This is a genomic window from Enterobacter sp. B79-1, from assembly GCF_057444735.1.
Genome location: NZ_JBYAZJ010000011.1, coordinates 57,325 through 102,469 on the forward strand (window position 1 = coordinate 57,325; position 45,145 = coordinate 102,469).

39 protein-coding genes, 1 rRNA gene and 1 pseudogene (1 of these 41 cut by a window edge) are annotated in these 45,145 nt (G+C 55.8%); 10 read left to right on the forward strand and 31 right to left on the reverse strand.

Going from position 1 to position 45,145, the window contains the following annotated elements:
* Positions 1–1,309, reverse strand: partial view of a replicative DNA helicase gene (gene dnaB / locus AC2T6E_RS21615; protein ID WP_042718383.1) — the 5' portion only. Its footprint begins 104 nt before the window's first position; only the first 1,309 of its 1,413 coding nucleotides appear in the window; its start codon is at positions 1,307–1,309; the stop codon falls past the left edge of the window.
* 66 nt (positions 1,310–1,375) lie between these two features.
* Between dnaB and AC2T6E_RS21620 the strand changes: the two genes are divergently transcribed.
* Positions 1,376–2,359: an NADPH:quinone reductase gene (locus AC2T6E_RS21620; RefSeq protein ID WP_486693210.1), complete on the forward strand. Its 984-nt coding sequence runs from the start codon at positions 1,376–1,378 to the stop codon at positions 2,357–2,359.
* A gap of 184 nt (positions 2,360–2,543) precedes the next feature.
* Here the strand turns inward: AC2T6E_RS21620 and pspG are convergent, their stop codons facing one another.
* The 4 genes from pspG to AC2T6E_RS21640 all read right to left on the reverse strand — a co-directional run bounded on the left by pspG (position 2,544) and on the right by AC2T6E_RS21640 (position 5,909).
* On the reverse strand, positions 2,544–2,786 hold the full coding sequence (gene pspG, locus AC2T6E_RS21625) for an envelope stress response protein PspG (RefSeq protein WP_109492555.1): 243 nt from the start codon (positions 2,784–2,786) through the stop codon (positions 2,544–2,546).
* A 135-nt stretch (positions 2,787–2,921) separates the two neighbouring features.
* Positions 2,922–3,917, reverse strand: a complete 996-nt coding sequence (gene dusA, locus AC2T6E_RS21630) for a tRNA dihydrouridine(20/20a) synthase DusA (protein WP_108418094.1) — start codon at positions 3,915–3,917, stop codon at positions 2,922–2,924.
* Between the two features lie 82 nt (positions 3,918–3,999).
* Positions 4,000–5,247 (reverse strand): conjugal transfer protein TraF, encoded by a 1,248-nt coding sequence (locus AC2T6E_RS21635; protein ID WP_211449500.1) that lies wholly within the window; start codon positions 5,245–5,247, stop codon positions 4,000–4,002.
* 173 nt (positions 5,248–5,420) lie between these two features.
* The gene (locus tag AC2T6E_RS21640; RefSeq protein ID WP_427354062.1) at positions 5,421–5,909 is read right to left on the reverse strand and encodes a cupin domain-containing protein; all 489 of its coding nucleotides are present in this window, start codon (positions 5,907–5,909) and stop codon (positions 5,421–5,423) included.
* A gap of 114 nt (positions 5,910–6,023) precedes the next feature.
* On the opposite strand from AC2T6E_RS21640, the gene zur reads away from it, so the two are divergent.
* Positions 6,024–6,536, forward strand: a complete 513-nt coding sequence (gene zur, locus AC2T6E_RS21645) for a zinc uptake transcriptional repressor Zur (RefSeq protein WP_089598612.1) — start codon at positions 6,024–6,026, stop codon at positions 6,534–6,536.
* A 47-nt stretch (positions 6,537–6,583) separates the two neighbouring features.
* On the opposite strand, the gene AC2T6E_RS21650 is transcribed toward zur, so the two are convergent.
* From AC2T6E_RS21650 to AC2T6E_RS21670, 5 genes and pseudogenes are all read right to left on the reverse strand, one after another.
* Positions 6,584–6,793, reverse strand: coding sequence for a CsbD family protein (locus tag AC2T6E_RS21650; RefSeq protein WP_211449571.1), 210 nt, complete (start codon positions 6,791–6,793; stop codon positions 6,584–6,586).
* A gap of 49 nt (positions 6,794–6,842) precedes the next feature.
* Positions 6,843–6,917: pseudogene (locus AC2T6E_RS21655) on the reverse strand (hypothetical protein); the annotation flags it as partial.
* Positions 6,914–8,251: an MATE family efflux transporter DinF gene (gene dinF, locus AC2T6E_RS21660; RefSeq protein ID WP_486693214.1), complete on the reverse strand. Its 1,338-nt coding sequence runs from the start codon at positions 8,249–8,251 to the stop codon at positions 6,914–6,916. The pseudogene AC2T6E_RS21655 and the gene dinF, both read right to left, overlap by 4 nt.
* A gap of 62 nt (positions 8,252–8,313) precedes the next feature.
* Positions 8,314–8,922, reverse strand: a complete 609-nt coding sequence (gene lexA, locus AC2T6E_RS21665) for a transcriptional repressor LexA (RefSeq protein WP_089598610.1) — start codon at positions 8,920–8,922, stop codon at positions 8,314–8,316.
* A gap of 108 nt (positions 8,923–9,030) precedes the next feature.
* On the reverse strand, positions 9,031–9,399 hold the full coding sequence (locus AC2T6E_RS21670) for a diacylglycerol kinase (RefSeq protein WP_014830281.1): 369 nt from the start codon (positions 9,397–9,399) through the stop codon (positions 9,031–9,033).
* A gap of 154 nt (positions 9,400–9,553) precedes the next feature.
* Between AC2T6E_RS21670 and plsB the strand changes: the two genes are divergently transcribed.
* On the forward strand, positions 9,554–11,974 hold the full coding sequence (plsB, locus tag AC2T6E_RS21675) for a glycerol-3-phosphate 1-O-acyltransferase PlsB (RefSeq protein ID WP_089598609.1): 2,421 nt from the start codon (positions 9,554–9,556) through the stop codon (positions 11,972–11,974).
* A gap of 92 nt (positions 11,975–12,066) precedes the next feature.
* Here the strand turns inward: plsB and ubiA are convergent, their stop codons facing one another.
* The 5 genes from ubiA to malK all read right to left on the reverse strand — a co-directional run bounded on the left by ubiA (position 12,067) and on the right by malK (position 17,219).
* Positions 12,067–12,936: a 4-hydroxybenzoate octaprenyltransferase gene (ubiA, locus tag AC2T6E_RS21680; RefSeq protein WP_221553175.1), complete on the reverse strand. Its 870-nt coding sequence runs from the start codon at positions 12,934–12,936 to the stop codon at positions 12,067–12,069.
* 12 nt (positions 12,937–12,948) lie between these two features.
* The gene (gene ubiC, locus AC2T6E_RS21685) at positions 12,949–13,446 is read right to left on the reverse strand and encodes a chorismate lyase (protein WP_089598607.1); all 498 of its coding nucleotides are present in this window, start codon (positions 13,444–13,446) and stop codon (positions 12,949–12,951) included.
* A 180-nt stretch (positions 13,447–13,626) separates the two neighbouring features.
* A complete protein-coding gene (malM, locus tag AC2T6E_RS21690) occupies positions 13,627–14,580 on the reverse strand; it encodes a maltose operon protein MalM (RefSeq protein ID WP_486693218.1) in 954 nt (317 codons plus the stop codon).
* A gap of 114 nt (positions 14,581–14,694) precedes the next feature.
* Positions 14,695–16,038 (reverse strand): maltoporin, encoded by a 1,344-nt coding sequence (locus AC2T6E_RS21695; RefSeq protein WP_120159799.1) that lies wholly within the window; start codon positions 16,036–16,038, stop codon positions 14,695–14,697.
* Between the two features lie 71 nt (positions 16,039–16,109).
* The gene (gene malK, locus AC2T6E_RS21700) at positions 16,110–17,219 is read right to left on the reverse strand and encodes a maltose/maltodextrin ABC transporter ATP-binding protein MalK (RefSeq protein WP_059312961.1); all 1,110 of its coding nucleotides are present in this window, start codon (positions 17,217–17,219) and stop codon (positions 16,110–16,112) included.
* A gap of 372 nt (positions 17,220–17,591) precedes the next feature.
* On the opposite strand from malK, the gene malE reads away from it, so the two are divergent.
* From malE to malG, 3 genes are all read left to right on the forward strand, one after another.
* Positions 17,592–18,782: a maltose/maltodextrin ABC transporter substrate-binding protein MalE gene (gene malE / locus AC2T6E_RS21705; protein ID WP_089598604.1), complete on the forward strand. Its 1,191-nt coding sequence runs from the start codon at positions 17,592–17,594 to the stop codon at positions 18,780–18,782.
* Positions 18,783–18,903: 121 nt separating this feature from the next.
* Positions 18,904–20,448, forward strand: coding sequence for a maltose ABC transporter permease MalF (gene malF / locus AC2T6E_RS21710; RefSeq protein ID WP_486693221.1), 1,545 nt, complete (start codon positions 18,904–18,906; stop codon positions 20,446–20,448).
* Positions 20,449–20,462: 14 nt separating this feature from the next.
* Positions 20,463–21,353, forward strand: coding sequence for a maltose ABC transporter permease MalG (gene malG, locus AC2T6E_RS21715; RefSeq protein WP_042716434.1), 891 nt, complete (start codon positions 20,463–20,465; stop codon positions 21,351–21,353).
* Between the two features lie 96 nt (positions 21,354–21,449).
* Here the strand turns inward: malG and psiE are convergent, their stop codons facing one another.
* The 6 genes from psiE to pgi form a co-directional block, all read right to left on the reverse strand.
* The gene (gene psiE / locus AC2T6E_RS21720; RefSeq protein WP_000202963.1) at positions 21,450–21,860 is read right to left on the reverse strand and encodes a phosphate-starvation-inducible protein PsiE; all 411 of its coding nucleotides are present in this window, start codon (positions 21,858–21,860) and stop codon (positions 21,450–21,452) included.
* Positions 21,861–22,022: 162 nt separating this feature from the next.
* Positions 22,023–24,119 carry a YjbH domain-containing protein gene (locus AC2T6E_RS21725; RefSeq protein WP_148401248.1) on the reverse strand — a complete coding sequence of 699 codons (2,097 nt, stop codon included), beginning with the start codon at positions 24,117–24,119 and terminating at the stop codon, positions 22,023–22,025.
* A complete protein-coding gene (locus AC2T6E_RS21730; protein WP_262187248.1) occupies positions 24,119–24,856 on the reverse strand; it encodes a capsule biosynthesis GfcC family protein in 738 nt (245 codons plus the stop codon). The genes AC2T6E_RS21725 and AC2T6E_RS21730 overlap by 1 nt, the downstream gene beginning before the upstream one ends.
* Positions 24,853–25,491, reverse strand: a complete 639-nt coding sequence (locus AC2T6E_RS21735) for a YjbF family lipoprotein (RefSeq protein ID WP_120159796.1) — start codon at positions 25,489–25,491, stop codon at positions 24,853–24,855. The genes AC2T6E_RS21730 and AC2T6E_RS21735 overlap by 4 nt, the downstream gene beginning before the upstream one ends.
* Before the next feature lie 63 nt (positions 25,492–25,554).
* Positions 25,555–25,797, reverse strand: coding sequence for an exopolysaccharide production protein YjbE (yjbE, locus tag AC2T6E_RS21740; protein ID WP_008503423.1), 243 nt, complete (start codon positions 25,795–25,797; stop codon positions 25,555–25,557).
* Positions 25,798–26,163: 366 nt separating this feature from the next.
* Positions 26,164–27,813: a glucose-6-phosphate isomerase gene (gene pgi, locus AC2T6E_RS21745; RefSeq protein WP_486693226.1), complete on the reverse strand. Its 1,650-nt coding sequence runs from the start codon at positions 27,811–27,813 to the stop codon at positions 26,164–26,166.
* A 374-nt stretch (positions 27,814–28,187) separates the two neighbouring features.
* Here pgi and lysC point away from each other — a divergent pair, with 374 nt between their 5' ends.
* The 3 genes from lysC (at position 28,188) to AC2T6E_RS21760 (ending at position 30,897) form a co-directional block, all read left to right on the forward strand.
* Positions 28,188–29,537: a lysine-sensitive aspartokinase 3 gene (lysC, locus tag AC2T6E_RS21750; RefSeq protein ID WP_108418104.1), complete on the forward strand. Its 1,350-nt coding sequence runs from the start codon at positions 28,188–28,190 to the stop codon at positions 29,535–29,537.
* Positions 29,538–29,629: 92 nt separating this feature from the next.
* Complete coding sequence (gene panS / locus AC2T6E_RS21755; RefSeq protein ID WP_486693227.1) at positions 29,630–30,574, forward strand: ketopantoate/pantoate/pantothenate transporter PanS; 945 nt, start codon at positions 29,630–29,632, stop codon at positions 30,572–30,574.
* 50 nt (positions 30,575–30,624) lie between these two features.
* Positions 30,625–30,897, forward strand: a complete 273-nt coding sequence (locus AC2T6E_RS21760) for a YjbD family protein (protein WP_014830263.1) — start codon at positions 30,625–30,627, stop codon at positions 30,895–30,897.
* Here the strand turns inward: AC2T6E_RS21760 and rluF are convergent, their stop codons facing one another.
* From rluF to metH, 5 genes are all read right to left on the reverse strand, one after another.
* On the reverse strand, positions 30,898–31,770 hold the full coding sequence (gene rluF / locus AC2T6E_RS21765) for a 23S rRNA pseudouridine(2604) synthase RluF (protein WP_042715618.1): 873 nt from the start codon (positions 31,768–31,770) through the stop codon (positions 30,898–30,900).
* Between the two features lie 54 nt (positions 31,771–31,824).
* Positions 31,825–31,998 carry a CcdB family protein gene (locus AC2T6E_RS21770; protein WP_023334123.1) on the reverse strand — a complete coding sequence of 58 codons (174 nt, stop codon included), beginning with the start codon at positions 31,996–31,998 and terminating at the stop codon, positions 31,825–31,827.
* Positions 31,998–32,291 (reverse strand): type II toxin-antitoxin system CcdA family antitoxin, encoded by a 294-nt coding sequence (locus AC2T6E_RS21775; protein WP_032666560.1) that lies wholly within the window; start codon positions 32,289–32,291, stop codon positions 31,998–32,000. Before AC2T6E_RS21775 ends, AC2T6E_RS21770 begins: the two co-directional genes overlap by 1 nt.
* A gap of 95 nt (positions 32,292–32,386) precedes the next feature.
* On the reverse strand, positions 32,387–34,018 hold the full coding sequence (locus AC2T6E_RS21780) for a Na/Pi cotransporter family protein (protein WP_042715616.1): 1,632 nt from the start codon (positions 34,016–34,018) through the stop codon (positions 32,387–32,389).
* Between the two features lie 173 nt (positions 34,019–34,191).
* Positions 34,192–37,875: a methionine synthase gene (gene metH, locus AC2T6E_RS21785; RefSeq protein WP_486693228.1), complete on the reverse strand. Its 3,684-nt coding sequence runs from the start codon at positions 37,873–37,875 to the stop codon at positions 34,192–34,194.
* A 193-nt stretch (positions 37,876–38,068) separates the two neighbouring features.
* On the opposite strand from metH, the gene iclR reads away from it, so the two are divergent.
* The gene (gene iclR / locus AC2T6E_RS21790; RefSeq protein WP_074136400.1) at positions 38,069–38,896 is read left to right on the forward strand and encodes a glyoxylate bypass operon transcriptional repressor IclR; all 828 of its coding nucleotides are present in this window, start codon (positions 38,069–38,071) and stop codon (positions 38,894–38,896) included.
* Positions 38,897–38,964: 68 nt separating this feature from the next.
* Here the strand turns inward: iclR and aceK are convergent, their stop codons facing one another.
* The 5 genes from aceK to rrf all read right to left on the reverse strand — a co-directional run.
* Positions 38,965–40,704, reverse strand: coding sequence for a bifunctional isocitrate dehydrogenase kinase/phosphatase (aceK, locus tag AC2T6E_RS21795; protein ID WP_126817301.1), 1,740 nt, complete (start codon positions 40,702–40,704; stop codon positions 38,965–38,967).
* Between the two features lie 52 nt (positions 40,705–40,756).
* The gene (aceA, locus tag AC2T6E_RS21800; protein ID WP_126817299.1) at positions 40,757–42,061 is read right to left on the reverse strand and encodes an isocitrate lyase; all 1,305 of its coding nucleotides are present in this window, start codon (positions 42,059–42,061) and stop codon (positions 40,757–40,759) included.
* A 31-nt stretch (positions 42,062–42,092) separates the two neighbouring features.
* Positions 42,093–43,694, reverse strand: a complete 1,602-nt coding sequence (gene aceB, locus AC2T6E_RS21805) for a malate synthase A (RefSeq protein WP_126817297.1) — start codon at positions 43,692–43,694, stop codon at positions 42,093–42,095.
* A gap of 270 nt (positions 43,695–43,964) precedes the next feature.
* A complete protein-coding gene (gene metA, locus AC2T6E_RS21810) occupies positions 43,965–44,894 on the reverse strand; it encodes a homoserine O-acetyltransferase MetA (protein WP_108418110.1) in 930 nt (309 codons plus the stop codon).
* Between the two features lie 173 nt (positions 44,895–45,067).
* Positions 45,068–45,145: ribosomal RNA gene (rrf, locus tag AC2T6E_RS21815) — 5S ribosomal RNA — on the reverse strand; the annotation flags it as partial.

Here is a 45,145-nt window from a genome sequence, read left to right on the forward strand (position 1 = left end):
TAATAATTTCAGCAATCCCTTTCAGGTCGCTGTTCTCGTGATAAACCTCATCACGGTAGATGAACATAATTAAGTCGGCATCCTGCTCGATGGAGCCGGATTCACGCAGGTCGGAGTTGACCGGGCGCTTGTCGGCACGTTGTTCCAGCGAGCGGTTAAGCTGCGACAGCGCCACCACCGGCACGTGCAGCTCTTTGGCTAACGCCTTGAGCGAGCGGGAAATCTCTGCAATTTCCAGCGTACGGTTGTCGGAGAGCGACGGGACGCGCATCAGCTGAAGGTAGTCGATCATGATAAGGCCGATGCCGCCGTGTTCACGGGCGATACGACGGGCGCGGGAGCGCACTTCCGTCGGCGTCAGGCCGGAGGAATCATCGATATAGATGTTCCGTTTTTCCAGCAGAATGCCCATGGTGCCGGAAATACGCGCCCAGTCCTCATCGTCGAGCTGACCGGTACGAATGCGGGTCTGATCCACGCGCGACAGCGACGCCAGGGAACGCATCATGATCTGTTCGGAGGGCATTTCAAGACTGAAGATCAGCACCGGCTTATCCTGCAACATCGCCGCATTTTCAACGAGGTTCATTGCAAAAGTGGTTTTACCCATCGACGGACGCGCGGCGACGATAATCAAATCCGACGGCTGCAAACCGGCGGTTTTCTTATTGAGATCGTCATAGCCGGTGTTTACGCCGGTTACGCCATCGTGCGGTTGCTGGAACAGCTGTTCGATACGCGCAACGGTAGCGTCGAGCACATCGGCAATGTTTTTTGGGCCTTCGTCTTTATTTGCACGGCTTTCGGCAATTTTAAAGACGCGGGATTCGGCAAGGTCGAGCAGATCTTCGCTGGAGCGGCCCTGCGGGTCAAAACCGGCTTCGGCGATTTCGTTCGCTACCGAGATCATTTCGCGCACAACGGCACGTTCACGCACGATGTCGGCGTAAGCGCTAATGTTCGCGGCACTTGGCGTATTTTTTGACAGTTCTGCCAGATAGGCGAACCCGCCACAGCTATCAAGCTGCCCCAGTCGCTCAAGCGATTCCGCGAGCGTGATCAGGTCGATCGGGCTACCTGACTCCTGCAGGCGCGCCATTTCGGTAAAAATATGGCGATGCGGACGGGTGTAGAAATCTTCCGCCACGACGCGCTCGGCGACGTCGTCCCAGCGTTCGTTATCCAGCATTAAACCGCCCAACACCGACTGTTCCGCTTCAATCGAGTGCGGCGGGACTTTTAACCCGGCGACCTGGAAATCACGTTCGCGGGGTTCAGTCTGTTTGTTGAAGGGTTTGTTTCCTGCCATAGTGAATGGAGTTACCGAGATAAAGAGTGGGTCGAAAGATTACCATATTTTTCTTACGGAGGGAGCATGGCAACGCGCATTGAATTCCAGAAACACGGTGGACCAGAGGTGCTTAAATCGGTGGAGTTTACCCCCGCCGCACCTGGCGAAAATGAAATTCAGGTTGAAAACAAAGCGATTGGCATTAACTACATCGACACCTACATTCGCGGCGGTCTCTACCCACCTCCGTCGATGCCAAGCGGGCTGGGAACGGAGGCGGCTGGCGTGGTCATCAAAGTTGGCAGCGCCGTTAAACATATCAAAGAGGGCGACCGCGTGGTGTATGCGCAGTCTGCCCTGGGGGCTTACAGTTCCGTTCATAACGTCCCGGCGGACAAAGCCGCCCTTCTGCCTAATGCCATCTCTTTTGAACAGGCTGCCGCCTCATTCCTGAAAGGACTGACCGTCTTTTACCTGCTGCGCAAAACCTATGAAATCAAACCCGACGAGCAGTTCCTGTTCCATGCCGCTGCGGGTGGCGTAGGGCTGATCGCCTGCCAGTGGGCGAAGGCGCTGGGCGCGAAGCTTATCGGTACCGTCGGCAGCGCGCAGAAAGCACAGCGTGCGCTGCAGGCCGGTGCATGGCAGGTCATCAACTACCGTGAAGAGAGCATTGCTGAACGGCTAAAAGAGATCACGCACGGTCAAAAAGTGCGGGTCGTGTATGACTCGGTGGGGAAAGATACCTGGGAAGCCTCGCTGGACTGCCTGCAGCGCCGTGGTCTGATGGTGAGCTTCGGGAATGCGTCAGGCGCGGTAACCGGCGTTAACCTGGGCATTCTGAATCAGAAGGGTTCTCTGTATGTGACCCGCCCTTCCCTGCAAGGATACATCACCAACCGGGAAGAACTGGAGGAAGCCAGCAACGAACTGTTCTCGCTGATCGCCAGCGGTGTGATCAAAGTGGACGTGGCGGATGCGCAGAAATACGCACTGACCGATGCGCAGCGCGCGCATGAGGTGCTGGAAAGCCGGGCGACGCAGGGCTCAAGCCTGCTGATCCCCTAGGCCCTAAAAAGAAATTGGGCTTCCCGTGGGAAGCCCTTTCTTTTTTTAGTTCGGCTGTATGTAGGGTACAGCTCGATGAATTCTTTAGCGGCAGTCATAGTGACAGATTCGATAAGTAAATCCTATTCTGTTCTAAGGCATGCTGCCGGAAAAGTTACAAGTATGTGACGAACCCCTCAATACCTTAGTAACGAAAGCGGTTATTGCGCTGATAACTGGGCACTTTTGGCGATTTAATCGCCCGTATCACCCATACCACCGCGACAGCCAGCAGCAACCACGGTAACAGTTTGAGCGTCAACGCAAATAACCCACCGATAAACATCACCACCGTCGCCACAACGATCGCCGCGAGAATGCCGAGCAGCGAAATGCCCGTGACCATCAGCATCACAAAAAAGCCAATCACAAAAAGTAGTTCCAGCATGGTGTTCTCCCACGAGCCCCGAATGATGCAGAAAGCATTACAAGAATCATGCCAAACGTAACGTATTGTTCTGAAAGCAAAACGCCCCGCAACGTTGGGCGGGGCGTGGTGAATTTGACGATCTTTTAGTGAAATTTATCGCTTATCTGCCACCAGGCGCAGCGCATGCTCGAGCACTTCAATATCGGCTCCGGCTTTGTGCGCGTTCTCGCTCAGGTAACGACGCCACTGGCGCGCGCCCGGAATCCCCTGGAACAGGCCAAGCATATGGCGGGTGATATGGCCAAGGTAGGTGCCGTTGCTCAGCTCACGCTCAATATACGGATACATGGCACGCACGACCGCCACCGGATCGGTATCTGCATCTTTAACACCAAAGATCTCACGATCGACCGTCGCCAGGATACCGGGGTTCTGATACGCCTCACGCCCGACCATCACGCCATCCATATGCGCCAGATGCGTTTTCGCTTCTTCCAGAGACTTAATGCCGCCGTTAATCGACATCGTCAGGTGCGGGAAATCGCGCTTCAGCTGGTATACGCGCGGGTAGTCCAGCGGCGGGATTTCGCGATTCTCTTTCGGGCTGAGGCCGGAAAGCCAGGCTTTACGCGCGTGGATGATGAACATCTCGCACTCGCCCTTTCCGGCAACGGTATTGATGAAATCGCACAGAAATTCGTAGCTGTCCTGGTCATCAATGCCGATACGGGTTTTGACCGTCACCGGGATAGAGACGACGTCACGCATGGCTTTGATGCAGTCCGCCACCAGCTGCGCATTGCCCATCAGGCACGCGCCAAACATGCCGTTCTGCACGCGATCGGACGGGCAACCCACGTTCAGGTTTATTTCGTCATAGCCGCGCTCTTCGGCCAGCTTCGCACACTGCGCCAGCGCGGCCGGATCGCTGCCGCCCAGCTGCAGCGCAACCGGATGCTCTTCTTCGCTATAGGCCAGATAGTCGCCCTTGCCGTGAATAATTGCCCCGGTGGTCACCATTTCGGTATACAGCAGCGTATGGCGGGAGAGCTGACGCAGGAAGTAACGGCAGTGTCTGTCCGTCCAGTCGAGCATCGGCGCAATGGAGAAACGGTGTGCGGGGAAAGCAGTCTGTAGTTCTGACGACATGGCGAAGTTTTAAGCATCTGGTGGAAAAGGGGCGCTACTATAGCACAAAGAAAAGCCGGAGGCGCAGCGCCTCCGGTTCACGTTAAAACGTCATGCTTAACTGTGCTCCTGCGCCCCAGGTTTCGTCCTCGCCGTACAGGCCCATCAGGTCAACGTGGACGGTGTTAAATGGCGCAAAGCCAACACCGCCGGTAAAGACATTGCTGTCGTTACCTTTCATATCTGCCCGATAACCGGCACGCACGGCGAGCCAACTGAGCGGCGTCACCTCGGCACCGACGCCAACATATTGCGAGGTATCTTCGCTTTTAAAGCCCTTGGTTTCGGTCAGATCGCCATCAGCCGTCAGGGTCAGAAGATCGGTATGCCATGCCGCACCCGCCGTGACAACAGGGCTAATTTGATAGGTATCACGCACCCCGTCCACCTCTTTGGTGTCGATATCACGCGAGAAAAGGTTTTGTCCGGTCAGGCCGACCGTCCAGTTTTCCCCGAAGTCCGCCGCAAGACCAGCATCGACGTTAAAGCCAGTATCATCATTACGGTAACGGCTGCTGTTGATATCACCACTGTCGAAGTTATAAATCGAGACGGTGTAGTTATAGAGCCAGGTCTTTTGCAGCTTCGGCGTGATACCCAATGAAACCGGCACACCGCTGATATCAAACTGACGCGCGACCGTCACGCCATAGTCCGAAACGATTGCCGCGCGGCCAAAGCCTTTTGATTTTAGATTATTGGGGTTAACCGTGAGCGCGGTCGCGGGAACAGCCTCAACACCGCGCAATATGTCGATATCGCCCTGATCGATGTAAGAGCTCACACGTGCACGCGCATTCGCTTTGGCCACAAAGGCAACGGAGAGCACGTCATTAGGAATACTGACGGCGATCCCCCCACCCGCTTTACCGCTGGCGGTTTTCCCTTTCAGGGAATCCAGCTGATCGGCAAGATCGCCCGCAGCGGAAGAGACCTGCTGAGAGGCAGGGCTAAGCGGATTTAAGAGATCGATGAGGTTGATGTTGTCCAGCGTGCTGCGATAGCGGCTTACATCGTCGCTGATGTCATCGATTTTATCCCGCAGGTTATCTTTGTCTGAAATCTGCGCGCCGATGGATGGCAGGATCACCGTGATACCATCGTCAGGTTTCGCTTTGGCCAGTAATGCCGGGTTGATTAATGTACCGCTGCCGTAGGTCCCTGCCGCAACGCCCGTTCCCCCCATCGCATCGCTGCGCGCTTCTGTCCAGGTATTGGCTGCTCCCGCCTGATTTGCCATAAAAAAGGAGACAGCAATGCTAACCACCGAAAATTTAAAATATTTTTTCACAGTATGCCCGTTATAGTCTGTTATGAAATAACCCCTGTCTGTTATCACCCAAACAGGAACGAACTATTGCTGTGAATAAGAAGTAAAAGACCCGCTATTTCTTTCCCTAAGTAAAATTCCCTTACGGCCTGTTGTAATTTGTGACGGCCCTCAATATTTATAGAAGAGGAAAATTATTTCCGCTCGGGTTTTCCGTTGTGCGGCCCAAAAAATTGAGGAGGATGATCTACCCAGCGGTCCTCACGCGTCGCGGCATAAACCGGGTTCAGCGGATAGTAGATACGGTTTTGCTTTTTGTTGGCCTCGCCGACAACCAGCAACCGCACCTCTTCGTCGGTATTGTTAATAAAGGTATGGCAAACGCCCGTCCCGGCGGGGAACCCCACGCTGTCTCCTGGATCAAGCTTCCACAGGTAGCCGTTTATCCAGGCTTCCGGATGCCCTTCAAGCACATAAATAAACTCTTCTTCGTCGCTTTCCGCATGCGGATAAGACGTACGACGCCCTGGCGGCAAACGCTCATGATGAATACCGATGCGGCCTAAGCCCAGCCTGCGAGCAAGGGGCGCGCCGATGGAAAAAAGTTCGTTACTGTCGGGATAGGTCGAATCGTCAGCACCTTCCACATCTCGCCAGTGCTTAATACAGTCAGGTCTTTTCATGGTTAATTCCCCGAATTGCGATGCGTCAGGTATAGCACAGCCTGGTGGATCTCGGTGTTTTTACCAGAACATGATAAAGTGAGGGTTTTCCATCCTATACATCCGAGGTGCTAAATGGATAAGTCCACAAAAGAGCTGTTAGCGCAGGCCGAAAAGCTGTGTGCGCAACGCAATGTGCGCCTGACTCCGCAGCGCCTCGAGGTATTGCGCCTGATGAGCCTGCAACAGGGTGCCATCAGCGCATACGACCTGCTGGATCTGCTGCGTGCAAGCGAGCCGCAGGCAAAACCGCCTACGGTTTATCGTGCGCTGGATTTCCTGCTGGAACAAGGGTTTGTGCACAAAGTTGAATCCACCAACAGCTATGTACTATGCCATCTATTCGATCAGCCAACCCATACCTCAGCCATGTTTATCTGCGACCGCTGCGGCGCGGTGAAGGAAGAGTGTGCGGAAGGCGTGGAAGATATTATGCATACGCTGGCGGCTAAAATGGGCTTCGCCCTGCGTCATAACGTGATTGAAGCGCACGGGCTGTGCTCGGCGTGTGTGGAGGTGGAATCCTGTCGCCATCAGGATGAATGCCAACACGATCACTCCATTCTCGTGAAGAAAAAGCCGCGTTAACGGCAAAAGAAAAGGCGGCTTAGAGCCGCCCTGTGGGTTATTCAGTGTTACCAGCGGTAGTCATTACGGGTTTCCCAGTCTTTGACTTCGGTTTCCGCCTGGTCTTTCGCGTAGCCGTAACGTTCCTGAATTTTACCGACAAGCTGATCGCGTTTACCTTCAATGACGGTCATATCGTCATCCGTCAGCTTACCCCACTGTTCTTTCGCTTTACCTTTAAACTGCTTCCAGTTGCCGCCGATTTCGTCTTTATTCATCATCGTGTCCTCTTAGTTAAGCGTTGGGTCGTAACGTCCGTTACGTTCTTTTCTGCTGGACGTGATAATAATTGTAGTTAAGGATTCGGCGGTTGATTTCATATTCGGAATCTTTAACCGTCACGATATATCGTGACGGGAAGGGAGCCAGGTATTGTTTTGCCAGTGGCGGTGCCAGATGAACGCCAGCGACAATCCGCGCAGCGACAGGAAAACCGCCAGTGCCAGCCATAAACCATGGTTGCCCAAATACGGTAAGGTCAGCAGCGTGAGGCCAAAACCTGCAGCCGCGACCGCCATGCTGTTACGCATCTCCGCGCCGCGCGTTGCGCCAATAAACATGCCGTCCAGCAGATAACACCAGACGCCCACCACCGGCAAGATCACCTGCCAGATGAGATAGTGGCCCGCCAGTTCGCGTAAAGCCGGTAACGACGTGAGTAACGCGATAATGTCGCTGCCGAAACAGGCATAAATCAGTGCGAACGCCAGCGCGACCAGACCTGATTGACGGCAAGCCGCCCGCCACACCTCGCGGAGCTGGCCACTTTCACGCGCACCGTATGCCTGCCCGGAGTGCGCCTCCACGGCGTATGCAAAGCCGTCCAGCGCATACGCGGTAAACGTCAGCAATGTCATCAGCACCGCATTTACCGCAACGATCTCAGGCCCAAGACGGGCACCAAAAACCGTTAACGCACCAAAACAGAGCTGCAGCAGGAGCGAGCGAAGCATGATGTCCCGGTTCAGCGCCAGCAGCTTGCGGATGTTGCCGCGCCACGCGGTTTTCAGCATGACGAGGGAGATTCCACGCATGGCCAGTACGCGCCAGACCATCCACAGGCCGATGATAAACGTGCCGTATTCTGCGACTGCGGTTGCCAGTGCCGCGCCCCGTACGTTCATGTGCAGGCCCATCACCAGCCAGAGGTCGAGCACGATGTTCAAAAGGTTTCCCACCACCAGCAGGATGACCGGCGCACGAGCGTACTGCACGCCCAGCAGCCAGCCCAGCAGAACCAGGTTTGCCAGCGATGCGGGCGCGCTGAGCCAGCGGATTTCAAGAAAGCGACGCGCCTGCTCCAGCACCGCCTCGCTGCCGCCCACAATGTGCAGCGCCAAATCAATCAGCGGCGTGCGAAACAGCACGATTAACGCGCCTGCCCCAAGCGCCAGAATGAGTGGCTGAACCAGCGCCCGCGCCAGTCGCAGCGGCTCTTTCGCGCCATAGGCTTGTGCCGTCAGGCCCGTGGTACTCATGCGTAAGAAGAGCAGGAGCATAAAGAGAAAACTGGTCGCCGTTGCGCCAATCGCCACGCCGCCCAGATAAACGGGAGAATCCAGATGACCAATCACCGCGGTGTCCACCAGGCCAAGCAGGGGAACGGTGATATTGGAAAAAATCATCGGCAGTGCAAGACGCCACAATGCCTTATCAGAAGCTGTCAGCAGTGACATGAAAAATACCGGGAATGGAAAATGATCCAGGCTACGGAGACCCGTAGCCTGTCAGGAAGACGTTACAGCCATTCACCGTTGCGGATAACACCAACGGCCAGACCTTCAATGGAGAAGTTCTGTTCGCGCAGATCCACCACAATCGGGGAGAATTCGTTATTTTCGGGCAGCAGCTGTACGGTGTTGCCCTGTTTTTTCAGTCGTTTGACGGTCACTTCATCATCAATACGCGCGACCACAACCTGACCGTTACGTACATCCTGCGTTTTGTGAACGGCCAGCAGATCGCCGTCAAGAATGCCGATATCTTTCATGGACATCCCGCTGACGCGCAGCAGGAAATCTGCACTCGGTTTGAACATACCAGGATCGACCTGATAGTGACCTTCAATATGCTGCTGGGCCAACAGAGGTTCACCTGCGGCGACGCGACCAATCAGCGGAATACCTGTCTCTTCTTCCACCAGCAGACGAATGCCGCGAGACGCGCCAGACACAATTTCAATCACACCTTTGCGCGCCAGCGCTTTCAGGTGTTCCTCGGCCGCATTTGGAGAACGGAAGCCCAGACGCTGAGCGATTTCCGCACGCGTGGGTGGCATACCCGTCTGGCCGATATGATCCCGGATGAGATCAAACACCTCTTGCTGCCTGGTCGTTAACGCTTTCATTCCGCCCCCTGGGTGTATATACAGTTATGCTGTGAGTATATACAGTCAAAGGCGATTTTGGAACCAAAAACTGCACAAAAAACCAGGGACTTAATTATTCCTCGAGGCTCATCGGAAATGTGACCAAAGCAACGTGACCCAGGTAATCGCTGCCGTGATAATCGCCAACAGCACAGCGGCAGACCCCATGTCTTTCGCACGGCCAGAAAGTTCGTGGAAATCTGAACCGATACGGTCCACAACCGCCTCAATAGCGCTATTGAGAATTTCCACTATCATCACCAAAAGAACAGAGCCGATGAGAAGCACGCGGGTAATAGCATCAACATCAAGGAAACAGGCGATGATAACCGCGACGATAGCGGCAACGCCCTCCTGGCGAAACGCGGCTTCATTGACCCATGCGGCACGGAAACCTTTCCATGAATAGCCGGCAGCTTTGATGATTCGAGTTAACCCAGTGGTATTATTGGCCATTAATAGAACCTTTTATTGTAAATAGCGTCAGTAACTCTGGCAGCAGCGCGTTTCGCTGTAGCCTGAAGTATGACGGGTAACAACAGAAATTTTGCGCGCTTTCTGTTATCCTTGCGCCGCAATTGCATTATTAACCAGAGGCTTTACATCGTTTATGTCCGGCTGGCCACGAATTTACTACAAATTACTTAATTTACCATTAAGCGTCCTGGTAAAAAGTAAGTCTATCCCAGCAGAACCTGCGCTGGAATTAGGGCTCGATACGTCGCGCCCTATTATGTACGTTTTGCCTTATAACTCGAAGGCAGACCTGCTGACGCTTCGCGCCCAATGTCTGGCGCATGATTTACCTGACCCACTTGAACCGCTTGAAGTTGATGGCACTCTGCTGCCGCGCTACGTGTTTATTCACGGCGGGCCGCGCGTGTTTACCTATTACACGCCGAAAGAAGAGTCCATCAAGCTGTTCCATGACTATCTCGACCTACACCGCAGCAATCCCGATCTGGATGTGCAGATGGTGCCGGTCTCAGTGATGTTTGGTCGCCGTCCGGGCCGCGAAAAAGGTGAAGAGAATCCGCCGCTGCGTATGCTCAACGGCATCCAGAAGTTCTTCGCGGTCTCCTGGCTGGGACGCGACAGCTTTGTACGCTTCTCCCCTTCCGTTTCGCTGCGCCGTATGGCAGACGAGCACGGCACCGACAAGATCATCGCACAAAAACTGGCGCGCGTGGCGCGTATGCACTTCGCACGCCAGCGTCTGGCTGCCGTTGGGCCTCGTCTCCCGGCGCGTCAGGATCTGTTCAACAAGCTGCTGGCCTCCAAAGCGATTGCCCGCGCAGTTGAAGACGAAGCGCGCAGCAAGAAGATTTCCCACGAGAAAGCACAGCAAAATGCCATTGCACTGATGGAAGAGATCGCGGCGAACTTCTCCTATGAGATGATTCGTCTCTCTGACCGTATCCTGAGTTTCACCTGGAACCGTCTCTATCAGGGCATTAACGTCCACAACGCCGAGCGCGTTCGCCAGCTGGCCCATGACGGTCATGAAATTGTTTATGTGCCCTGCCACCGCAGCCACATGGACTACCTGCTGCTCTCCTATGTGTTGTATCACCAGGGGCTGGTGCCACCGCACATTGCGGCGGGTATCAACCTGAATTTCTGGCCAGCAGGCCCGATCTTCCGCCGTCTGGGTGCGTTCTTTATTCGCCGTACCTTTAAGGGTAATAAGCTCTATTCCACCGTATTCCGTGAATATCTCGGCGAGCTGTTCAGCCGCGGCTATTCCGTCGAATACTTCGTGGAAGGCGGTCGTTCCCGTACCGGTCGTCTGCTCGATCCGAAAACCGGCACGCTGTCGATGACCATCCAGGCCATGCTGCGCGGCGGCACGCGTCCGATCACGCTGGTGCCAATCTACATTGGCTATGAACACGTCATGGAAGTGGGCACTTACGCCAAAGAGCTGCGCGGTGCGACCAAAGAGAAAGAGAGCCTGCCGCAGATGCTGCGCGGCCTGAGCAAGCTGCGCAATCTTGGCCAGGGCTACGTGAACTTTGGCGAACCGATGCCGCTGATGACGTATCTGAACAACCATGTTCCGGAGTGGCGCGAGTCTATCGACCCTATCGAAGCGGTACGTCCGGCGTGGCTGACGCCTACGGTGAACGGTATTGCTGCGGAGCTGATGGTGCGCATCAACAACGCAGGTGCGGCGAACGCCATGAACCTGTGCTGTACCGCGCTTCTGGCCTCTCGCCAGCGTTCACTGACCCGTGAACAGTTGACCGAGCAGCTTGATTGCTACCTGAACATTATGCGCAACGTGCCGTACTCGGTTGATTCGACTGTGCCTTCTGCTACCGCGAGCGAGCTTATCGACCACGCGCTGCAGATGAACAAGTTCGAAGTCGAGAAAGACACCATCGGTGACATCATCATCCTGCCGCGCGAGCAGGCCGTGCTGATGACGTACTACCGCAACAACATCACGCATATGCTGATGTTGCCGTCGCTGATGGCGGCCATTATTACCCAGCATCGCCGCATTTCGCGTCAGGAACTGTTGCGCCATCTTGAAGCCATCTACCCGATGCTGAAAGCGGAGCTGTTCCTGCGCTGGAGTAAAGATGAGCTGGCGGTAGAGCTGGATAAAATGACGGAAGAGATGCGCCGTCAGGGGCTAATTACCCTGACTAATGACGAGCTGCATATCAACCCGTCGCGTTCCCGCACCCTGCAGCTGCTGGCCGCCGGTGCGCGTGAAACGCTGCAGCGCTACGCCATCACCTTCTGGCTGCTCAGCGCGAACCCGTCGATCAACCGCGGTACGCTGGAAAAAGAGAGCCGGACGCTGGCACAGCGCCTGTCTGTTCTACACGGCATTAACGCACCGGAGTTCTTCGACAAAGCGGTATTCAGCTCACTGGTGCTGACGCTGCGTGATGAAGGGTTTATCAGCGATACGGGCGATGCTGAACCGGAAGAGACGCTCAAGATTTACCAGATGCTGGCCGAGCTGATTACCTCGGACGTGCGTTTGACGATTGAGAGCGCGACGCAGGACGAGTGATGTAAAAAAGCCGGGTGGCGCTAGCGCTTACCCGGCCTACGATCCTGCATGACATGTAGGCCCGGTAAGCGCTAGCGCCACCGGGCTTCTTTTTAGCCAAAGTAACTCATCGCCAGCCCTAAAAACAGCACCAGACCGACGTAGTTATTATTTAAAAATGCTTTGAAGCAGGCTTCACGCTCGCGCTTCGCAATCAGCTTCTGCTGATACGCGAACAGCAGTCCCGCCACCAGCACGGACCAGTAAAATTCCCAGTTCAGCCCGTTCAGGCGACCAATCGCCACCATCAGCGCCAGCACCGCCACCTGCAAAATGCCGATAATCAGTTTGTCCTGACGGCCAAACAGGATCGCCGTCGACTTGATGCCAATCTTGAGATCGTCATCGCGGTCGACCATCGCGTACTGCGTATCGTACGCCACTGCCCAAAGAATATTCGCCAGGAACATCAGCCAGCAGCTGAGCGGGACAGATTCGCTAACCGCGGCAAACGCCATCGGAATCGACCAGCCAAATGCCGCGCCCAGCACCACCTGCGGCAGATGGGTGTAGCGCTTCATAAACGGGTAGACCCAGGCCAGCGCCAGCGCGGCGACAGACAGCAGGATCGTCATGGTGTTAAGCGTTAGCACCAGCAGGAAGGAGAGCAGCACCAGCACCACAAACAGCGTGCGCGCCTCTTTTTCCGTCACCTGGCCGCTGGGCAACGGACGATTAGCCGTTCGCTTTACATGTCCGTCAAATTTCCGGTCTGCGTAGTCATTTACTACACAGCCTGCAGCACGCATCAGCCAGACACCGGCAACAAACACCGCCAGGATCCACAGCGGCGGCACGCCCGGCGTCGCCACCCACAGCGCCCATAACGTTGGCCACAGCAGCAGCAATGCGCCAATCGGTTTATCCGTTCGCATTAAGCGGTGATAGGCCAGCAGCTTGTTTTGCGTCAGGCTCCACTCCATTTTGTCTTCCTCTCAGTACAACGGCGATGCCGGTAAAAAAAGCTCTGTCAGTATTAACGGTTTACCACTCAGACGCAGGCGGGAACGACGCCCCCACAGGTCGGCATCACGACCAATCTCAATAAAATCTCGGGTAAGTTCAGACGAGGTGAAAAGATACCTCCCCAGCGGCGTTTTCCCCAATCGTTGCAGGGCAAGTTCTGGCCCGGAAAGGGTAGACTCAGGCACCACTGTTCGCCCGGCAAGCCACGGCTCGCCGTCAGCACAGAGTAAAATTTCACGCAGCCAGTAGCGATCTTCTTTTGGCAGCAGCGGCAACTCGCTGGCGATGTCATCGGCAGAGACAAATCCTTCCTGAATCATCGTCACCGTGACCGTTTTGCCCTGTTGCTCAAAACGTTTCGTCATGGAATCTTCCAGCAGCAACCAGTCCAGTTGCTCCGGGTCAAGCGCAGGTATTTGGTCGAAATAGCGCAGCGCACGCAGTTGCGTTAGCGCGGGGTGTGACATGCCAGACTCTCCGATACATAACGTAATGGCATTGTATCGCAGAAACGCGGATTGAGGGCGGTCAAACGTTATTTAGCGATCACTATCGCAACAATGGCGCAACAGCGCGAAGAGAACCAAAAAAAGTGCGCCCACTCAGGCGCACTAAACTACTAACAAATCAGCACTGCGGGGAGACGGTTACCCCTTGCCTTTTACACTGCTGATAAAGGTGGAACGGGCAGTGGTTGAACCTAAACGTTCGGCTTCATCAAGCAGCTTCAGCGCTTTGTCGACATCGCCGCGCTTCACTGCCTGCTTAATGGCATTGTTGAAGTACGCTTCGGTGTCGTTCAGTACCGGCTCAGATGGCTTCGTTGGTGCTGGAGCAGGGGCCGATGCAGCCACAGGCGCGGCAGCAGCAGGCGCGGCATAGACTGGTGCTGCGGTGTTTCCTACCGTCACAGGGCCGTTACTGGAAGAACCAAACAGTGGGCCAACCAGTACGCTGGAACCGCTATTCGTTTTCACTTTCAGTTTTAATGTTCCATCGGTGACATGACGCGCAATAGGATCAGGAATATCAGGGATTGCATTGCCGGTACCTTTCGCATAGGCCTTGGCAGGATCAAGCAATGTCGTGGTTTTCTGAAGATCTTGCTCAGTGGTGAAGACCAGTACATAAAGTTTTTGCTGACCCAGTGCAGGTGTAATGCGCATCACCCCTTCCAGACGGTCAGCGCTCATTATACCCGGTTCCTGATAAGAGAAATATTCACTCGGGAAAAATGCAGATGGCGTCATATTCTGATCAAGAATCAGCACATTCGGCGCAAATACACTCGTTTGTTTGTTCACTTCGCTGGTTAGCGTAATTGCCAGTTCCCCAATGTTAGCCGGAACGCTATAAGCTGCAACCGGGCCTGTAATACCCGCCACATTCAGATGCTGTCCACCCGTTGAAAGCTGGGTCGTCTGCGTTTTGGACTGATCCACCGGAGTCCAGGTCAGTTGTTGTAATGCCGCCGTTGGGATGGACGGAGCGGATGTCGTATTCTGGGGGACGAAATTGACATTCGCGAGCGTAACTGCAGGCGCGCTCGCCAGCAGCCCTGCGGATAAGCAAAGGGCAAGGAGAGTTTTGTTCATTTTCATTGTTATCACCTCATCAAGCACAGGCTCAGCGGTAGCCAGGCAATAGCGCGCCGTCCTGAAGGATTGAGGGGCTTTCGCCCCTCAGTTTGGTCATTACGTCAGATTAAGAAGGGATTACCACCAGATTTCCATCTGGGCGCCGAAGGACCACTCGTCGTTGTCGCCACGACCGAAGGAGCTTCCATTGAAACCATCTTTGAACGCTTTACCGTAGTTAGCGTTGTTAGATGGGTTACCGCTGTAATCATAACCCCACTTCTCATCCCACTTGGCGTAGGTTGCGAACACACGGATAGCCGGGCGAGACCAGATGCTATCGCCTGCCTGCCACTGTTGCGCCAGGGTGATTTTGTACTGGTTGTTGGTTTCGTCAGCGCTTTGCGATTTCACGTTGTCGTAACCCACTTCCAGCAAGGTGCTCATGATAGGCGTCCATTTGAACATCGGACGTACACCTACGGTCCACCACTTGGTCCCGTTGTTGTTATCCCAGTCGATGTCCTGGTACATACCGACGTACATCAGGTCCCAGCGATCGCCCAGAGATATTGCACCGTGGTCGAGAATACGCAGCAGGCTACCGTTGTTGTTAATGTCGTAGGCGTAACCCGAGTTAGAATCGATGCCTACACCAGAACCTTGAGACAAGCCTTTACCCTGAGACGTCATTGAGTCAGTAGCATACTGAACCACAAACTTGTTATAGCCCTTCAGCATGCTCTGGGTGTGTTCAGCGGTGAACATCCAACCATCTTTTGAAGCACCATCAACCAGACGATAATCATCACGCGGGTTAGCACGACCATAATCAACACCCAGTTCCAGAGTGCCGCCTGGGTTGATTTCCATCTGTGCTAAGCGCACGTCAAAGACATCGTTCGCTGTACGAGTGGTGTAATCATAAATACTGTTGCTGGCGAAAGAGGATGAACCACCCGCTTCGGAAGAACGGGTTGCTGCCAGAGAGAGCTTACCAAAACCGACATCGATGTTTTCCAGACCCGCACCAGGACCAGATATATCCCAGTAGTAGAAGTCGATCATGTGAACGTCATGACGCTGATAGAAACGCTTACCGGCCCAGATGGTGGAGCCTGGCAGCCATTCAATCAGGTTTTTACCCTGCACGTTAGCTTCGCGGAACGCCGGATCGGTACCTTCCCAGTCGTTCTGCTGTGCAACGGAATACGCTACGTTAGTGTCGAAATAGAAGCTCTTATCGCCTTCTTTCCACACTTCCTGGCCCAGTTTCAGTTCGGCGTAGGTTTCACATTCGTTACCGAGACGGTATTTACTTTGTGCACCTGTTGCCTGGAAACATTGTTGTTCACCGCCACTACCCGTCCAGCCGATACCGGAACGAGCATAACCATGGAAATCCACAGCCAGTGCCTGAGCAGACATTACGCCCGCTGCGACGGCAACTGCCAGAGGAAGTTTGCGCAGAGTAATCATCATTCTATCTCCTGAGATCATTGCTTTTCTTTGAACACTTCACCTGTCGGTTTCGTGTCTTCTTTTGGGAATGCTTAAACGCCTGGCTCTTTATGCAACCGACGACATGCAGTGCCATCCTCACGGAACAGATGACAACGCTCTGGCGGCAAGCCGATAGCGAATTTGGCACCCTCTTCTACCAACACCACGTCATTCTGGCGGTAGACCAGGTTCTGACGGATGGCGGGGATCTGGATATGAATCTGTGTTTCGTGACCAAGCTGTTCGACGACCTGAACGTCACCTTCCAGCGTCACATCGGCGATGTGGCTCGGCAGTAAATGCTCAGGGCGGATACCCAGGGACATGTTTGCCCCGACCTGTACGTTGGCGCTGTCGACCGGCAGCCAGACCTGCTGACGGTTTGGCAGCTCCACCTGTACCTGTTCAATGGCTGTCGCGGTCACTTTGACGGGCAGGAAATTCATCTTTGGCGAGCCAATGAAGCCCGCAACAAAGCGGTCTGCCGGGTAGTGGTACAGCTCCAGCGGTTTACCCACCTGCGCCACGCGGCCAGCATCCAGCACCACGATTTTGTCCGCCAGGGTCATCGCTTCGACCTGATCGTGGGTGACGTAAATCATCGTGCGGCCAAGACGCTTGTGCAGACGGGAGATTTCGATACGCATCTGGACGCGCAGGGCGGCATCCAGGTTTGAGAGAGGTTCATCGAGCAGGAACACGCGCGGCTCTGCCACCAGCGTACGGCCGATTGCCACACGCTGACGCTGACCGCCGGAAAGCGCTTTTGGCTTACGCTCCAGCAGGTGAGCCAGCTGCAGCACTTCCGCTACCTGCGTCACGCGCTGGTTAATGACCTCTTTTTTCGCGCCAGCCAGCTTCAGGCCAAAGGACATGTTTTCCGCAACGGAAAGATGGGGATAGAGTGCATAAGACTGGAACACCATACCGACGCCACGTTCAGCAGGTGGGATGTCGTTCATTCGGGTATCACCGATCAGCAGATCGCCGCTGGTGATGGTTTCAAGACCGGCAATCATACGCAGCAGAGTAGATTTACCACAGCCTGATGGGCCAACAAACACCACGAACTCACCTTCGTTGATGTCCAGATTGATGTCTTTCGACACCACTACGTCGCCCCAGGCTTTCGTTACATTACGCAGCTGTACGCTCGCCATGCCCTTCTCCCTTCGTTACAACCTGTCACCGACAGAAACATTCAAGATAAGTTCACTATGGGGTATCCATTACTTTCGTGAATCCTCCACCCCCCGGCTTTTTTATGGGGGAGGAGGCGGGAGGATGAGAGAGCAGGCTCTGCGACCGCGGCTGGGGGGCTGAGGCAAAATTCGTGAAGCCACCTGCAAAATTCGGTGGGTTTTTATGTGCGCCAGCACTCATAACTTAAATTTATGCAACCGGGATCACACAAACGGGGGGTGGGGCGTAGGGGCTGGGAGGATGGAAAGAGGATGTCAAATAAGGAGACTGAGTCACGTTGAACCACCTCAGTGTATCCACGAGCACATCACCAAAAAAGGATGGCAGATATGAAGATCAAGACTGGCGCACGCGTTTTCGCATTGTCCGCCCTGGCAGCAATGATGATTTCCGCACCGGCTCTCGCCAAAATTGAAGAAGGTAAGCTGGTTATCTGGATTAACGGCGATAAAGGCTATAACGGCCTGGCCGAAGTGGGTAAGAAATTCGAAAAAGATACGGGCATCAAAGTCACTATCGAACATCCGGACAAACTGGAAGAGAAATTCCCGCAGGTTGCGGCGACCGGCGATGGCCCGGACATCATCTTCTGGGCGCATGACCGTTTCGGTGGTTACGCACAGTCTGGTCTGCTGGCTGAAGTGACCCCAGATAAAGCCTTCCAGGACAAGCTGTTCCCGTTCACCTGGGACGCCGTTCGCTATAACGGCAAGCTGATCGCTTACCCAATCGCGGTTGAAGCGCTGTCTCTGATTTACAACAAAGACCTGGTACCAAACCCGCCGAAGACCTGGGAAGAGATCCCTGCCCTGGATAAAGAGCTGAAGGCGAAAGGTAAATCCGCCCTGATGTTCAACCTGCAAGAGCCGTACTTCACCTGGCCGCTTATTGCTGCCGACGGCGGTTACGCGTTCAAGTTTGAAAACGGCAAATATGACGTGAAAGACGTGGGCGTGGACAACGCGGGCGCGAAAGCGGGTCTGACCTTCCTGGTTGACCTCATCAAGAACAAACACATGAACGCAGATACTGACTACTCCATCGCGGAAGCGGCGTTCAACAAAGGCGAAACCGCGATGACCATCAACGGTCCGTGGGCCTGGACCAACATTGACAAGAGCAAAATCAACTACGGCGTGACGCTGCTGCCAACCTTCAACGGCAAGCCGTCTAAACCGTTCGTGGGCGTGCTGAGCGCAGGCATCAACGCCGCTAGCCCGAACAAAGAGCTGGCGAAAGAGTTCCTGGAAAACTACCTGCTGACCGATCAGGGTCTGGATGAAGTGAACAAGGACAAACCGCTGGGTGCCGTTGCGCTGAAATCCTTCCAGGATCAGCTTGCGAAAGATCCACGCATCGCGGCCACCATGGATAACGCCCAGAAAGGCGAAATCATGCCGAACATCCCACAGATGGCCGCGTTCTGGTACGCCACCCGTACTGCGGTGATCAACGCTGCAAGCGGTCGCCAGACCGTTGATGCCGCGCTGAAAGATGCACAGGGCCGTATTACTAAGTAAGTCTGAAAAACGGCGGGTGGCGCGTGCGCTTACCCGCCCTACGACTACGGCACGATCCGTAGGTCAGGTAAGCGCAGCGCCACCTGACGATAAGTTTCCACCGTTGTAGAGGAAGAACCCCATGGATGTCATTAAAAAGAAACACTGGTGGCAAAGCGACGCGCTGAAGTGGTCAGTGATAGGTCTGCTGTGCCTGCTGGTGGGTTACCTTGTTGTTTTAATGTACGTACAAGGGGAATATCTGTTTGCCATCATGACGCTGATTTTAAGCTCTGCTGGCCTGTATATTTTCGCCAACCGTAAAGCCTACGCCTGGCGCTATGTCTACCCTGGCGTGGCCGGAATGGGGCTGTTTGTTCTCTTCCCGCTGATCTGTACCATCGCCATTGCGTTCACCAACTACAGCAGCACTAACCAGCTCGCGCAAGAACGCGCAACGCAGGTGCTTCTGGATCGCTCTTATCAGGCGGGTAAAACCTTCAACTTCGGCCTGTATCCTGCGGGTGACGAGTGGAAGTTAGCACTCACTGACGGAGAGAGCGGCAAAAACTATATTTCCGACGCGTTCAAATTTGGTGGCGAGCAAAAGCTGGCCTTAAAAGAGGCTGCGGCCCTGCCGGAAGGTGAACGTGCCAATCTGCGCGTGATTACGCAAAACCGTCAGGCGCTGACCCAGATCATCGCCGTGCTGCCAGACGAAAGCAAAGTGACCATGAGCTCGCTGCGCCAGTTCTCCGGCACGCAGCCGCTGTATACACTTGCGGATGACGGCACCCTGACCAACAACCAGAGCGGCGTGAAATATCGTCCGAATAACGACATTGGTTTCTATCAGTCCATTACTGCCGACGGCAAATGGGGTGATGACAAGCTCAGCCCGGGCTATACCGTCACCATCGGCTGGGACAACTTTACCCGCGTGTTTACCGACGAAGGCATCCAGAAACCGTTCTTCGCCATCTTCGTCTGGACGGTCGTTTTCTCGGTCCTGACCGTGATCCTGACCGTCGCCGTCGGCATGATACTGGCCTGCCTCGTCCAGTGGGAATCCCTGAAGGGCAAAGCGATTTACCGCGTGCTGTTGATTCTGCCGTACGCCGTACCGTCGTTTATCTCAATTCTGATTTTCAAAGGGCTGTTCAACCAGAGCTTCGGTGAAATCAACATGATGCTGAGCGCCCTGTTCGGCATCAAACCGGCCTGGTTCAGCGACCCGAGCACCGCCCGCTCGATGATTATCATCGTGAATACCTGGCTGGGTTATCCGTACATGATGATTCTGTGCATGGGGCTGCTGAAGGCCATCCCGGACGACCTGTACGAAGCCTCGGCGATGGACGGCGCGGGCCCGTTCCAGAACTTCTTCAAAATTACGCTGCCGCTGCTCATCAAGCCGCTGACGCCGCTGATGATTGCCAGCTTCGCCTTTAACTTTAACAACTTCGTACTGATTCAGCTGTTGACTAACGGTGGTCCAGACCGTCTCGGTACGACTACGCCAGCAGGCTATACCGACCTGCTCGTGAGCTACACCTACCGCATCGCCTTCGAAGGCGGCGGCGGTCAGGACTTCGGCCTGGCGGCAGCGATTGCCACCCTGATCTTCCTGCTGGTAGGCGCACTGGCGATTGTGAACCTGAAAGCCACACGTATGAAATTCGACTAAGGAGGGCACTGATTATGTCTATGGTCCAACCCAAATCACAGAAGCTGCGCCTCCTCGCGACGCACTTAGGCTTGCTGATTTTCATCGCGGCGATCATGTTCCCGCTGCTGATGGTTATCGCCATCTCCCTGCGTTCGGGTAACTTCGCGACCGGGAGCCTGATCCCGGATGAAATCTCCTGGGAGCACTGGAAGCTCGCACTGGGCTTCAGCGTTGAACACGCGGATGGCCGCGTCACTCCGCCACCGTTCCCGGTGCTGCTGTGGCTGTGGAACTCGGTGAAGGTTGCGACCATCACCGCGATCGGCATCGTGACGCTCTCCACGACCTGCGCTTACGCCTTCGCCCGCATGCGCTTCCCGGGCAAAGCGACGCTGCTGAAAGGGATGCTGATTTTCCAGATGTTCCCGGCCGTACTGTCGCTGGTGGCGTTATATGCCTTGTTTGACCGTCTGGGCCAGTACGTGCCGTTTATCGGTCTGAACACCCACGGCGGCGTGATCTTCGCCTACCTTGGCGGTATTGCACTGCATGTGTGGACCATCAAAGGCTATTTCGAAACCATCGACGGCTCGCTGGAAGAAGCGGCCGCGCTGGATGGCGCAACCCCGTGGCAGGCCTTCCGTCTGGTGCTGTTGCCGCTGTCGGTGCCGATTCTGGCGGTGGTGTTTATTCTGTCGTTTATCGCTGCGATCACCGAAGTACCGGTTGCCTCACTGTTACTGCGTGATGTGAACAGCTACACCCTGGCCGTCGGTATGCAGCAATACCTCAACCCGCAAAACTACCTGTGGGGCGACTTTGCCGCGGCGGCCGTACTTTCTGCCATCCCGATTACCGTGGTGTTCCTGCTGGCCCAGCGCTGGCTGGTGAATGGCCTGACGGCGGGCGGTGTGAAAGGTTAAGTTTCATTTGTTATGCCACTGCAACCCTCAACTTTAGACGTATTGTATTGACCCAACTTGTGACTGTTGTTAGGCGGCCTCCGGGCCGCCATTTTTTTATTCGCGTTTCAGCCGCTTCGAGTTGCACAGCCAGAGGGTGATCACCAGCAGCAGGATCGCCGCCGAGTAGATCAGCACGTCGAGCGGGGATTTATGATCGACGATGATCAGCCGCACTATCGCAGTGATCCCAATGTAGACAAAATAACGTAGCGGGAAGTGAAAGCCGGACTGAAAGTATTTCACAATCAGGGCGATAAATTCGAAGTAGAGAAAGTAGACCACCAGTCCTTCCACCAGCGCATATTTGCTGGTTTGTTCAGGGGCGAACAGTACATCCGCCAGATGCACCGTCTCTTTGCCGAGAAAGACGACCAGTATCAGGCCAAGGCTCAGCAGACCGAGGTTCAGCACGGTCTGGAGGATCGTTGAGATAAACTCAACGCGCGGGCGAGTCAGGGATGTCATACAGCACCTCATTCTCCAGGGCGAGGTTCCTGTATAACGCAAAAATGTGACGGGGATCTATATTTTTTGTTTATGTTTGGCGCATTCGCCCGGTGGCGCTGCGCTTACCGGGCCTACAAAAACCGTAGGCCGGGCAAACGTAGTGCCGCCCGGCGTGAAGCATTAGCGGAAGTTAACGTTCTTATCGCTGGTCATGTCATACAGCTGGAACTTACGTCCAAGCTGCTGGCCGCCGTCGCGCGTCAGCGGCGTCCAGCCAATCGCCGCACGGCTGCGGGTTGGTCCTGACGAGAACAGATCCAGCGGAATCGACACATAGACCCCTTTGGTGAAGTCCCCTTCCCCGTATTCGTCCGGCGAGACGTTGGTGATGGTGGCATAGCCGCCCACCACGACGCCGCTGTCGAAGTGTTTGGAGATATCCAGCGTACCGCCCTTATCGCCCGCCAGATACTGGCCGACGCTGGCTTTCACCAGCACGTCCTGCGCGAACGACGGCGTCCAGTAGGCGGTCAGGTGACCCGTTTTGACGCTGTAGTCGGTGAACTTCATCATGTCCTGCGCGCTGCGCCAGTCACGCTGCTTGACGTAGTTGGCATCAACCCCAAACGCCCAGTTGCTGTCAACAGGACGGTACAGCACCTCCGCCCCCGCACCGCCGAACATGGTTTCCAGATACCCGCCGTACACCTGGCCGTAGAAGCCGTTGCCGAAGTACTGGAAGTAGTTGGCCTGCAGGTTGTTCACGTAAGCGTTGTTCTGCACATACTCACGCACGCGGGTACGCACGCGCGGCAGCTTCGAGTCGTTTGGTGGGTTGGTGTAGTTGAACTTGTCGTAGTTGTTAGCGACGTTGCCAAACAGGCTGCCGGTGGTCAGCAGGTGGTCGGTGACCCACAGATCCGCCGTCGCCATCACGCCCAGCTGGTACATATAGAAGTTTTCAGGCCCGCCGACGGACTGGTTCAGCACCGGGTCGATATGGAAATCAAAGCGGGATTTATCGATATACCAGCCCTGCTCGGTGGTGTCTGGCACCACGGGCTCGATGCGTTTTTGCACCAGCTCGGTTTCATGCCCGAGCGGTTCACCTTCCAGATGGCGCTTGAGACTGGCGACGTCCGTTTCGGTCGTCACCTGCGGCATGTTGAGGCGGTTTTCCGTCACGCGGATCGTGCGGATCCCCTCCGGCAGATCGTTCATCACGATCCGGTTGGCGCGCTCGATCCCTTCTCGCGAGTCGCGGTATTTCACCTGCTCGCCGGTGACGTACAGCGTGTCGCCCTTGGTTTGAATTTTCGGATCGGCCAGACCGGCGTTGTATTTCAGTAACGTCAGCTGATTGGCGACCACGGAGTGCTGGAGGATCGCATCCTGCGGCTCCGGCTGATACGCAGGCCGCGCATTGTCGTTATAGTGCGGACGCATATCGTTAAAGTTGGTGCGCAGCGTGAAGCCAAACATCAGAGTATTGCCACGCTCGTAGCTGAGGTTAACGTCGGCCCAATCGGTGACGCGGTAAATGGCGCCGACGTTAAACTTGCTCTTCTGCTCAATTTTCCCGGCGAAGTCCTGCGAGTAATCATTCCCTTCATACTCCAGCTTCAGGCGTAATGGCTGCCAGGGCGTTTGATACTCCACGCCGCCAAACAACGAGGCCGGACCATGAAACATCTGATCCCCGTTGATGGAGCCCGCTTTCTGGTAGCTGTTATCGCGGTAGCAGTATTTATCGCTGTAGGTACAGAACGGGTTTTTGACGTTACCGCTGGTACCCAGATAGCCCCAGCCAAGCCCCAGAGAGAAGTCAAACGGCCCCCAGGCTTTGCTGGCCACGACGTATTCCGCATCAAACAGGCCGGTCCCGCCGATATCTTTCGCGCCTACGGAAACCTGCGGCATCCAGTAGCTCTCTTCCCAGAGTCGCAGCTTGACGTCGAAGGCCTTGTCCTTATAGGTCTGATCGCCGGAGAACGCGTCGACGCTGCTGTACTGTTTCGTTCGCACGTCTGTATAGCGCAGCGTGGTTTCGAGCCACGGGAACAACTGTACGGAGGCGGAGTAGTAGCGATACTGGTCGTTGTCGCGGTAGTTGAGGCTGATCTCCCCCTCGCGCGCCATACGCGCGGTAGGGGTTTGCAGTAAGCCGACGCCGCCGAAGTCTGATTGCGACGGCCCAATGGGCGCCGGATACGTTTCCGCATGGCAGGCAGCGCTTACGCACAGCGCCAGCATGCTGTAGAGATAGGTTCTTTTCATTAATCCGGTATCCGCTGCGTCAGGGAATGAAGGATATCGGCATTAAGCCCGTCATACGCCTTCGTCCAGAAATGGTCGGCAAAGCCGACAAAAATCACGCTGCCGGGCATGGGTTCGATATGTCGCTTATTCCAGTATGCTACGGGTGCTTTTTGCGTATGCCCGTCGGGGTAAACAATCCAGGCGTAGCTGTTATCCGCGCCGCTCAGCAGGCTTTGTTCATCGAGATAGCTCGCCACATCGCGACCGGGGGTAAAGGGCTTTTTGCCCGGGCTGCTGATTAGCCCCATCACGGTCACCGTCGTCGGCTTCACTGGCAGCCAGAGCGTGTACTCCCCTTCAAGCGTGGGGTTACCCTTTTCCGCGACGCGCACTTCATCTGGATCAAGGTTCACCTTCTGGCGGCCTGTTACCTTCAGCGCCTGGAGCTGCTGGCGAACGTTGTTGATAGCGGCGGCATCATCGCCGTCTTCCTGCTCCGCTAAACCCGTCAGGCGAGCCAGCAGGGCATGGTGTTTTTGTTCCGCCACTACCGTTGCCTGACGCTCGCTGATAACCGCCCCCGGCCACCAGCTGTTAGCCAGCCTTGGCTGTCCAACGAGATCGAGCAGATGCTCTGCGTTAGTTAAGGTTTTGGGTTGCGCGTTGTCCGGCGTGTAGACTTTCACGGTTCCCGCAGACCATGCCAGCGGCGTGGCAAGACTGGCGAGAAGCGCAACGTGGATGAGCGTTTTCATGATTTCGCCGCCTTGATCAGGGTTGTTTTCACCGGGAAGAAACCGGCACCGAGATACTGCAAGGACTGGCGAATTTGCCCTTCTTCATCTATCCAGTAACGGTTATGCCAGGTCGCCTGGTCGGTCGTGACCTCTTCATCCAGCACGCGAGTCTGCGTTTCGTCGCTACCGACGTTGACACTGTCGGTGCCGTCCCAGCGGAAGGTAGAACGCGCCGTGGCGTAGCGCACCTGCTGGTGTTCGGTCCAACCCATTGTGCGCGTCCAGCTTGCGCCGTCGGTAATCTGGTTAGGTTTGATCAGCGGATCGTCGGCGAGGTTGTTTACCTCAAGCAGATTGTCGCCACCAAGCAGCGTTTTCACGATACGACCATGCTGCGTCACGATGGTGGCCTGATCCTGCGTCACCCATTTCTGCTGCCCGTTTTCATCGAAAGCGAGCACCACAAACAGTTGCGGGCCATCGTTTAGCTGCATGTACTGGCTGGCATACGGCATGTTCTGCAGTTCGTCATCGGTCAGATGCACGCCCGGCGTACCGAACAGGCTGTCCCACAGGGAATTTCCCAGCCCTTTGGTAGTGGCTGAGCACGCCTGCAACAGCAGGCAAATCATAATGATTGCAGGTCGCTTCACGACTCTTCTCCGAAGGGGCGAAATAACCACACCGAAGTGTGGTTATGATTAAAACACCCGCTATTACTGGGTGCTGGTCGTCGTGGTGGTCGTGGTTCCGGTATTGGAGCCATCACCGCCACCGGTTGCCGCCAGCGCGACACCCACGGCTGAACTTACGGTGCTGGCGCTGGCTGCGGTAGAACTTCCCGCAGACGCAGACGTCGCAGCCGACCCTGCAGCTTCCCCGACCTGAACCGGAGCTGCATAAACAGATGTCGCCGCAAGCGCAGATATGGCAAAAATGCCATACAGTACTTTTTTCATAACAATTTCCCTTCAATGAATGAATGGAGATTTGCCCGAAAAGAAATTCAGGCGGATTCGAGTATACACAACTAAAGCAGCGGGATTGCCGTACGGATAAATAGGGAGGGAGTTTTCAGACTAATGGATAAAAACGAAACATAAGACGAATGAATAAAATATATTATGATTAAAAATCAATAAGATATAATTAATCACTAATAATTTAATTATCCGGATTTTCCTAAAATAAACCGCAGTGATTAACGGGTTAACGGGCTTTTTCAGATAAAACTCAGAACCATAATTTGAGTTAACTAACAGACATCAGGAATTATCCGATAAAAAAATGCCGGCATATCGCCGGCATTTTTCATGACATATTTATTACGGACGCCATGCTTTATAACGGTTAATCAGGCCGTTTGTAGAGCTGTCGTGGCTGTCGATTGCTTTATCGTCACCCAACTCTGGCAGAATTCGGTTTGCCAGCTGTTTGCCCAGCTCAACGCCCCACTGGTCAAAGGTGAAGATGTTCAGGATAGCGCCCTGAGTGAAGATCTTGTGCTCGTACAGGGCAATCAGCGCGCCCAGGCTGAACGGGGTGATTTCGCGCAGCAGGATGGAGTTGGTTGGACGGTTGCCTTCGAATACCTTGAACGGCACAACGTGGTCCAGGGTTGCCGGATCTTTACCCTGGTCACGGTATTCCTGCTCAACCACCTCGCGAGATTTACCGAACGCCAGCGCTTCAGTCTGCGCGAAGAAGTTGGACAGCAGCTTCGGATGGTGGTCAGACAATGCGTTATGCGTGATAGCCGGCGCGATGAAATCACACGGTACCATTTTGGTGCCCTGGTGAATCAGCTGGTAGAACGCATGCTGGCCGTTGGTGCCTGGCTCGCCCCAGATGATTGGGCCAGTCTGGTAATCCACCGCATTGCCGTTACGGTCAACGTATTTACCGTTGGATTCCATGTTGCCCTGCTGGAAGTAGGCCGCAAAGCGGTGCATGTACTGGTCGTACGGCAGGATTGCTTCGGTTTCAGCGCCGAAGAAGTTGTTGTACCAGATTCCGATCAGCGCCAGCAGCACCGGCAGGTTTTTCTCAGGCGCGGTGGTGGAGAAGTGTTTATCCATCGCGTGCGCGCCGGAGAGCAGCTCAACGAAGTTGTCGAAGCCCACGGACAGTATGATGGACAGACCAATCGCGGACCAGAGTGAGTAGCGGCCCCCAACCCAGTCCCAGAACTCGAACATGTTCGCGGTATCAATACCGAACTCGCCCACCGCTTTACCGTTGGTAGACAGCGCCGCGAAGTGTTTCGCCACGTGTTTGTTGTCGCCAGCCGTTTTCAGGAACCAGTCGCGCGCGCTGTGGGCGTTGGTCATGGTTTCCTGGGTGGTGAAGGTTTTGGACGCGACCAGGAACAGGGTGGTTTCCGGGTTCACTTTCTTCAGTACTTCGGCGATATGGGTACCATCAACGTTAGATACGAAATGCATGTTGAGGTGGTTTTTGTACGGACGCAGCGCTTCGGTCACCATGAATGGGCCGAGGTCAGAACCGCCGATACCGATGTTCACCACGTCGGTGATAGCCTTGCCGGTGTAGCCTTTCCAGCTACCGGAGATGATCGCTTCAGAGAAGGCTTTCATCTTTTCCAGCACCGCGTTCACTTCCGGCATGACGTCTTTGCCGTCAACGATGATTGGCGTATTGCTACGGTTACGCAGGGCCACGTGCAGCACGGCGCGGTCTTCGGTGCGGTTGATCTTCTCACCGGAGAACATGGATTTGATGGCGTCGGCCAGCTCAGTTTCTTTCGCCAGATCCTGCAGTTTTGCCAGCGTCTCTTCGGTAATGCGGTTTTTGGAGAAATCCACCAGCATCAGGTCGTCGAAGGTCGCGGAGAACTTATTGAAACGATCGGCATCTTTCGCGAACAGATCCGCGATGGTGACGTCTTTCATTTCATCAAAATGTTTCTGTAGTGCCTGCCAGGCAGCGGTCTGCGTTGGGTTGATGTTTTTCATTAGCAATACTCTTCTGATTTGAGAATTGTGACTGCGGTCGATTGTAGCGCCTGCAAATAAAAATTGTGATGGTTTTTATGCCATTGCCCTGGCCTGCATCAAACGCAGGTGAAAAGACCCGAAAAGTATAGCTGCTGGCGGAGCCTCCTGGGGCGGCGAAATGTCGCCCAAAACAGGGTAAAACGGAGCATAAAATATGGCCCTGTTATAAGTCCTGTTTCTCAGGGGTACCCCCCCATGAAAAATCCGCATAATCCCAGCATTGACAGGACCTCCCCCGCATTTTATTTATAGGGCCGTATTTTGCGCCTGCACCTGTTTTCATTTCATTCTTGTGCCATGGTCGCTTATTCATTCCCTGACACGAGGTTGTTATGACGAGTTTTGTGGTCGCCAAGTTTGGCGGCACCAGTGTGGCAGATTACGCTGCCATGAACCGCAGCGCCGATGTGGTGCTGGCCGATCCGAATACCCGCCTGGTGGTGCTTTCTGCATCCGCTGGCGTGACGAACCTGCTGGTTTCTCTGTCTGAAGGACTTGAAGCGACAGAACGTTTCGTGAAGCTGGACGCGCTGCGCAAAATTCAATTCGACATCCTTGAGTGTCTTCAGAATCCGAATGTGATCCGCGAGGAAATCGAACGCCTGCTGGAAAATATCACCACCCTGGCAGAAGCGGCGTCTCTGGCAAACTCCTCGGCCCTGACGGATGAACTGGTCAGCCACGGCGAGCTGATGTCTACCCTGCTGTTTGTTGAGATTATGCGCGAGCGTAATATTCAGGCGCAGTGGTTTGACGTGCGTAAAGTGATGCGCACTAGCGATCGCTTTGGCCGTGCCGAGCCGGATGTTGAAGCGCTGGCCGAGCTGACCAGCCAACAGCTGGCACCACGCCTGGAAGAGAGTATTGTGATCACCCAAGGCTTTATCGGCAGCGAAGCCAAAGGCCGCACCACGACGCTTGGCCGAGGCGGCAGCGATTATACCGCCGCTCTGCTGGGCGAAGCGCTGCATGCCACGCGCGTGGATATCTGGACGGACGTGCCGGGCATTTACACCACTGACCCTCGCGTAGTCTCTACGGCAAAACGTATTGATGTGATTGCGTTTGAAGAAGCGGCGGAGATGGCCACCTTCGGCGCGAAGGTGCTGCATCCGGCAACCCTGCTGCCTGCCGTGCGCAGCGATATTCCGGTCTTCGTCGGCTCCAGTAAAGAGCCGAAAGCAGGCGGCACGATGGTGTGTAAGAGAACCGAAAGCCCGCCGCTGTTCCGCGCGCTGGCCCTGCGTCGCAAGCAGACGCTGGTCACACTGCACAGCCATAACATGCTGCACTCCCGCGGCTTCCTGGCAGAAGTGTTTGGCATCCTGGCGCGCCACAACATCTCCGTGGACCTGATCACCACGTCAGAAGTGAGCATTGCGCTGACGCTGGATACGACCGGCTCAACGTCCAAGGGTGATACCCTTCTGACCCAGTCGCTGCTGATTGAGCTGTCCGAGCTGTGCCGCGTGGAAGTAGAAGAAGACCTGGCGCTTGTTGCCATCATTGGCAACAAGCTGTCGCGCGCCTGCGGCGTGGGCAAAGAAGTGTTCGGCGTGCTCGACCCGTTCAGCATCCGCATGATTTGCTACGGCGCATCCAGCTATAACCTCTGCTTCCTGGTGCCTGCCGATCAGGCCGAGCAGGTGGTGCAGAAACTTCATCAGAATTTGTTTGAATAAAATTCGTTAGCACGATAAACAATACCTATAAGCCGGGCACAGACCCGGCTTTTTCATAACTAAACAACACAACACAATCGCAAGGAATACCTATGTTATCCGCCATCACCCGGCTGTTCCCGCTATGGGCGCTGCTGCTCTCTGTACTCGCGTATTACACCCCGGCCACCTTCACCGGCATTGGCCCGTGGGTCACCACGCTGCTGATGCTGATTATGCTCGGTATGGGCGTGCATCTGAAAATCGACGACTTTAAGCGCGTGCTGTCCCGCCCGGCTCCGGTTGCTGCAGGGATCTTCCTCCACTACCTGGTGATGCCGCTTGCGGCGTGGCTGCTGGCTATGGCTTTTAAGATGCCGCCCGATCTCTCCGCCGGGATGGTGCTGGTGGGCAGCGTCGCCAGCGGCACGGCGTCAAACGTGATGATCTTTCTTGCGAAAGGCGATGTGGCGCTCTCCGTCACTATCTCTTCCGTCTCAACGCTGGTTGGCGTAATTGCCACACCGCTGTTAACCCGCCTGTACGTTGATGCGCATATTCAGGTGGATGTGATGGGCATGCTGCTGAGCATTCTGCAAATCGTGGTGATCCCGATTGCGCTGGGCCTGGTGATTCACCATCTTTTCCCACGCGTGGTGAAAGCGGTTGAGCCGTATCTGCCTGCGTTTTCGATGGTCTGTATTCTGGCCATCATCAGCGCCGTGGTGGCGGGCTCCGCCTCACACATTGCTTCCGTAGGCTTTGTGGTGATCGTCGCGGTGGTGCTGCATAACACTATCGGCCTGCTGGGCGGCTACTGGGGCGGGAAGCTGTTTGGCTTTGACGAATCGACCTGCCGTACGCTGGCAATCGAAGTGGGCATGCAGAACTCCGGCCTGGCGGCGGCGCTCGGTAAAATCTACTTCTCGCCGCTGGCGGCACTGCCGGGAGCGCTGTTCTCCGTCTGGCACAACCTTTCCGGCTCGCTGCTGGCGGGCTACTGGTCCGGCAAACCGATTGATGAGCAAACGAAAAAAGATGCGGTGAAACAGGGTTAATTTGCCACGCTTGCTTTACACTGAAGCCTCTCTCTCAGGAGGCTTCAGCAATGGCTACACCACGATTGACCCAGAAAGATATGACGGAAGCCGAGCAGCGCGAACTGAAAACGCTTCTCGACCGCGCCCGCATCGCCCATGGCCGCACGCTGACGAACGCCGAAACCAATCAGGTTAAGAAAGAGTACATCGATAAACTGATGGCGCAACGTGACGCCGAGGCGAAAAAAGCCCGCAAACTGAAAAAGCAGCAGGCTTATAAGCCGGATACCGAGACGACCTTTTCCTGGTCGGCCAATACCTCTACCCGTGGACGGCGCTAATTAGCGCCCTTTCTTTTTGCGGCCAGGCTGGGCAAAACGTTTTCCGTTGGCCGGTTTGCCTCGACCTTTCTCTTCCGCCTGCGGCGCCTTCACCACCGGGCGCTTAATGGCCTGCGTTTTCGGTTTCGCTTTAGCTTTCGGCTTCGCTTCGGAGGATGAGTTCTCGATAAGCTTGAACAGCTCGATCAGCTCGTCTCCGGTTAAATCACGCCACTCACCGAGCGGAATGCCCGACAGGCTGACGTTCATAATGCGCGTGCGTTCCAGCTTCGTCACCTCGTAGCCGAAGTGCTCGCACATGCGGCGGATCTGACGGTTTAAGCCCTGCACCAGCGTAATGCGGAACGCGAACGGTGCTTCTTTCTTGACCTTACACTTTTTCGTGACGGTACCGAGGATCGGCACGCCCGCGCCCATGCCACGAATAAATTCGTCCGTCACCGGCTTGTTCACCGTGACAATGTACTCTTTCTCGTGGTCGTTACCGGCACGCAGAATTTTGTTGACCAGGTCACCGTGGTTGGTAAGGAAAATCAGCCCCTGAGAGTCTTTATCCAGACGGCCAATCGGGAAGATACGGCTGCTGTGGTTCACGAAATCAACGATGTTGTCCCGTTCACCGTCTTCCGTGGTGCTGACAATCCCAACCGGTTTATTCAACGCGATAAACACCAGGTCTTCAGCATCACGCGGTTCGATGACCTGACCATTCACTTTAACCACATCGCCAGGCACCACCTGGTCGCCGATGGTGGCGCGCTTGCCGTTAAGAAACACGTTACCTTGTTCAATGTAACGGTCAGCCTCGCGACGTGAGCAGATCCCGCTCTCGCTAATGTATTTGTTTAATCGGGTTGATTGAGTTGGCAGCATAGTTTCTCCTGTGAAGGGCGAAATATACCTTACCTTGAGGCTGACAAAAAAGTGTTAGTAACCGTTGATCAAAAAATCGAGTGCATCCCGCAGTGAAGCCCGGTTTTGCGTAAGATCGGCAACACGCTCGCCTAACTCTTTTGGCGATATGCCTGCCATCATGTGCATCATGACCACGCAGGGTTTTCCCGCGACCTCAACGGCGGGAGCGACCAGTACATGCTTCATCAGAACGACCTCTGAAAGTCACTAAAGGAGCCGTTTTCATCAACCCACTGGTTAATGGCGTCAATCGAAGCTTTATTTTCTTCCAGCCACTCTGCGCGCCGATGTTCACGAAATTGCTCCTGCAAAGCCGCCGTTAGCACGGCAGAAAGGTTAAGTTTAAGCCTTCGCGCCTCTTCAAGGATGTCGGGCGACAGGGAAACATTCACTGATTTTTTAATGCTATTAGCACCGCGCATGAGAACCCCCATTGGAATGCGCATGAATTGGCGAAGTGTAGCGTAATAATTGAGCACTTCCTATTCCCTTAAAAATGTAAGGGTTGAAGAATAAATTGCTCTTTATGGGGAGTCACGCCTCACAAAACCGTTTTGCGAGGCGCTTTCAGAGATTAGTACTCATCCCGCTCGTCATCTTCATCCGGCTGTTCCATCACGCTGTACGCCACCGCGCAGAACAACGAGTTGAGACGTTTCATATCGCCCAGAAGTCCCAGGTGGAGCGAGCTGGTTTCGATACTCTGCACGTTCTGCTGGTGCAAACGCTCGACGTGAGCGTGCGAGTAGCGGCGGTTCAGAATGCGGAAACGGTGCTTGTTGCGGCGCAGGCGGCGCGCGCTCGGTACGTCGCTCGAGAAGAAGACCGACATCGCCAGCTTCAGGTTGCTAACCAGCTGTTCGTGCAGCGCTTCCAGCTCCTTCAGCCCTTCGCCTGAGAACGCTCGACGCGCGGCCAGGGATTTGTCGGCGATCTCGCTGCCCATACGTTCAACGATATCCGACGCCTGCTCAAGGTTGAGCGACATCTCGATAATTTCCGCCCAGCGTCGGGACTCCTCTTCCGCCAGTTCGTCCTGCGGGAGGCGCGCCAGATAGAGCTTGATAGCGGTGTACAGCACGTTGATGTCGTCTGCCAGCCTGCGCAGCTCTTTCTCTTCGCGCGGCTCGCCGTGCATCACCTTCTGCAGCCCTTCGAGCATGGTTTCCATCGCATCGCCCATGCGCAGCGTTTCACGGGCGGCATTAGCGATAGCCAGCGCGGGCGTATCCAGCACCGAGGTATCCAGATGCTTCGGCTTAAGGCGCGCATCCAGCTCCGGTTCATCGCGGATGAGGCGCTCGCAGAAGCGGGCCATCGGCGCAGCGAACGGCACCATCGCCAGACAGCGCACCAGGTTGTAGAAGACGTGGAAGTAGATCACCAGCTCCGCCTTCGGCAGCGGAAGGTTGTCCATCAGGTTCGCCAGCGGGTGAACAAACGGCAGAATAATCAGGCTGCCCACCAGCTTAAACAGCAGGCTGCCCAGCGCCACGCGGCGGGCGGCGGCATTGGCGGCGCTGTTATTGAGCATCGCCAACAGGCCGGAGCCGAGGTTGGCCCCGATCACCAGACACAGCGCCACCGGGAAGGAGATCGCGCCTGCAGCGGTGAGCGTGGCCGTCAGCAGGACTGCTGCCAGGCTGGAGTAGCTGACGATAGCAAACACCGCACCGATCAGTGCATCCAGCATGATATCCCCGGTCAGCGAGGCGAAGATGACCTGCACGCCGTTGGCTTCGGTGATAGGGGTAACCGCCTGAACAATCAGCTCCAGCGCCAGCAGGATCAACCCGAGGCCAATCCCCACGCGGCCAAGCTGTCCGGCACGCGTCTGCTTACGGCCAAGGAAGAAGATCACGCCGAGGAAAATCAGCAGCGGTGACAGCCAGGAGAGATCGAAGGTCAGAACACGCGCCATCAATGCGGTACCGACGTCGGCCCCCAGAACGATCACCAGCGCCGGGGCGAGCGCGACCAGATCCTGCGCCACAAACGAGGTGACGAGCATGGTGGTGGCGTTGCTGCTTTGCACCAGCGCCGTAACGCCGATGCCCGCGCAAAACGCGAGCGGCTTCTTCTCAACGCTGCTGCTGAGGACGGTACGTAATCGCGCGCCGAACACGCGCATCACGCCGGTACGGACGATATGGGTGCCCCAAACGAGCAATGCGACTGCAGAGAGCAGGTGTAACAACGTCAACACGGAAGGTTTTCCTCCTTATCGTTATCTGTTTTCCTGAGGTTTAGCGCGTAGGCCCGGTAAGCGCAGCGCCACCGGGCAATAGGGTTAGAACCTTATTTCAGTATAAGGGTTTAAACGTAAGAAAGAGACAGGGCGCCCCATGAGCGCCCTGTTTGTTGTAAGGAAAAGTGATTTTAGTCGGCGTCGTAGCCCAGATTCGGTGCTAGCCAGCGTTCCACTTCAGACACGCTCATCCCTTTGCGCAGGGCATAATCTTCGATCTGATCCCGCTGCAGCTGCGCCACGGCGAAGTACTTGCTGTCCGGATGGCTGAAGTACCAGCCTGAGACTGACGCACCTGGCCACATGGCGAACGACTCGGTGAGCTTCATGCCGGTATGGGTTTCCACGTCCAGCAGTTTCCAGATGGTGCCTTTTTCGGTGTGCTCCGGGCAGGCCGGGTAGCCCGGCGCCGGACGAATGCCCTGGTAATTTTCGCGGATCAGTTCCTCGTTGCTGAGGTTTTCGTTCGCGGCGTAGCCCCAGTGCACCTTACGCACGCGCTCGTGGAGGTACTCAGCGAAGGCTTCCGCCAGACGGTCAGCGATCGCTTTCACCATGATTTTGTTGTAATCATCGTGCTTCGCTTCGAACGCGTCCGCCAGCGCGTCTTCTTCCAGACCGCCGGTTACCGCAAAGGCACCGATGTAGTCGGCTTTACCACTTAACTTAGGTGCGACGAAATCGGCCAGGCAGTAGTTGGCAAAGCCCACTTTCTCCGTTTGCTGGCGCAGATGGCGGCTGACCGCCAGCACGTGGGTGCGGGTTTCATCGCGATAAATTTCCACGTCGTCGCCCACGCGGTTCGCCGGGAACAGGCCCACCACGCCGCGCGGGTTGAGGGTTTTCTCTGCGCTCAGCGTGTCGAGCATGTCGTTGGCATCTTTAAACAGGCGCTTCGCCTCCTCTCCTACCACCTCATCCTCCAGGATGCGCGGATATTTGCCCGCCAGCGACCAGGTCATAAAGAACGGCGTCCAGTCAATGTAGTTACGCAGCGTTTCGATGCTGGCCGTCACGTCCTGTACGCCCAGACGGTGTGCGACCGGCGGCGTATAGCTGGACCAGTCAAACGCCAGATCGTTGTCGCGCGCCGCCTGAAGTGAAACAGGCGGGGTGCGCGGCTTCTTACGGCCATGCTGGATGCGAACGGTTTCGTACTCTTTGCGGGTGCGCGCCACAAAATCGTCGCGCTGGGTGTCGGAGAGCAGCGCGGAGACCACGCCCACGGTGCGCGAGGCGTTTTGCACGTAAACCGTCGGGCCGCTGTAGTTCTGCTCGATTTTCACCGCAGTGTGCGCTTTCGAGGTGGTCGCTCCGCCAATCAGCAGCGGGATGGTAAAGCCCTGACGCTCCATCTCTTTCGCCACGTTGACCATCTCGTCCAGGGACGGGGTAATCAGCCCGGAAAGGCCAATCAGGTCGGCATTCACTTCGCGCGCGGTCTTGAGGATTTTGTCCGCCGGGACCATCACGCCGAGGTCGATAATTTCGTAGTTATTACACTGCAGCACTACGCCGACGATATTCTTGCCGATGTCGTGCACGTCGCCCTTCACGGTGGCAATGACCATCTTGCCGTTGCTGGAGCCTTTCTCTTTGCTGGCTTCGATGTAGGGCTCGAGATACGCCACCGCCTTCTTCATCACGCGGGCGGATTTCACCACCTGCGGCAGGAACATTTTGCCTTCGCCGAACAGATCGCCGACCACGTTCATGCCGTCCATCAGCGGGCCTTCGATCACTTCGATTGGACGGGCGGCCTGCTGACGTGCTTCTTCAGTGTCGAGTTCAATAAATTCGGTAATGCCTTTGACCAGCGAATACTCCAGACGCTTTTTCACGTCCCAGGAACGCCACTCGGCCTGCTGAACGTTTGCCGCCTCATCCGATTTGCTGCCGCGGTATTTTTCCGCCAGGTCCAGCATGCGCTCGGTGGCGTCGTCACGGCGGTTAAGGATCACGTCCTCGACGGCATCGCGCAGTTCGGCAGGAAGGTCGTCATAAATCGCCAGCTGGCCGGCGTTAACGATCCCCATGTCCATGCCGTTGCGGATGGCGTAGTAGAGGAACACGGCGTGGATCGCTTCACGCACCGGGTCGTTGCCGCGGAACGAGAACGACACGTTCGACACGCCGCCGGAGATCAGCGCATGCGGCAGTTCGCGCTTGATGTCTTCACACGCCCCGATAAAGTCCTGGGCGTAGTTGTTGTGCTCTTCAATCCCGGTCGCGACGGCGAAGATGTTCGGGTCGAAGATAATATCTTCCGGCGGGAAGCCCACCTCTTCGGTCAAAATCTTGTACGCGCGGCGGCATATCTCGATTTTGCGCTCGCGGGTATCCGCCTGGCCCACTTCGTCGAAGGCCATCACCACCACGGCGGCACCGTAGCGGCGCACCATCTTCGCGTGGTGGATAAAGATATCAACCCCCTCCTTCATCGAGATGGAGTTAACGATGCCTTTGCCCTGGATGCACTTCAGCCCTTTTTCAATGACTTCCCATTTGGAAGAGTCAATCATGATCGGCACGCGGGCGATGTCCGGCTCACCGGCAATCAGGTTGAGGAAACGCACCATCGCCGCTTCGGCGTCGAGCATCCCCTCGTCCATGTTGATATCGATAATCTGCGCGCCGCTTTCCACCTGCTGGCGGGCAACGTCCAGCGCTTCGCTGTACTTCTCTTCTTTGATCAGGCGCTTGAACTTTGCAGAACCGGTGACGTTAGTACGCTCACCCACGTTCACAAACAGGCTGTCGTCGCCGATGGTCAACGGCTCAAGGCCGGAAAGGCGACAGGCAACCGGAAGCTCGGGCAGCTTGCGCGGCGGCAGCCCGGCCACGGCGTTGCTCATGGCCGCGATGTGCTCCGGCGTGGTGCCGCAGCAGCCGCCGACGATGTTCAGGAAGCCAGACTCGGCCCACTCGCGGATTTGCGCCGCCATGGTGTCGGCATCGAGATCATATTCACCGAACGCGTTCGGCAGACCGGCGTTCGGGTGGGCGGTGACGTAGCATTCCGCGATACGGGAAAGCTCCTGCACGTACTGGCGCAGTTCATCCGGCCCCAGCGCGCAGTTGAGGCCGAAGGAGAGCGCTTCGGCGTGGCGCAGGGAGTTATAAAACGCTTCGGTTGTCTGGCCGGACAGGGTGCGGCCGGAGGCGTCGGTGATGGTGCCGGAAATCATGATCGGCAGGTCAACGCCCAGCGCCTCGAACTCCTCTTTCACCGCGTAAATCGCAGCTTTGGCGTTGAGGGTGTCGAATACGGTTTCAATCAGGATCAGGTCGGAACCGCCTTCCACCAGCGCTCTGGTCGATTCACGGTAGGCGGCAACCAGTTGGTCAAAGGTGATATTACGAAACGCCGGGTCGTTGACGTCCGGTGAAATCGACGCGGTGCGGTTCGTCGGGCCAAGCACCCCGGCAACGTAGCGCGGTTTGTCCGGCGTGCGGGCCGTCCACTCGTCGGCGCAGGCGCGCGCAAGCTTTGCGGCTTCAAAGTTGATCTCCGCCGACAGGGATTCCATCTGGTAATCCGCCATGGCGATGGTTGTCGAGTTGAAGGTGTTGGTTTCAACGATATCCGCACCCGCTTCGAAGTAGGCGTTGTGGATATCTTTAATAACCGACGGCTTGCTGAGCACCAGCAGGTCGTTGTTCCCTTTCAGGTCGCAGGGCCAGTCTGCGAAGCGCTCGCCGCGGAAATCGTCTTCACTCAGACGATAGCCCTGGATCATGGTGCCCATGCCGCCGTCCAGCACCAGAATTCGTTCATTTAACTGCGCACGCAGTTGCTCTACTTTGCTGCTCACACTTGCTCCCGACAACGCTCAACAAGGCTAAAAGGCTGGGTTCCATACTGGCACAATCTCGCAGGGTGGAAAAGTCACACAGCGGTAACATGAGACATGTTCACCATCACTCCTCCGATCAGTCATGAAAGCGGTTGCAAAATCACCAAATAAAACGAAAATGATTTCCACGATACAGAAAAAGGAGATCGTCATGGTCACGACCGTTCCCGCCAAACGCGGCAGAAAGCCTGCTGCCACCACCGCTGCACAACCCGGCGGACAGGTTCAATCGCTCACGCGCGGTCTGAAGCTGCTGGAGTGGATAGCCGAGTCGCACGGCAGCGTGGCCCTGACCGAGTTGGCCCAGCAGGCTGGTCTGCCGAACTCCACGACGCACCGCCTGCTGACCACCATGCAGCAGCTGGGCTTTGTCCGCCAGGTCGGCGAGTTGGGGCACTGGGCGGTGGGCGCACATGCGTTTATCGTTGGCAGCAGCTTCCTGCAGAGCCGCAACCTGCTGGCGATTGTGCATCCGATTCTACGCAAGCTGATGGAAGACTCCGGCGAGACGGTCAACCTGGCGGTGCTGGACCAGAGCGACCACCAGGCGATTATCATCGACCAGGTGCAGTGCACGCAGCTGATGCGCATGTCCGCACCGATTGGCGGCAAGCTGCCCATGCATGCGTCCGGGGCGGGGAAAGCGTTTCTTTCGCAGCTGAGCGAGGAGCAGGTGACGGGGCTGCTGCACCGTAAAGGTCTGCACGCCTATACCCACGCCACGCTGGTGTCGCCCGTGCATCTGAAAGAAGATCTGGCCCTGACCCGCAAGCGCGGCTACTCGTTTGATGATGAGGAGCATGCGCTGGGCCTGCGCTGCCTGGCATCCTGTATTTTTGACGAGCACCGCGAGCCGTTTGCCGCCATCTCCATCTCCGGCCCCATTTCACGCATGACCGACGATCGCGTGACCGAGTTAGGTGCGCTGGTGATTAAGGCGGCGAAAGAGGTGACGCTGGCGTATGGTGGGATCCGTTAAGATTGAGTGCGGCCTGATGCCCTCACCCCGGCCCTCTCCCACGGGGAGAGGGAGAAAACATGATGCCCTTACCCTGCGGGAGAGGGAGAAAACCGGATGCAAAACCGCTGCTTGCGGCGGTAAGCGTATACATCTTCCACGTGCCCATTTTTGATCCGCGTTTGCAGTCCGCGCCAGTAGCTGGCGCGGAAAAGATCCTCATGCATCTCTTCGAATAGCGGCCCGATGCGCGGGTCGGCGCACAGCCAGTGGCGAAACTCCTCCGGAAACACGTCCCCCGGCGAGACGCTATACCACGGCTCACCGGACAGCTCATCTTCCGGGTAGCGGGGCTGTGGGATATCGCGGAAATTCACCTCGGTCATGTAGCAAATTTCGTCGTAATCGTAGAACACCACCCGCCCGTGACGGGTGACGCCAAAGTTTTTAAACAGCATGTCGCCGGGAAAAATATTGGCGGCGGCAAGCTGGCGAATCGCGTTGCCGTATTCTTCAATGGCGTCACGTAAGGCCTGACCGTCAGACTGCTCAAGCCAGATATTCAGCGGTACCATGCGGCGTTCGATGTAGAGATGGCTGATCACGATTTTGTCACCAAGATCGGTGATTTTCGCGGGCGCTTCCTGCATTAACAGCGCCATGAGCGCCGGGTCGATCTGCTGTTTATCCAGCACAAAGTTTTCGAATTCCTGGGTATCCGCCATCCGTCCAACGCGGTCATGCTCTTTAACCAGCTGATAGCAGGCGCGGACGTGCGCAGCGCTCATCTCCTTCTGCGGCGCGAATCTGTCTTTAATCACCTTAAAGACCCGGTCGAAACCTGGGAGCGTAAAGACCAGCATCACCATACCGCGAATGCCTGGCGCTTCGATAAACTGCTCGTCGGCCGCAGTGACATAACGCAGGTACTCCCGGTAGCTTTCCGTTTTGGCGTGCTTCTGGCAGCCAATCGCCATATACAGCTCGGCGGTGGTTTTGCCCGGCAGGATCTCCCGCAGCCACTCCACCAGAGCGGCAGGCAGCGGGGCGTACACCATGAAATAGGAGCGGGCGAAGCCAAACACGATGCTGGCCTCGGCGCCGGTGGTTAGGCAGGTATCGACAAACAGTTCCCCGTCGTCGGTACGGTGAATCGGCAGCAGAAACGGCACAATAGCGGTTGGCGTAACCAGTTTACCCACCAGCCAGGCGGCTTTATTGCGGTAGAAAAGCTCGTTGGCAACCTGCAAATGGCTGCGGCTGAGCACCTCCGCGCCGAAGGTTTCGTTGAGATGCGCGTGGATATAACCGATATCCCGGGTTTTGTTTTCCCAGGGCAAGCGCAGCGGCAGATCCGTTAGCACGCGGTGCAGGAGCTTTTCCCATCCGCGATCGGGAAAGAAGTCTTTCGCCAGCGGACGCGGAATGGTTCGAAAGCGTCGCTCGGGCTGGGAGCTGAAGATAAATAACCGCTCAGGAGATAGTGAGCGGTGGTCAAATAACCGGCAATAGACGGAGTTAAAAAAGCTCTCCGCAATCTCGAAGCGAGGGTAGTCGGGTAACAGGTGGGTGTAATGCTCCTTCACGCGCAGTAAAAAATCCGCATCCGGGCTTTTACCGTCGGTAATACAGCGAAGCTGCTCCACCACCAGACCCACGTGGTGATCATAGAGATGGATACGCTGCTTCATGGCCTGCTGAACCGCATGCCAGTCTGCATGTTCGAAGCGCTGCTGCGCGCCGGATGTCACTTCAAGAAAACGACCATACTGGGCATCAAAGCCCTGCAAAATAGTTTGGGCAATCAGTAATTCCAGACCACGCGACATATATTCCCCCTCACCCCCAACCCTCTCCCCGAGGGGGGAGAGGGGGAAAAGATTAGAACTGTGCTTCTTCGGTTGAGCCCGTTAAGGCGGTGACGGAGGAGGTGCCGCCCTGAATGATGGTCGTCACGTTATCGAAGTATCCGGTTCCCACCTCCTGCTGGTGAGAGACGAAGGTATAGCCGTCTTTACCTGCGGCAAACTCCGGCTGCTGCACCTTCTCAACGTAGTGCTTCATGCCTTCACCCTGCGCGTAGGCGTGCGCCAGGTCGAACATGTTGAACCACATGCTGTGGATGCCTGCCAGGGTAATGAACTGGTATTTGTAACCCATGTCGGACAGCTGCTGCTGGAAGCTGGCGATAGTTTCGTCATCCAGCTTTTTCTGCCAGTTGAAGGACGGCGAGCAGTTGTAGGCCAGCAGCTTGCCCGGGTATTTCGCGTGGATGGCGTCGGCAAAGCGTTTTGCCAGCGCCAGATCCGGCGTTGAGGTTTCACACCAGACCAGGTCCGCATAAGGCGCGTACGCCAGGCCACGGCTGATCGCCTGTTCAATGCCGGCATGGGTACGGTAGAAGCCTTCACTGGTGCGCTCGCCGGTGATGAACTCGCTGTCGTACGGGTCGCAGTCAGAGGTGATCAGATCCGCCGCGTCCGCATCGGTACGGGCAATCACCAGCGTCGGCACGCCGAGCACGTCAGCAGCCAGACGCGCCGCAACCAGCTTCTGCACGGCTTCCTGGGTTGGGACGAGGACTTTGCCGCCCATGTGTCCGCATTTCTTCACGGACGCCAGCTGGTCTTCGAAGTGAACGGCCGCTGCACCGGCCTCAATCATCGATTTCATCAGCTCGAAGGCGTTCAGCACGCCGCCGAAGCCCGCTTCTGCATCCGCGACGATCGGCAGGAAGTAATCCGTAAAGCGCGGATCGTTTGGTTCGATACCGGCGGCCCACTGGATCTGATCCGCACGGCGGAAGGTGTTGTTGATCCGATCCACCACCGACGGCACGGAGTTAGCCGGGTAGAGCGACTGATCCGGGTACATGCTGGAGGCCAGGTTGGCGTCCGCTGCGACCTGCCATCCGGAGAGGTAAATCGCCTCGATCCCGGCCTTCGCCTGCTGCAGCGCCTGACCGCCGGTCAGCGCGCCGAGGCTGTTGATGTAGCCCTTTTTGGAGCCACCGTGCAGCAGCTTCCACATTTTCGCCGCACCGTTCTGTGCCAGCGTGCACTCTGGGTTGACCGAGCCGCGTAATTTCACCACTTCCTCTGCGCTGTACGGACGGCGGATGCCTTCCCAGCGCGGTTGAGTCCACTCTTTCTTTAACTCTTCGATTTGTTGGGTACGGGTTTTCATGTGCAGATGCTCCATTTTGTTATGTGGTGAGTTACGCCAGGAAGCGGTAGCCCGGCAGGGTCAGGAAGTCGATTAAGTCATCTGAGGTGGTGATTTGCTCCATCAGGCGCGCAGCGTCGTCAAAACGTCCACTGCTGAAGCGGTGTTCGCCCAGCTCGTCCTGGATCACCCGCATCTCTTCGGCCAGCATCTGGCGGAACAGAGATTTGGTCACCGGCTTGCCGTTGCTGAGCGTTTTTTGATGATGGATCCACTGCCAGATGGAGGTGCGAGAGATCTCCGCCGTCGCGGCATCTTCCATCAGGCCGTAGATCGGCACGCAGCCGTTACCGGAGATCCACGCTTCGATGTACTGGACCGCGACGCGGATATTGGCACGCATGCCCTCCTCCGTACGCTCACCCGTACACGGTGCCAGCAGCTGTTCTTCTGCGATGGGTGCGTCGTCTTCACGTGTGACAAACAGCTGGTTTTTATTGTCACCAAGCACGCGGTTGAAGACCTCCATCGCCGTGTCGGCTAGTCCTGGATGGGCAATCCACGTGCCGTCATGGCCGTTACGGGCCTCAAGTTCTTTATCGGCTTTCACCTTGTTGAGCACCTGGTTATTGCGTTCTGCATCTTTGCTCGGAATGAATGCCGCCATGCCGCCCATCGCAAAGGCACCGCGCTTGTGGCAGGTTTTGATCAGCAGACGTGAGTAGGCACTGAGGAATGGTTTATCCATAGTGACCACCTGGCGATCCGGCAGCACGCGATCGCCGTGATTTTTCAGGGTTTTGATGTAGCTGAAGATGTAGTCCCAGCGTCCGCAGTTCAGGCCGACAATATGATCGCGCAGCGCATGCAGGATTTCATGCATCTGGAATACCGCAGGCAGCGTTTCAATCAGCAGCGTGGCCTTGATGGTGCCGCGCGGCAGGTCAAAACGGTCTTCCGCATAGCTGAACACCTCGCTCCACCAGGCCGCTTCCTGCCAGGACTGTGTTTTTGGCAGATAGAAATAGGGACCGCTGCCTTTTGCCAGCAGGTTCTTGTAGTTGTGGAAGAAATAGAGTGCGAAATCAAACAGGCTGCCCGGAATGGCTTCCCCACGCCAGGTGACATGTTTTTCAGGCAGGTGCAGGCCGCGTACGCGACAGATCAGCACCGCCGGGTTCGGCTTGAGCTGGTAAATTTTACCGGCTTCGTTGGTATAGCTAATGGTGCCGTTCACGGCGTCGCGCAGGTTGATCTGCCCGTCGATAACTTTGTTCCAGTCTGGCGCCAGTGAATCTTCAAAATCCGCCATAAAGACTTTAACGTTGGCATTCATGGCGTTGATCACCATTTTGCGCTCTACCGGACCGGTGATCTCAACGCGACGATCCTGTAAATCTTCAGGGATGCCGCGGATTTTCCATTCACCACGGCGAATGGAAGCGGTTTCCGAAATGAAGCCAGGCAACTTGCCATCGTCAATTTCCTGCTGCTGATGAATACGTGCCGCCAGCAGCTTATTGCGCTGTGGCGTAAAGCGAGTCACCAGTTCAGTCAGAAATTCTACCGCTTCCGCCGTCAAAACTTGCTGTTCTTGCTCGCCATACAGCTGGGTAAAGGCCAGTTCATCGACCGTCGTTGCCTGTTGAGTCATTACTCTGCTCCTCATCAAAGATCCAAAATCACGCCCCCGATGCGAACGAAAGATCGTTGGGTAGTTTTCGCTCAGCAGAATTAAGACTATCTATATTTTTTCCAAAATCAAAAACAATTTCCATTTTAATTGTTAACTGTAATTAATTTATTGATTTTATTGAGGTTAAAGTTTGATCGAATGGTGAGTGGCATTTCGGAAATAAAAAAGGCACCTGAAGGTGCCTGATTTGAATAGCTGAAACGCTTTAGGATCGTTTAATGCAGAAGATTACTCCAGCGTCGGATTCATGTGACGCAGATCGTATGGCGTTATCTGGTAGACGTAATAGTTGAGCCAGTTAGTGAAAAGCAAATTCCCGTGGCTGCGCCAGGTTGCTCTCGGTTTGTTTTGCGGATCGTCTTTTGGGAAATAGTTGTACGGTACTTCCGGATTAAGACCCGCTTCGACATCACGGAAATACTCTGACGCGAGAGTATGCGGATCGTACTCAGGATGCCCGGTCACAAATGCAATGCGTTTATCCTTGCTGGCAAACAGGTAAGCATCCCCATCTTCCGTTTCGGCCAGGATCTCCAGATCGGTGTAATCACGAATCAGCTGGGCCGGGAAATCGGCGTAGCGAGAATGCGGGGCCAGGAAAGAGTCATCGAAACCACGCGTCAGCAACGCATGGGGATGAAGAATGTGGTGTTCGTATACGCCGGAGAGTTTTTCAGTGCGGGTTTGCTTGGGGATGCCATAAAGAATATTCAGTGCGGCTTGTACCGCCCAACAGACAAACAATGTGGACGTGACGTGATCTTTTGCCCACTCCAGGACCTGTTTGATCTGTGGCCAGTAGGCGACATCATTAAATTCAACCAGACCGAGCGGCGCGCCGGTCACAATCAGTCCGTCGAAGTTTTCACCCTGAATGTCAGCGAAGTTACAGTAGAAGTTGTTCAGATGCTCAGAAGGCGTGTTACGCGACTCGCGGGCATCGATTCGCAGCAGCTGAATATCGACCTGCAGTGGGGAGTTCGACAGAAGACGCAGGAACTGGTTTTCTGTTTCGATCTTTTTCGGCATCAGATTGAGAATAAGCACCTTCAGCGGGCGAATTTCCTGACCTGTCGCACGCGAAGCCGTCATGACGAAGACGTTTTCTTCACGCAAGAAATTGACGGCTGGTAGCTCGTCCTGCACCCGAATCGGCATAACTTAATATCCTCACAGCATACGTATAAACGTTTAGACATCCAGATAGCTAACGATACCCAGAAACAGGCATAATGTCGAGCCTGCAAGCGTAAGGTGAGAAAGTTTCAAGGAGGGGGAAAAACAAAAGCAAAAAACCCCGCACCTTTCGGTACGGGGTTCTTCTAATTGATGCCTGGCAGTTCCCTACTCTCACATGGGGAGACCCCACACTACCATCGGCGCTACGGCGTTTCACTTCTGAGTTCGGC

Bases quoted from the DNA above. Each gene is read 5' to 3' on its own strand.
- AC2T6E_RS21620 (WP_486693210.1), top strand. From the start codon at position 1,376: ATGGCAACGCGCATTGAATTCCAGAAACACGGTGGACCAGAGGTGCTT.
- pspG (WP_109492555.1), bottom strand. From the start codon at position 2,786: ATGCTGGAACTACTTTTTGTGATTGGCTTTTTTGTGATGCTGATGGTC.
- dusA (WP_108418094.1), bottom strand. From the start codon at position 3,917: ATGTCGTCAGAACTACAGACTGCTTTCCCCGCACACCGTTTCTCCATT.
- AC2T6E_RS21640 (WP_427354062.1), bottom strand. From the start codon at position 5,909: ATGAAAAGACCTGACTGTATTAAGCACTGGCGAGATGTGGAAGGTGCT.
- zur (WP_089598612.1), top strand. From the start codon at position 6,024: ATGGATAAGTCCACAAAAGAGCTGTTAGCGCAGGCCGAAAAGCTGTGT.
- AC2T6E_RS21650 (WP_211449571.1), bottom strand. From the start codon at position 6,793: ATGAATAAAGACGAAATCGGCGGCAACTGGAAGCAGTTTAAAGGTAAA.
- dinF (WP_486693214.1), bottom strand. From the start codon at position 8,251: ATGTCACTGCTGACAGCTTCTGATAAGGCATTGTGGCGTCTTGCACTG.
- lexA (WP_089598610.1), bottom strand. From the start codon at position 8,922: ATGAAAGCGTTAACGACCAGGCAGCAAGAGGTGTTTGATCTCATCCGG.
- AC2T6E_RS21670 (WP_014830281.1), bottom strand. From the start codon at position 9,399: ATGGCCAATAATACCACTGGGTTAACTCGAATCATCAAAGCTGCCGGC.
- plsB (WP_089598609.1), top strand. From the start codon at position 9,554: ATGTCCGGCTGGCCACGAATTTACTACAAATTACTTAATTTACCATTA.
- ubiA (WP_221553175.1), bottom strand. From the start codon at position 12,936: ATGGAGTGGAGCCTGACGCAAAACAAGCTGCTGGCCTATCACCGCTTA.
- ubiC (WP_089598607.1), bottom strand. From the start codon at position 13,446: ATGTCACACCCCGCGCTAACGCAACTGCGTGCGCTGCGCTATTTCGAC.
- malM (WP_486693218.1), bottom strand. From the start codon at position 14,580: ATGAAAATGAACAAAACTCTCCTTGCCCTTTGCTTATCCGCAGGGCTG.
- AC2T6E_RS21695 (WP_120159799.1), bottom strand. From the start codon at position 16,038: ATGATGATTACTCTGCGCAAACTTCCTCTGGCAGTTGCCGTCGCAGCG.
- malK (WP_059312961.1), bottom strand. From the start codon at position 17,219: ATGGCGAGCGTACAGCTGCGTAATGTAACGAAAGCCTGGGGCGACGTA.
- malE (WP_089598604.1), top strand. From the start codon at position 17,592: ATGAAGATCAAGACTGGCGCACGCGTTTTCGCATTGTCCGCCCTGGCA.
- malF (WP_486693221.1), top strand. From the start codon at position 18,904: ATGGATGTCATTAAAAAGAAACACTGGTGGCAAAGCGACGCGCTGAAG.
- malG (WP_042716434.1), top strand. From the start codon at position 20,463: ATGTCTATGGTCCAACCCAAATCACAGAAGCTGCGCCTCCTCGCGACG.
- psiE (WP_000202963.1), bottom strand. From the start codon at position 21,860: ATGACATCCCTGACTCGCCCGCGCGTTGAGTTTATCTCAACGATCCTC.
- AC2T6E_RS21725 (WP_148401248.1), bottom strand. From the start codon at position 24,119: ATGAAAAGAACCTATCTCTACAGCATGCTGGCGCTGTGCGTAAGCGCT.
- AC2T6E_RS21730 (WP_262187248.1), bottom strand. From the start codon at position 24,856: ATGAAAACGCTCATCCACGTTGCGCTTCTCGCCAGTCTTGCCACGCCG.
- yjbE (WP_008503423.1), bottom strand. From the start codon at position 25,797: ATGAAAAAAGTACTGTATGGCATTTTTGCCATATCTGCGCTTGCGGCG.
- pgi (WP_486693226.1), bottom strand. From the start codon at position 27,813: ATGAAAAACATCAACCCAACGCAGACCGCTGCCTGGCAGGCACTACAG.
- lysC (WP_108418104.1), top strand. From the start codon at position 28,188: ATGACGAGTTTTGTGGTCGCCAAGTTTGGCGGCACCAGTGTGGCAGAT.
- panS (WP_486693227.1), top strand. From the start codon at position 29,630: ATGTTATCCGCCATCACCCGGCTGTTCCCGCTATGGGCGCTGCTGCTC.
- AC2T6E_RS21760 (WP_014830263.1), top strand. From the start codon at position 30,625: ATGGCTACACCACGATTGACCCAGAAAGATATGACGGAAGCCGAGCAG.
- rluF (WP_042715618.1), bottom strand. From the start codon at position 31,770: ATGCTGCCAACTCAATCAACCCGATTAAACAAATACATTAGCGAGAGC.
- AC2T6E_RS21770 (WP_023334123.1), bottom strand. From the start codon at position 31,998: ATGAAGCATGTACTGGTCGCTCCCGCCGTTGAGGTCGCGGGAAAACCC.
- iclR (WP_074136400.1), top strand. From the start codon at position 38,069: ATGGTCACGACCGTTCCCGCCAAACGCGGCAGAAAGCCTGCTGCCACC.
- aceK (WP_126817301.1), bottom strand. From the start codon at position 40,704: ATGTCGCGTGGTCTGGAATTACTGATTGCCCAAACTATTTTGCAGGGC.
- aceA (WP_126817299.1), bottom strand. From the start codon at position 42,061: ATGAAAACCCGTACCCAACAAATCGAAGAGTTAAAGAAAGAGTGGACT.
- aceB (WP_126817297.1), bottom strand. From the start codon at position 43,694: ATGACTCAACAGGCAACGACGGTCGATGAACTGGCCTTTACCCAGCTG.
- metA (WP_108418110.1), bottom strand. From the start codon at position 44,894: ATGCCGATTCGGGTGCAGGACGAGCTACCAGCCGTCAATTTCTTGCGT.